This window comes from Rhizobium sp. NLR16a, assembly GCF_017948245.1.
Lineage (GTDB): Bacteria > Pseudomonadota > Alphaproteobacteria > Rhizobiales > Rhizobiaceae > Rhizobium.
Window position 1 is genome coordinate 2819865 of the sequence record NZ_CP072865.1, and the last position, 55871, is coordinate 2875735.

The window sequence follows — 55871 nt, forward strand, 5'->3', positions numbered from 1 at the left end:
TCCTATCGGCTGGCGACGCAGGTAATCCCGACCGTCGCCTTCACCGCCCTGTTCTACGGCATGCTTGCGCCGGCAAGCCTGTTTCACGCTCTGATGTTTATCGCTTTCTGGGCGCTGTCCTTCGCGCTGATCTTCCTGATGTCGGCGCTTTTCGGCCTGATCGCCTTCTGGCTGATGACGAGCTTCTCGCTGGACTGGATCCTCGGCGCCTTGCTGCATCTCTTCTCCGGCCTGCTGGTGCCCTTCTGGTTCTTCCCCGAGCCCTTGGCGACGATCGCCCGCCACTTGCCCTTCGCCTGGGTCGTCTATTATCCCAATGCCGTCTATCTCGGCAGGCTCTCAGTGGCCGACACCTTGCTGCATCTCGGCCTCGGCCTCGGCTGGGCCGGTCTGTTCCTTTTGGGCGTGCTCTGGCTGTGGCGCCTGGCCTCGCGCCGCATCACCGTGCAGGGAGGCTGATCGTGCTCATCCATCACCTGCGCGTCATTCCGCTGCTGGTGCGCATGCATGTGCGCTCCCAAATGGAATATCGCGGCGCCTTCTGGCTCGACCGGCTTGCGCAGATCCTCTCCTATGGCAGCGTCTTCGCCACCATCGGCATCCTGCTGGCCCGCTTCCAGACGCTCGGCGGCTGGACCTGGCCGGAGCTGGCGCTGCTCTTCAGCTTCCAGCTGCTCGCCTACTCTCTCGGTGCGGCAATGAGCTTCGTGCAATTGCGCGACCTCGAGGAGCTGGTGCGGCTCGGCACCTACGACACACTCCTGGTCAAGCCGTTCAGCCCTTGGGCCTATCTCGTCTTCTCCGGCCTCAATGTCGGCTATGCCGGCCACATCATCCTGGCGGTGCCGCTGCTCTGCTGGGCCGTCCTGTCGGTCGACTTCATCTGGACGGCCCCGTCCGTGGCGTTCCTGCTGGTCGCGATCGTCAGCGCGACACTGCTCACCGCTGCGATGATCACCATGATCGGCGCGACGGCGCTGATGTGGGTGCGGTCGAACCACCTGTTCTCGATCTTCTTCGGTTTCTGGGAGCTGACGCGCTACCCGCTCAACATCTTCCCCGGCAGCATCCAGATCATCCTCATCACCGCCGTTCCGCTGGCGCTGACCAGCTCGGTTCCCGTCGGCGCGCTGCTCGGCAAACCAATCCCGATCCTCGGCGACTGGGCCGGGCCGGTGGCGCTCGCCGCCGGCCCCATCTGGGTGCTGCTCGCCATCGCCCACTGGCGCTACGCCACCCGCAGATACCAAGGGGCTGGCGGGTAATCGGGCTGGAGATGGCGCCCCGACCGACGTAGCATGAATACTCGCACAACTGGGGGGGCGGATGATGGAATGGCGATTGCCGGACGCGAGAAACCGACTATCGGAAGTGGTGCGCAAGGCGCGACGACGGGCCGCAATTCGTCACACTGGGCGGCGAACGCGTGGCCGTCGTGCTGTCGGCCCACGATTACGACACCCTGCGCGCCGGCTCACCCGACACTCATCGACGATCTGCTCGGCGGCCCCGTCTGGGACAACAACCTTACCGATGCGGCCGAAGCGAGGGCCAAGAATCCAAGCCGACGCCGATCTCCTGATGTCTTTGGCCGACCGGGACGGCAAGGACCGAACCTGCGCAACTGGACGAGCTCTATATGCCGGCCCCTCAGCCCCGGTCGAAGGCTAGCGCCCGCTGGACGGCGGGGCGCTGCAGCATGCGAGCGTGATGGTCGCTTGCCTTTGCAAAGCGGGCGGGATCGACGCCGTCGGCCGGCAGCCAATCGGTCATGACGAAGAGGTAGGGATCGGCCAGCGAATAGGTCTCGCCCATCACCCACGGGCCTTTGAACATCGTCTCTTCGATCAGCCCGAAACAATCGGCCATATTCTGCGGCACCTTGGCCTTCATCGCCTCGAGTGCCGCCGGATCGTCGGCCCAGCGCGAGCCGCGCGGGCGATGGGCGTGGTTCACATGCACGGTCGAGCAGAGATAGTTGTTGAAGGATTGCAGCCGCGCCATTTCGAAGACATCGCCGAGCGGCGCGAGTTTGGCGGCCGGGGCGCTTTCCGCGATGAAGCCGAGGATCGCCGGCGTTTCCGTCAGCACGCCGCGATCGGTGACGAGCGCCGGCACCCGTCCCTTCGGATTGATCTTCAGATAGTCCGGCGAACGCTGCTCGCCATCGCGGAAACTGAGCTTCTTAGTCTCGAAGGCAAGGTCGGATTCTTCCAGGGCAATAAGGCTTGCGAGCGCGCAGGTTCCGGACGCGTAATATAATGTCAGCATGGTTGTCCACTCCCTTTCGGCACGTCTTATAGCGCGGGGATTGGTGCGCCGGAACCGGGGAGATCGATGGTTTGCGGGCGATTGCCGGCGTGCCTTGCTGCCGCCCCTCATCCGGCTGCCGCCACCCCTTCTCCCCGTTCTGACGGGGAGAAGGGGTGTGGGGCACCCGCTTCCTCTATCTCGAGGTTGCGTTTGGCACGTCCCTTCTCCCCGTCAAAACGGGGAGAAGGTCAGGGTGAGAGGCAACACCCCCGCTCTCACCCGCAGCCCGGTACATCCTCCAGCCGGTGCCAGACCGGGATGCCGCGTTCCCTGGCGATGCGCACGTCGTTGTCGGCGCCTTTGGAATCGCCCGGCAGGCGCAGCACGCCCTCGCAGAGCTGCAGCAACCGGCCGGCGACCGGATGGAAGATTTCCTCGTAGAGGGCGTCGCCGACCGATCTGCCGCCGGCGGCGTGCCAGATCGGCAGCGCCACCCATTCGCCGATCATCGGCACATGGCCGGCCTTGAACAAGGCATAAGATGGTTCCTCAAGCCGCTTGAGGTTGGCGGCCATCTTCTCCGGGTCGTCGCCCGTTCCGGACCGATAAGGCCCCGCAATCAAAATCAACATGATCAACTCCATCGCTCCGCTTCTGCGCGAGCACTCCCGGCCTCATGCACGGGATTTCCTGAAAATGCACGATATTTCTTGAATGTCGAGTCATTTCATGCAATATCATGCCATCTCGTGAATTTTCGTGCGGAGAGACAATGCTGACGACGCAGCGCAAGACCCTGATCCTCGACATCTTGCGCCGCGACGGCCAGGTGATCGCCAAGCGTGTCGCCGAGGATTTTTCGCTTTCAGAAGACACGATCCGGCGTGACCTGCGGGAAATGGCGGCGGAGGGGCTCTTGAAACGCGTGCATGGCGGCGCGATGCCGCTTGCGCCCGATCTGCCCGATTTTACCGCGCGGGCCAGCGTCTCGTCCGAGAACAAGGCGCGGCTCGGGGCTAAGGCGGCTGCGATGGTCAAGCCGGGGCAGATGGTCTTCCTCGACGGCGGCACGACGACCGCCGAGATTGCCCGGCATTTGCCGCGCGATATGGCGCTGACAGTTGCCACTCACAGTCCGACGATCGCCGCCGAGCTGGAGCACCATCCGACGGCGGAGGTGATCCTGGCCGGCGGGCGGCTCTACAAACATTCGATGGTGGCAACGGGCGCTGCGGCGATGGCGGCGATTTCGCAGCTTCGCCCCGATCTGTTCTTCCTCGGCGTCACCGCCGCCCACCCCGTGCACGGGCTTTCCACCGGCGATTTCGAGGAAGCGGCGATCAAGCGGCACATCGCTCGCTGCTCGGCCGAAACGCATGTGCTGCTGACGGAGGAGAAGTTCGACCTCGTCTCGCCCTGCCCAGTGCTCGGCATTGCCGAGGTGGCAGGACTGATCGTACCGACGGAGATGACGGCCGAGCGGCTGAAGCCTTATCGCGATCTCAACGGTACAATCACTGCAGCCTAATCATTCGCTAAAAAGTCAGGGCAGGATGTCGTGCGAAATCCGCGAACCGATTTCGGCATCATGCCGAGAAGACGGAGGTCGCTCTGATATCCCCGACATGGATGCCGTTCCAGTTGCGCATCGCGGCTGCGGCAAAGGCCATCAGAGCGGCATGCACCGTCTCTTCCGTCTCGAAGAAGCGGGCGAGCGCGGCCGCCACCATGGCTTCGGCGGCGCGGGTGGCGCCATCCTCACATTTCAGCGCCATGGCGATGCCCTTTTCCGGGATCGCAGCGCAGAAGACACCCTCGGCGCCTGTCTTGACGAAGATGCGTCCGGGGGCGATCTGCATCAGTTTCGTGCAGGCGCGGCCGGAGCCGGCGACATAGAAGGGCTCGGCCATGCAAGCCTCGATCAGGCGGCGGGATGCTTTGGCGCGCACCGGCTCCAGCCCGGTGCCGGTCGCCATCCTGGCAAAGCCTTGCGCCAGGCTGCGCAAAGGCACGGCATAGGTCGGAATGGAGCAGCCGTCGGTGCCGCAGCTCTCGGCGCCGAGCACGGCGCCGGTCAGGCTTGCCATCGCGGCCCGGATCTCGACCTGCAGCGGGTGCTCGTAGCCGACATAACCCTTCGGGTCGATATCCCGGTGGCAGCAGGCGCAGATGAAGCCGGCATGTTTTCCGGAACAATTGTTGTGCAGCGCCGTCGGTGCGTCGAGCGTGCGGGCCTGATGGATCAGGACTTTCTGGTTCATCGACCAGTGGGCGCCGCATTCCAGCGCTTCGACATTCCGGCCGGCACGCGACAGCATCGAGGCGGCAAGCGCCACATGTTCGTCCTCGCCATTATGGGAGGCGCAGGCGAGCGCCAGCTCCTTGTCGCCGAAGCCATAGGCATCGGCCGCACCGCTCTCCACCAGCGGCAGCGCCTGCATCGCCTTGCAGGCCGAGCGCGGGAAAACCGCGGCGTCGATGTCGCCCAGCGAAAAGACAAGCCTGCCGTCGCCATCGACGACCGCCACCGCGCCGCGATGACGACTTTCCACGAGCAGGCCACGGGTGACTTCAATGGTGACAGGATTGGTCATGGGCTCTCATCCGGATGCTGGCGGGATGGGCAGGCATAACGCGTCAGGGCGCGAAAGCCAACGGGGTTTGGGTGGCCTGTTTCGCGCGGCAAGTACGTGACGTACGGCGGAGTAGCAAGTGGCTGCGCCAATTCTCCGTCGGGACAGTCGCGCCTTCTGCCGGTCGAGCCCCTACCCTCCGTCATTCCAGGCCTTGAGCCTGGAATCCAGCCCCGGGGCTCGACCAAGCAACTCCGTCGGACGGCGATCGCCTCATCGCAATACTCATCACAGAAACTGACGCATGCGATCGAAAACTATCGTTTTCCTGATGTGTGGGATGCAGCTAAGAGTGGTGCGTCAGGAACCGCCCCCATGTCATCCAGTTTCTCCCTCATCCTGCGCGACAACAGGATCCGCATTCCCGCGGTGACGCTCGTCGCGCTTGCCTTTACCTATGCTTCGACCGCGCCTTACCAGTCGATCATCGGGATCAACGAACTCGGCTTGAGCAACGGCGCCTATTCGGCGCTGGTGTTCTTTTCGGCGATCGTCAACGTGGCGACGAGTCTGACGCTCGGCATCTGGTCGGACAGGCTGAAGGAACGCCGGCCGCTGGTGCTCTCGCTTTCGGTGGCCGGCATGCTCGGCTTCGGATCGATCGCGATCATCCACAGCCCGGCAATCTTCATCTTTTCGACGCTGCTGCTGGTGCCGATGAGCGGCTCCACCTATTCATTGCTCTTCGCCAGCCTGCGCGCCAGGACCAACCAGATGGAGCGTGGCGAGGGCGCTGCGGTGACGGCAACGGTGCGGGCGCTGTTTTCCGGCTCCTGGGCGCTGGCGCCGGGGCTGATCGGCCTTTATCTCGTCAACTCGCCATCGATGACGCCGGCCTATGGCATCGCGGCGCTCGCCAGCTGCACCTGCTTCTGCCTGTATTTCTTCTTCGCCCCCGGCAACGGCAGCGCCGGCCCTCCCCCGGATCCGGTCGGTTTCCTCGCTTCGCTGAAGCGAATCTTCATGCCCAACGTGCTGATCCGCGTCTTCATCATGGCGCTGCTGTTCGCGCTGCAGCGGCTGAACGGCATGCTTCTGCCGCTGATCATCACCCGTGCGGCGGGCGGAAACGTCGCCGACGTCGGTTTCATCGCCGGGCTGACGGCGCTTCTCGAAATGCCGTTCATGATGATGTGGGGCATGACGCAGCGGCGCTTCCGCACCGCGCATGTGCTCGCCCTCGGCGCGCTGATCTATTGCGCGTATCTGCTGCTGCTCGGATTTGCTTCCGCACCATGGCACATCTATGCGCTGCTGCTCGTCAACGCCTGCGGCGCGGCGGCAATCCTCAGCGTGCCGATCACCTATCTGCAGGACCTGATCGCCGACCGGCCGGGGCTCGGAACCTCGCTGCTCTCGCTCAACACCTTCATCGGCACCGGCATCGCCGCCGGGCTCTTCGCCTTCGGAACATCGCTCACCGATTATTCCGGCACCGCCTTCGTCGGCGCCGGCGCGGGTCTGGCGGCGATTGGGGCGTTGCTCCATCTGGAAAGCAGCAGGCGGCAGGCGCGGCAGCCGGCCTGATTGCAGGCGGCGCAGGGCACACGACCGGTTCAATCGCCGCGCCTCAATCTAACGCGCCATGATGCGGTGGGCGCAGCGGCGGGCGCCGGCAAGGCTATCTTCGCCGCGCTCGACGTCGGTGCCGAGGGCGGCGCGGAGGGTTTCGAGTTCGGAGCGGCAGAAGCCCGCGCAGGCGGTGACCGCCGCGCAGATCGGACAGTGATTTTCAACCAGCATGAAGGAGCCGTCCGCCTCCCGCCAACTGTCGGCCATGTAACCCTCACGGGTGCGGATCGCAGCCAGGCCCTCGGCACGAGCGGCAAGCTCGCCGGCGTTCGAGCTCGTGGCGATAGCGCTGCAGCGTCTCGGTTTCGCGGGCGGAGATGACGGCGTCGAGCGCTCCCGCCCCAAGCTGGTCGACGAGGGTGCCGAGGAGAACGGCCCTCGGCAGCTCGTTCAGCGGCCGACAAGCCTATCTGGCGATCGTCGCCGGCGCGCTGATCGAGACGGCGGCGACCGGTTCGCTGGCCCTGTTTCTCGCCAAGGACAATCCGCAGGGGGATTTGCCGCTCATCATGCCGGCGGCGGCCGCCATGTTCATGATGGGCTTCGGCCTCGGTCTCGGCTGGGCGCATCTCGTCGCCGTGGTGCTGAAGCTCGTCGCCAGCAACGAACAGGACAAGGCCTCGGCGGCAATCCCGACGATGAGCTCGCTCGGCGGGGCATTCGGTGCCGCCTTTGCCGGGCTCATCGCCAATGGCGCCGGCCTCGTCGAACCGGGCGGTGTGCCAGGAGCACTGTTGGCGGCGCATTGGCTTTATCTGCTGATGGCGCTGCCGGGCATCATCGCGATTGCGACGGCGATAACCCTGAGAGACAGGTGAATTGAAAAGGCGCCTCGGTTTCGGGGCGCCTTTTCACGACTGAATGATTTCCGTGCTCTCAGGCGACGTTGCGCTCCGGTTCCGGCTCCTGCTGGACAACCTCCTGCTTCACGCCGAGATAGAGGACGGAGCCGCGGCCGATGCCATAGGTATCGCAAACGTCGGGCGTCAGGAAATCGGTGACCGGAATCTGCTGGACCGCCAAACCGGCGCGCCGGATCACGTCGATGAAGCCGGACCTCGAGAAGATGCGCACATGGTCATCCTGGCCGAAATGCGCCCAGCGGCCTTCCGGCGTCGTCACCTCGGGATTTTCATAGGTGTCTTCGATCGACAGGCAGATGGGCGCCATCAGGATGGCGACGCTGTCCTGCTTGAGAACACGCCGGATTTCCGCGGTGGCACGCACCGGATCGTCGACATGTTCGAGCACATGAGAGCAAAGCACGAAGTCGAAGCTCTCATCGGCATAGGGCAGGTTATGGATATCAGCCTTGTCGTCTGCCTCCGGCATATGCATGTCGCAGCTGCGGTAGAAGACGTGCGGGTGGCTTTTGAGCCAGAAGCTCAAGGCCCGGCCCGGCGCAATGTCCAGGAAGCGCACGGCCTTTGCCTGGTCGAGCCGCTGGAACACCGGCGTCAGGAACAGCGCGTAAAGCCTGTCGCGATCGGTCGAATGACAATTGGGGCAGCTATAGGCCTGATGGTTGATCGTCTCGAATTCATCGATGCGATAGGGAAAGCCATGTTCGACCGCCTTGTCGATGTAGTAGCGCGGAAGCGGTACGAAATGCGGAATTCTGCTGCGGCAGATGGGGCAGGCGTGGAATAGAGCCATTGTATTCCTCGTAGGGACCTTACAACGCGCAAGCAACGCCACATCGGGATGCGCAGTTTCGGGGCCAAGTTTCGATCAGACGACTGTTCAACGACCCCGGAGACTCACAGACAGCCAGGATCAACTTCACCTTGCGCACGAATGCTGGTCCGAAGCTGACCTCAAACGGTGAGCATGACCTTGCCGACATGGCTGCCGCCCTCCAGCAGCCGGTGCGCCTCGACGACGTCCTCAAAGGCGAAGACCTTGTGGATGACCGGGGCGACCGTGCCGGCCTCAAGCAGCGGCCAGACCTCGGAGAGTAGATCATCGCGGATGGCACGTTTCTCCTCGGCCGTGCGCGGGCGCATGGTGGAGCCGGTGACCGTCAGGCGCTTGACCATGATCGGAGAGAGATTGACCTTTTCGGCGACGGCCCCGCCGAGGAAGGCGATGATCGACAGGCAGCCGTCCTTAGCAAGCGAGGCGATGTTGCGATCGAAATAGGCGGCACCGATCATATCGAGGATGATATCGACGCCCTCGCCGGTTTCGGCCTTGATCACCGCGGCGAAATCCTCGCTCCTATAATTGATCCCTCGTTTGGCGCCGAGCTTTTCGCAGGCCTCGCATTTTTCCATCGAGCCGGCCGTGGCATAGACCTCGGCGCCGAAGGCGCGGGCGAGCTGGATCGCGGTTGTGCCGATACCGCTCGTGCCGCCATGGATCAGCACGCTCTCGCCTTCCGTCAGTCCGGCCATCTGGAAGAGATTGGCCCAGACGGTGAAGAAGGTTTCGGGAAGCGCCGCGGCTTTCACAGCGTCGTATCCCTTGGGAAAAGGCAGGATCTGGCCTGATGGCAGCAGGCAATATTCGGCATAGGCGCCGCCATTGGCGAGGCCGCAGACCTTGTCGCCGACGGCATAGCCGCTGACGCCAGGCCCGACCTCGACGATTTCACCGGAGAGTTCCAGCCCGAGAATCGGGCTCGCATCCTTGGGCGGGGGATAGCTGCCCTGACGCTGGGCAATATCGGGACGGTTGACGCCGATCGCCTCTGCGCGCACGAGGACCTCGCCTTCACCGGCGACCGGCAGCGGACGCTTGCCGATCACCATCACATCCGGTCCGCCGAAGGACTTGAGATCAACGAAACGCATTTCCTGAGGCAATGACATGGCGCTACCCTCCTGATCCCGAAGGTTCGGAATAGATCAGCCCGGCCGGCTTGGGAAGGCTGCAAGCGGCAAGGGCGTCAATTCGCCTCGCCCAGGAAATGGAAGGCAAGGCCCTCATCGCTCTCCTTGGCGGCCGACTTGATGACGGCGATCTCGGCGCTGACGCGGTTGATATCGTCGATGACGAGGCCTTCCGGCAGTTCGAGAACGCCGATCGAGCAGCGCATCAGCGGGAACAGGGCCTCGGTGCCGGTGCGGTCGTGGCCGAGGATGCGGCCGGCGGCGCGGTGCTCGCCGGAATAAAGATCGAGCACGTCGTCGTGGAAATCGCTGATCAGCCGGTCGAGGATCTCGGTCAGCTCCTCCTTCGTCCAGCCGACGACGCCGATGAAAAAATCATCGCCGCCGACATGGCCGAGGAAATGGCGCTCGGCGAAGAAATAGCGGCGCATTAGCGCGGCAAAGAGCGAGATCGCATGATCGCCGAGATGGAAGCCGTAGGCATCGTTGAACGGCTTGAAGTTGTCGAAGTCGCAATAGCAGAAGTGGCGGACCTCATCGCCGTCGCGGCCGGACTGGCGCATGAAGTCGCGGATGGCGCGATTGCCCGGGAGGCCGGTCAGAGGGTTCTGGTCCTGGGCGGTCTTCAGCTGTTTCTCGTTGATGACCTTGATCAGTGAAGCGGCGGAAACAACGCCGGCATAACGCATATTGTCGGTCAGGATCAGGCAGTTGCTGCCCTCCATATTGGCGAAGATCGCCATCAGCTGCTCGGCATCGCTGTCGAGGCCAACGATCGGCGCCATCTCGACGAAATGCGAGATGCTGCGCTCATACATCTTGTTCTTCAGGAGGTCACGGCCAAAGGGCTGATAAATATACTCTTTGAGGTGCTGCTCGTGGATGATGCCGCGCGGTTCGCTATTGGCGTTGAGGACGGGAAAAAAGGCCTGGCGCGGATTGCGGCGGAAGAGCTCGAAGACGCTGTCGATGCTGTCGTTTTCGTAGACCGTCGGCAAGAGCTCGATCTGCTTGCGGATGAGGATTTCGTCGAGCGACTGGCTCGCCCGCTTGCTCTTACCGAGTTCCTGCAGATGCGGGAAGGACGGCGCCAGCTCCGACATGTGCGTGGTCGGCCGGGAAATGAACCATCCTTGGACGAGATCGACGCCATATTCGCGGCAGGCGATGAATTCGGCCTCGGTCTCGATGCCTTCGGCCACGACGCGCGTGCCAAGCACATGGGCGATGTTGACGATGCTCTTCAGCAGATGACGCTTGCGGGCGCTGCGGTCGATCTCGGCGACGAAATGGCGGTCGATCTTCAGATAGTCGACGGCATAATCGCAAAGCAGTTTCATCTCGCCGTGACCGACGCCGAAATCGTCGATCGCCAGCTTGAAGCCGGCCCGCCGCAACTTTGAAACCAGGGCGGCGAATTCCGGCACGCTGGTATTGTCGAAGCGCTCGGAGAATTCGAAACAGATGGAGGACGGCGGAATATTCGCCGTTCGCAAATGTTGCAGCAGGCTCTCCACCAGGCGCTCGCCATCGTGGATCAGCCGGACGTCAAGATTGAGGAACAGCGTCGAGGTGGAGAAATTCGACAGCGTCGCGAACTTGGCGAGCGCGCGGCTGGCGACCATCTGTTCGAGCTGCAGCAGCTGACAGGTCCGATGCGCCTCGTCGAGAATATCGGCCGGCGTGTCGTAGCCGATGCGTTCCTGGCCGCGCATGAGGGACTCGTAACCGAATACCGTACCGGTGCCGGCTTCGACGATCGGCTGGAAGGCGTTTTCGACCACGAGCTTGGCAAGGGTTACAATCTGATCGCTCGCATAACGACGCAGCACGCCAGGCTCGACGGCGCCAGCCAAAGATATTGCAGTGTTCACTGTGGGCCGATCTCCACTGCGACTTGTTCTTCTTGGTCAGGAACCTGCCGCAGAAGGATCAACGAACCCTTTCGCCAATATGAAAGTTTTGTGAAAGACGCGGCTCGCCGGCACGCGTTGCGCGTGAATTCGAATTCCCCATTACAAGCATTGGCTTATTCAGGCGGAGCGACTGCGCTGCGCCTCATGATCGGCAAACATGTCGGCGACGCATCTGCCGCCGGAGGCGACGCTCTCGTCGTCGAGGAGATCTGCCTTGATTTCGCCGAGCTTGCGGGCGGTATCCCAGAGGCGCAGCGCCTCGCGGACGACCTCACTGCTCGAGGCGTAACCACCCGTGTCGACGGCGGCACGGATGCCCGCTGCCTGTTGCGGAGAGATGGAAACGGTGACCATCGGCATGGACTTCCTCCCTTTTTTCTTCAGGCAGTACCCTGCCTTTGGGGGACGCATGACCATTTTCGGCATTCCAGGCGCTTGCGCCGGTGCCATTGGTGCATTCGCACCGGAAGCATCCGGAGATGCCGGACGGCTCTAATCCCTAAAGTCTAATCCCCCGCCATTCCCTTGTCAAAAAAGAAAAGGCCCATCGCCGTTCAACTGCGCAGGCCAAGGCCGAAGGCGATCATCGTCCATCCCTGGACGATCAGGTCGACGGCCAGGAAGAGGCCAAGGACCCAGAGGCTGTTCACCGGCCAGCCCAGCGCGATGACAAACCCGGCAAGCGCCGTTATGACACCGCTGATAGCGATCCAGCGCCAACCCTTGAGCGGTCGCATGCGCATCCCGACCCAGAGACGGAATAGGCCGGCCACGAGCAGCGCAATGGAAAGAAACAGGGTCAAGGCCGCCGAGGTGAAAATGGGATTGACGAAGGCGCAGATGCCGGCAAGCACGTAAAGCACGCCGCTCAAAGCCCAGAAGAGCACCTGATCCCAGCGGCGCAGCTGAAAAGCGTGGACGAGATAGATGACGCCGCCGGCCAGCATGAGCATGCCGACGTAAAAGACCGAAGCAACGGTCGCCATCAACAGATTGCTGAGAGCGATGAGGCCGCAGATAAGAAGCAGGACCCCGAGGCCGAGGAACCATGCCCATTTCGATCGCAGCGAGGATTCGGGCATATCATTGAAGACGCTGGTCATAGCACACCTCCTGATCATTTGAATATGTTGCCCCAGTTCTTCCGGAAAAGATGTGAGCCAAATCAATTCGCTTAAGATTTTTGTTGATTGATCAGTCAATCAAAAATAAGATGGGCCTCGTTTTCAGGAGGTAGCGGGCGTGCCCAAGGTCGGGATGGAGCCGGTGCGCCGCAAGGCGCTTGTCGATGCGGCGCTGCGGGTGATCGGCGATCACGGCTCGCTCGCCGTGACCATGTCCGATATCGCCCGCCAGGCCGGCGTCTCGCCGGCGCTTGCCCATCATTATTTCGGCAGCAAGGAGCAATTGCTGATCGAGACGATCCGCTCGCTGCTCCGGCAGCTGCGCCGCGATACGGTGGCGGCGCTGAAGGAGGCGCGCACGCCGCGTGAGCGGCTTTCGGCCGTCATCCGCGTCAGCTTCCATGCCGACCAGTTCGCGCCCGATACAATTGCCGCCTGGCTTGCCTTTTACGCCGAAGCGCAGCGTTCGGAGGAGACGCGCCGCTTCCTGGTGATCTATGCCCGCAGGCTGCGCTCCAACCTGCTCGCCGATCTCAAGGCGCTGCTGCCAGCCGACGCCGCAGAACGCATCGCCGAGGGCGCTGCGGCGATGATCGACGGGCTCTATATCAGGCAAAGTCTGAAATCGGCGCCGATCGGCATCGAAGCCTCGATCGCGCTGACGGAGGATTATGTAAACGCCCTTCTGGCCAGCGCCTCCCCTTTTAACGGGGGAAGGAAAAACTACCTCGCACCATCCAAGGACAAATGACATGAAAGCCCAGCCAAAAGCCTCGCACTTCATCGATGGCGAATATGTCGAGGATAGCGATGGCACTGTCATCGAGAGCCTTTATCCTGCCACCGGCGAGGTGATCGCCCGGCTGCATGCGGCAACGCCTGCGATCGTCGAACAGGCTATCGCGGCGGCCAAACGCGCCCAGCCGGAATGGGCGGCAATGAGCCCGATGGCGCGTGGCCGCATCTTGAAGCGCGCCGCCGAGATCATGCGCGAGCGCAACCGCGAGCTTTCCGAACTGGAAACGCTCGATACCGGCAAGCCGATCCAGGAGACGATCGTCGCCGACCCGACGTCGGGCGCAGACGCCTTCGAATTCTTCGGCGGCGTCGCGCCGGCCGGGCTCAACGGCTCTCATATCCCGCTCGGCCAGGATTTTGCCTATACCAAGCGTGTCCCCCTCGGCGTCTGCGTCGGCATCGGCGCCTGGAACTATCCGCAGCAGATCGCCTGCTGGAAAGCGGCCCCGGCGCTGATCTCAGGCAATGCCATGGTATTCAAGCCGTCGGAAAACACGCCGCTCGGCGCCCTGAAGATCGCCGAGATCCTGCACGAGGCGGGGCTGCCGAAGGGGCTCTTCAACGTCATCCAAGGCGACCGCGAGACCGGGCCGCTGCTCGTCAACCATACCGACGTCGCCAAGGTGTCGCTGACCGGATCGGTGCCAACAGGGCGCCGGGTGGCAGCGGCTGCGGCCGGCAGCCTCAAGCATGTGACCATGGAACTCGGCGGCAAGTCGCCGCTCATCGTTTTCGACGACGCCGATCTCGACTCGGCGGTCGGCGGCGCCATGCTCGGCAATTTCTATTCGACCGGCCAGGTCTGCTCGAACGGCACCCGCGTCTTCGTGCAGAAGGGGATCAAGACGGAGTTCCTGAAGCGGCTGAAGGCGCGCACCGAGGCGATGATGATCGGCGACCCGATGGATGAGGCGACGCAGATCGGCCCGATGGTTTCCTGGGCGCAGCGCGAGAAAGTGATCGCCTATATCGAAAAGGGCAAGGCCGAAGGCGCAAGCCTGATTGCCGGCGGCGGCATTCCGAACAATGTCTCGGGCGAAGGTTATTACGTGCAGCCGACGGTCTTTGCCGATGTCACCGACGACATGACGATCGCCCGCGAGGAGATCTTCGGGCCTGTCATGTCGGTGCTCGATTTCGACGATGAGGACGAGGTGATCGGCCGCGCCAATGCCAGCGAATTCGGCCTCTCCGGCGGCGTCTTCACCGCCGACCTCACCCGCGCCCACCGCGTCGTCGACCGGCTGGAGGCCGGCACGCTGTGGATCAACACCTATAATCTCTGCCCGGTCGAGATCCCCTTCGGCGGCTCGAAACAATCGGGCTTCGGCCGCGAGAATTCGCTGGCGGCGCTGGAGCATTATTCCGAGCTGAAGACGGTTTACGTCGGCATGGGGCCGGTGGCGGCGCCTTATTGAAGACATCTGTCCACGCCCTTGCCCCTCACCTAACCCTCTCCCCGCACGCGGGGAGAGGCGACGTGCCCAAAGCAACGTCGAAGATAGGGGAAGCCAGTGCGGCATATCCCCTTCGCCCCGTTTACGGGGAGAAGGTGCCGGCAGGCGGATGAGGGGCCGGCTCTGAGAAAACAAGAAGCAGCCAGATCACGGCAGCTCAAGGAAAACAAGAAGATGCAACAAGCAGATTTCGTCATCATCGGCTCCGGCTCGGCCGGCTCGGCGCTGGCCTATCGCCTCTCCGAAGACGGCAAGAACAGCGTCCTCGTCATCGAGGCGGGCGGCAGCGATTTCGGGCCGTTCATTCAGATGCCGGCAGCGCTTGCCTGGCCGATGAGCATGAAGCGCTATAATTGGGGCTATCTCTCCGAGCCGGAGCCGAACCTCAACAACCGCCGCATCACGGCGCCGCGCGGCAAGGTGATCGGCGGCTCGTCATCGATCAACGGCATGGTCTATGTGCGCGGCCATGCCGAGGACTTCAACCGCTGGGAAGAGCTCGGTGCTAGCGGCTGGGCCTATGCCGACGTTCTCCCCTATTTCAAGCGGATGGAACATTCGCATGGCGGCGAAGAGGGCTGGCGCGGCACCAACGGGCCGCTGCATGTGCAGCGCGGCGGCTTCACCAATCCGCTGTTCCGGGCCTTCGTCGAGGCCGGCAAGCAGGCGGGCTTCGAGACGACCGAGGATTACAACGGCAGCAAGCAGGAAGGCTTCGGACTGATGGAGCAGACCATCTTTGCCGGGCGCCGCTGGTCTGCCGCCAATGCCTATCTGAAACCGGCGCTGAAGCGCGACAATGTCGGGATCGTCTACGGTATGGCGCGCCGGATCGTCATCGAGAACGGGCGCGCGACCGGCGTCGAAATCGAACGCGGCGGCAGGACAGAGGTGGTGAAGGCGAACCGCGAGGTGATCGTCTCGGCCTCCTCTTTCAATTCGCCGAAGCTCCTGATGCTGTCCGGCATCGGCCCGGGCGAGCATCTGAAGGAAATGGGCATCGAGGTGAAGGCCGACCGCCCTGGTGTCGGCGCCAACCTGCAGGACCATATGGAATTCTATTTCCAGCAGGTCAGCACCAAGCCGGTGTCGCTCTATTCCTGGCTGCCCTGGTTCTGGCAGGGGGTGGCGGGCGCGCAATGGCTCTTGTCGAAGGGCGGGCTCGGCGCTTCCAACCAGTTCGAAGCCTGCGCCTTCCTGCGCTCGGCACCCGGGCTGAAGCAGCCGGACATTCAATATCATTTCCTGCCGGTGGCGATCAGCTATGACGGCAAGGCGGCGGCGAAAAGCCACGGTTTCCAGGTGCATGTCGGCTACAACCTGTCGAAATCGCGCGGCAACGTGACGCTGCGCTCGCCCGACCCCAAGGCCGAGCCGGTGCTGCGCTTCAACTATATGAGCCATCCCGAGGATTGGGAGAAATTCCGCCACTGCGTGCGACTGACCCGCGAGATCTTCGGGCAGGCGGCCTTCGACGCCTATCGCGGCCCGGAGATCCAGCCGGGTGAAGGCGTACAAAGCGACGAAGAGATCGACGCCTTCCTGCGCGAACATCTGGAAAGCGCCTATCACCCCTGCGGCACCTGCAAGATGGGCGCCAAGGACGATCCGATGGCGGTGGTCGATCCGCAGACGCGGGTGATCGGCGTCGATGGACTGCGCGTCGCCGACAGCTCGATCTTCCCGCACGTCACCTACGGCAACCTGAACGGCCCCTCGATCATGACCGGCGAGAAGGCCGCCGACCACATCCTCGGCAAGCAGCCGCTGGCGCGCTCGAACCAGGAGCCCTGGGTCAACCCGCGGGCGGCGGTCAGCGATCGGTGATGAGTGGCGAAAGCTGTCAGGCCGCAATCACAGTAGCAATTTTCGGAAGAAAGAGGTGGCCCCTTCCCTGCAAACCGGTTTAGGAAGAGCTCATCTCCAATGTTCCTCGGCTGCCCGTGTTCCATCGCAAGTCCAGACTTCTTCGCAGATCGCGTGTCCTGTGGGGCTCCTTCTCCCTCTGGCGTCCGCGGCTGATCTTCTGGTTCGGCGCCTTTGCGATCGGCATCATCAGCGTCGGCTTCGCCAGGCTGGCCGATCTGGCGCAGCGCGGCTTTGCAGGCGTGATCGCCTCGGGGCAATGGAGCTTTCTGCTGCCGCTTCTCATCACCCCGCTCGGCTTCATGCTGTCGGCCTATCTCGCCGCTACATTCTTCCCGAACGCGCAGGGCAGCGGCATTCCGCAGGCGATTGCCGCGCGGCATTTGCGTGATCCGGAGGACCGCGCGCGGCTGCTGTCGCTGCGGCTCGTCTTCGGCAAGATCCTGCTGACCGTGCTGGGGCTCGCGAGCGGCGCGTCGATCGGCCGCGAGGGACCGACCGTGCAGGTTGGCGCATCGATCATGCTGGCCGTCGCCCGCTTCGGCGGCATGGCGCAGGCGCGCGGCCTGATCCTCGCCGGCTCTGCGGCCGGCATCGCCGCGGCCTTCAACACACCGCTCGCCGGCATCGTCTTCGCCATCGAGGAAATGAGCCGGACCTATGAGTCCCGTGCGAACGGCCTGGTGCTGACGGCCGTCATCCTTTCGGGCCTTGCAGCGCTCGGACTTGCCGGCAGCTACAATTATTTCGGCTCCACCGCGGTCGCGCCCGCCTCGGTGCGCGACTGGGAACTGGTGCTGGTCTGCGGCATCGGCGGCGGCGCACTGGGTGCGGCTTTCAGCGGGCTTGCGCTCCATCTCGGTCAGCACGTTCGCAGGTGGGCGCATCCGCAGCCGCTGCGGCGGATGGTAACGCTGGCAGCAGCCTGCGGCCTTGCCGTCGCGGCGATCGGCATCCTCTCGGGCGGCATGACCTTCGGAACGGGCTACGACCAGGCGAAAGGCGCCGTCGAGGGCAATCCCCTGCCCCTGCTGTTCTTCCTGGAAAAACTTCTTGCCGGCTTTCTGTCGATGATGTCGGGCATTCCGGGCGGCATCTTCGCGCCGTCGCTCTCCGTCGGCGCCGGCTTCGGCAGCACCATCGGCCAGATTATGGGCAGCAGCATCGCGCTTGCGGCCATTCTCGGGATGGCGGGATATTTCTCCGGCGTGGTGCAGGCGCCGATGACCGCCTTTGTCATCATCCTCGAAATGACCGGCGACCATCAGGCCATCATTCCGATTATGGCGGTATCGATGATCGGCTACATCACCTCGCGGATCCTGTCGCGCGAGCCGCTCTATCACGGCCTGTCGCGCGTCTTCATCGCTGCGGCGATCCGGGCCCGGCGCGCCAGGGAAACGGCTGAGAGCTGATCAGGCGAGCAGGCGGGTGACTTCGGCGCCATGCCCCGGGCCGACGGCATCGGCGATGGTCGTCGAGAACAGCACCTTGCGGGTGGCGTCGGCGACCTTGGCGAAGACATGGCGGATTTCGCACGTCTGTTCGCCGTCGCAATCGTCACATTTGCGGTAGGCGGTGATCGACAGGCACGGCAAGGGTGCGATCGGGCCATCGATGATGCGCAGGATTTCGCCGAAGGTGATGGTGTGGGCGGGCTTGAGCAGGAGATAACCGCCCTGCTTGCCGCGGCGGCTGACGACGATGCCGTGATGTTTGAGATCGAGCAGGATCTGTTCGAGGAATTTCTTCGGGATCTTCTGCTGCGCCGCGATGTCGGAAATCATCACCGGTTCGTCGGCATCGGCATCCGCCAGAACCGTCAGCGCCCGCAGCGCATATTTCGCCTTTTGCGTAATCATCTCAGACCGTCGACACACAGGCGGCGCGCATTTTCGCGCCGCTTCACACGTATATTCGCCTCTATGGCACAACCAGCATGAACGGAATTTGAACGCGCCGGCTGAAAGCCTTGAGGGACAAGTATTTTTGGCCTTGTTCTTCACGCTGGCCAAGCCCTTGCAAACTACGCCAAATCAGCGCCTTCCGCACCATTTTCAGCATCACTTCAGATTTCCGATTGACAGGCTGCGTGTAAGCCTACTAATTTTATAGACATTGAGGCTGTCGGCGCGGGTTTTTCCCCGCGGGCGGCTGCTTTTCTGCATTGCGGCAGCTTCGGAGAGATATTTGCTCCTGTGGCCGCAGCTTTCGAAATCCCTTTTTCTGTCCGATCCAGGCTTGAACTGCGATACTCCGGTCAACTAAGGACAGGATTCTCATGACTGTTATCAATCCGAATGCAGAAGCCGAGGCGCTGAACGACAAGCTGGCAGGCCTCGACCTCGCCGGACGTCTGTCGCTGGTGGCAGGCCTTGGCGGCCGCGTGGTGTTCACCACCTCGCTCGGCATCGAAGACCAGGTGATCACCGCCGAAATCGGCACGCACCGCCTGCCGATCGACATCGCGACGCTGGAAACCGGCCGCCTGTTTGCCGAGACGCTGGCGCTGATCGACGAAACGGAGGCCCAGTACGACATCCATATCCAGCGCTTTTCGCCCGAGAAGGCCGATATCGACGCCTATGCCGCGCAATACGGCCTCAATGGTTTCTACGAGAGCGTCGAAGCCAGGCATGCCTGTTGCGGCGTGCGCAAGCTGAAGCCGCTTGCGCGTGCGCTCGAAGGGGCGACGATCTGGATCACCGGCCTGCGGCGCGGCCAGTCGGCCAACCGCGCCGAAACGCCCTTTGCCGAATATGACGCCGAACGGCACCTGCTGAAGGTCAATCCGCTCGCCGACTGGGACATCGAGGCGATCAAGGCCTTCGTTTCCGAAAACGGCGTGCCGGTCAATCCGCTGCATGCCCGCGGCTACCCCTCGATCGGCTGCGAGCCCTGCACAAGGGCGATCAAGCCCGGCGAGCCGGAACGCGCCGGCCGCTGGTGGTGGGAGCAGGACGAGACACGCGAATGCGGCCTGCATGTCGCCGAAGAGGCCTCAGCGATCGTCGCACAATAATCACCTTCCCAGCTTACCGGATCAGGGCGCGGCGGTCGCCGCAGCCTTGGGGGAAGCGAGCTTCCCCGGGGAGAGCCACAATCGACAAAAGCTTGCGGGCAGCCGCAAGGACCGACAGTCTGGAGTAAGACATGCCCGATAGCCGTCCGGATACGGAACTCAGCAATCCGCAGAGCGCCAAGGCGCCGCTCGACCCGCATCTGAAGGCGCTGGAAAACGAATCCATCCACATCTTTCGTGAGGTCGCGGCCGAATTCGAGCGTCCCGTGATGCTCTATTCGATCGGCAAGGATTCCTCGGTGCTGCTGCACCTGGCGCGCAAGGCCTTCTATCCCGGCCGCGTGCCCTTCCCGCTCCTGCATGTGAACACCGGCTGGAAGTTCCGCGAGATGATCGCCTTCCGAGACGAGACGGCGAAGAAGTACGATCTCGATCTCATCGAGCACATCAACCCACGCGGCGCGGCCGAAAACATCACGCCCTTCACCCATGGCTCGGCGGCCTTCACCGACATCATGAAGACCGAAAGCCTGCGCCAGGCGCTCGATGCCGGCCAGTTCGACGCCGCTTTCGGCGGCGCCCGGCGCGACGAGGAGGCAAGCCGCGCCAAGGAACGCATCTATTCCTTCCGCACGCCGGATCACCGCTGGGATCCGCGCAACCAGCGGCCGGAGCTCTGGAACATCTATAACGGCATGATCCGCAAGGGCGAGAGCGTGCGCGCCTTCCCGCTGTCGAACTGGACCGAGGTCGATATCTGGCGCTACATCCAGGCCGAGGACATTCCGCTCGTGCCGCTCTACTACGCCCGCAAACGCAAGTTCGTGGAGCGCGACGGCATGATGATCCTGGCCGAGGATCCGCGCCTGGAACTGCTGCCCGGCGAAGTGCGCCAGGAGGGCATGATCCGCTTCCGCACGCTCGGCGACTTCCCGCTGACCGGCGCCATCCGCTCTGAGGCGACCACGCTGGAAGAGGTGATTGCCGAACTCGAAATCGCAACGGTGTCCGAACGCCAGGGCCGCGCCATCGACCGCGACCAGTCCGGCTCCATGGAAAAGAAGAAGCGTGAAGGATATTTCTGAGATGACCGCAGTCCAAACCGCCGTCTCGGCCGCAACCGTCGCCAGCCTGCCCGCCGCCGAGCCGCAGAAGGCTCAACGCGACTCGCGCCCGCTGCGCCTGATTACCTGCGGCAGTGTCGATGACGGCAAGTCGACCCTGATCGGCCGCCTGCTGTGGGACACCAAGGCCGTCAAGGAAGACCAGGCCGCCACGCTGCAGCGCGATTCCACCGGCAAGCAGAACGACCTCGGCCTGCCCGACTTCGCGCTCTTGCTCGACGGCCTGCAGGCCGAACGCGAGCAGGGCATCACCATCGATGTCGCCTATCGCTATTTCTCGACCGACAAGCGCTCCTTCATCGTCGCTGACACGCCCGGTCACGAGCAATATACCCGCAACATGGCGACCGGCGCCTCGACCGCCGATCTCGCCATCCTGCTCGTCGACGCCCGTCTCGGCATCCTCGAACAGACGCGCCGCCATGCGACGATCGCCTCGCTGCTCGGCATCAGGCAGTTCGTGCTTGCCGTCAACAAGATCGACCTGACGGGCTATGACCGCGCCGGCTTCGAGAAGATCAGCCACGAATTCCGCGAATTCGCCCTGTCGCTCGGCGTCAAGCAGATCACCGCCATTCCGATGTCGGCGCTGAAGGGCGAAAATGTCGTCTATTCCGGCCAGGGCGCCATGCCCTGGTACACTGGCCCGACGCTGGTGGAGACGCTGGAGCTTGCCACCGTGCGCTCGTCGCAGACCGTCGGCTTCCGCCTGTCGGTGCAGCGTGTGTCGCGTCCGGGCGAAAGCTTCCGCGGCTATCAGGGCACGGTTGGCGGCGGCTCGGTCAAACCGGGCGACAGCGTCATGATCCTGCCGTCGGGCATGGTCGCCAACGTCTCCAAGATCGTCACCTTCGATCTCGTGCGCAACGCCGCCGTTGCCGGCGACGCGATCACGCTGGTGCTTGACCGCCAGGTCGACGTCGCGCGCGGCGACATGATCGTCTCGATCGACGCCCAGCCGCAGGTCGGCCTTGCCTTCGATGCGCAGATCGTCGCCCTGCAGCCCGAGGGCATCGAGCCCGGCAAGCGCTACTGGCTGAAGAGCGGTTCGCGCCGCCAGCGCGTCCAGGTGCAGCCCTTGAGCCAGCTCGAACTGAAGACCGGCACCTGGAACCCCGCCCAGCGGCTCTACATGAACGCGATCGGCAAGGTGCGCCTCGCCTTCGACGAGGCGGCGATCTTCGACCCTTACGAACAGAACCGGCAGTCCGGCTCCTTCATCCTGATCGATCCGGAGACCAACAACACGGTCGCCGGCGGCATGGTGACGGGCAAGCGCACCGAACTCGGCGGCCTGCACAATGGCGATGCCCGCGTCATCCTCTCGCTGCCGGCCGATCTTGCCGAGCAGATCATGGCCAGCGAACTCTTCGCCAGCCGCAGCCACGAGGCAGAGGTGCGCCGGATGACGGCGGCCGAGGCGGCCGAGCTGTGGTCGAGCGCCGCCAGCGATATCTGATCGGGATCAAGGGGCCGACCAGACCGGCCTCTTATCCAAGCCCGGATCCGTCCATTGCGGGGTGGCGGATTCCCGACGCAGACGACGCCGAGAGCGGGCGGTCCTGTGAACCGTCACTTGACCACCCTGCGGACGGTTTCGATGAGAAGACCGAAATCAGTTGGCTTTTCCAGGATGACCGCGTCCGCGAGGACCGGATCGGATGCAAGTTCATGGGCAGGACTTGCTATCGCGAGGACGAACGGAATATTCAACTGCCGTAGCTTCGCGGCTACCGGGGTCGCTCTTGCCCCGCCGAGATGAACGTCAAGCACGGCGACGTCCGGTCGCTCCTGCTCCAAAAGATCGAGAGCGTGCTCGTTCGATGATACCGGGCCAAGCACCCGCAGCCCGGCAGCGGTCAGTTTGCGTCGGAGTTCATCGGCGATGAAGAACTCGTCCTCGACGACGAGGACCTTGGTCGCGCCTGCCCTCGTGTCGACAATTTCGCTCACATGACCTCACATCGGGATTTTGATTGTCGCAGTAAAACCACTGGGAGGATAGTTGAGTTCCACGCTTCCACCCATATGGGCGGCGAGGCCTTCGATCAGTTCGGTCCCATAGCCCTTGCGTACAGGCTCATGAATAGGCGGCCCGGCTTCCTCGCGCCACCGGCATACGAGCAGCGTCCGATCCCGCGGCCCGACTTCCAATTCCCACGTCACCCGTATCTTTCCGCCGGGCACCGAGACAGCTCCGTGTTTCAACGCGTTGGTGCCGAGTTCGTGCAAGATCATGCTGACCGCAAGAATATTTGAACCTCGAATTTCCACGGAAGGTCCAGAGCATTCGAGCCGTTCCGAGACCATCGTGCCGACCGCGCCTCTCAACAATGCTTCGAAATCTACCGCCCCGCCAGCGGCAATTTCCTGAGCTTGAAAGGTGGTATTCAGCCTCCCAAGCAGCGCTTCCTTGAAGCTTGCCACAGCCGGATCTTCGGTCCTGGTGTTGTTCACGATCGACTGAACGATGGCCGAGAGGTTCTTCAGCCGGTGCCGCATCTCGGCGACGATGAAGTCCATCTCGGCATCGTGGCGCTGGCGCTCCGTCACGTCATCGAAGATCACCAGAATGTTGGGACTGTTATCATCGGGGTGAACGAGGCGACGGGCGTCGACAAGAAAGGTACGTTGGCCGATTGTCGGGAAATCATGCTTCACTTCATAGCCGATGACGGCGGCCGCCCGTGGGATGACCGAGGATATGAGCCGCCGAAGTTCCGGAATATCCCACTGCCCGTTGCCAAGCCCGAAGAAGTTCTGGGAGAGGATGTCGTCCCGCGCGACTTCGAAAGCCTTGATGAACGCATTGTTTGCGGTCGTCACACAGAAATTCTGATCCAGCACGACAACGGGTTGGGTCATCGTGTCGACAATGCCCTGGGCCTGAACATGCCCGGTCTTCATCAGGCGATACAAATCTTCCAGCAACATAGGTGCCGGCCCCTCCTTGCAGCACGCTAACGATTCGACACTATGGAAGCCCCACAGCCGGGATCTTCCGGTCAACAGGTAAAGCCCCTGCATCTAAAGTAATCTTTTCTGCATGGCTGGCAATGTCCGACAGGCGGCGGCTCGGTCAAGCCCGGCGACAGCGTCATGATCCGGCGGTCGGGCATGGTCGCCAACGTCTCCAAGATCGTCACCTTCGATCTGGTGCGCAACGCCGCGGTTGCCAGCGACGCGATCACACTGGTGCTCGACAGCCAGGTCGACATGGGCGCGCGGCGACATGATCGTCTCGATCGACGGCTGAAGAGCGGTTCGCACCGCGCGTTCAGCTGCATCCGTTGAGCCAGCTCGAACCGAAGACCGGCACCTGGAACCCCGCCCGGCGGCTCTGCATGAATGCGATCGGCAAGGTGCGCCTTGCCTTCTGCGAAGCGGCGATCTTCGATCCTTACGAGCAGAAAACACGGTCGCCGGCGGCATGGTGACGGGTGCCCTTGGAAGCGATGTGATTGCTCTTCAGGCGGTGGCTCACGAGGATGTGATGAAAAATCCGCGAATATCGGCGGTGGCCAGGGTGTTGTCGTCCAGGGCAGAAAACGAAGGAGTTCTTGCGATGAATATCCATCCCTTGATTACCGCGGCGTTCTTGCTGATTTCCACCTGCGGCGTTGCCCAGGCGGACGACCACCTTTTCCAGGCGGAACAGCATGGATTGAAGTCCGGCAGCACGGCAGCTTCCACGACGCACGCATTTACGACCAACAGAGCCAGTCACAGTGGTACATTGGCGCCCGGCCAGGGAAGTCCGTTCACCGGACACGACACCCAGACGCCGGCCACTGACACGGAGGCCGCCAACGAGCACGCCAACGTGAAGCCCCGCTGAGGAGACAAACGGTCACTCAGCGCGAATTGCGATTGGACTCAGTCCGTTCGGTAGATCGATTTTGAAGGCGCAGCGACTGTCCTGCGCCCTCATTGTGCATGACGGTCCGCTCCCACTCCCACCGAGACCAGGTTTGCCATCGGCTTCGTTTTATGGCAGCTTTCTCCCAGTCGGATTCTGGCCGCGTGCTTGGGAACCAATGACAGGCGAGACTGTTTCAGCTGTGACTTTGGCATGACGCTGACACGCCCTCCTGGCTGGGTAAGCCTCGATTTTGAGGAGACTTGCATCATGAAGTTTTCATCCAGAATTCGTTCAGTCGCGGTTGCGGTTATCGCTGCAGCAGGAATCATCTTTGCCGGCTCCGCGCATGCCGACAGCGGTACGATCAGTTTCTCAGTCTACAAGGCTGCCTTCTTTGTGGGTGGTTCCGGAGGCGAAGGCACACTGACCTTCCATGGTCGCCGCTATCCCATCTCTGTCGGCGGCATCTCGGGCGGCCTCGCCTTCGGGGCTTCTAAGACCAATTTTCATGGTACCGTTCGCCATATCCGCCGCGCTCAAGATGTGACGGGGGTCTACGGTGCGGCGGGTGGCGGCGGCGCGGTCGGCAAAGGGGCCCAGGTGATCGTCATGACCAATGACAAGGGCGCCCAACTCGAACTCTCGGGCAAGCAGGTTGGCCTGCAAGTCAACGCCGATCTCAGCGGTATCGCCATCACGGTAAAGTAAGGGCCACCGCTCCGTTCGTCTTCGCTGGAAGCGGCCTTCCATTGTCGGCCAGGCACAAGACTGCGTCGGCCTGACGCGGCCAGAACAATTCCAGGCAAAGCGAGAAGCGCTTTTGCCGGAAATTGCGTGAATCCATAAGGTTAGAGCGGTTCTGCGCTCCCGTGAAAAGCTGAACCGCTCCAGAGAAGCACCTGCTCCACGGAATCGACGCCCACCGCCCGGGTGGCGCTCAGCGGGGTCTGGAAGTGTTGGCCCTTTTGCGGTGGAACACGCACCATCACCCCGCTATAAAGAACATGCTGCATTAGCCTTCTAGCGGTAACCGATGCCCAATTCTCCCGATTCCTCAGGTGAAAGCGTTAGCAGCACGAGCTCGGGTCGCAATCAGACAGCAGATCCGGCGGCGCAAGCGGCTGCCTCGGATTCACCGGTGAGCACTGAAGTCGACGCTCAGCAACCGCCCCGTGGATCCTTCGGCCAAACCAGACGGGCCGCGAGCAATCTATTCCGTGCGCTGCGTCACGATTTGCAGGCAAGTTCTGCGTTGGCGAAGAGCAGGACGGCCGCTTCGGTTTTGAGGCGGAAGCTGAGGAGGTCGATGGGCCTGGTAGCCGCATCAGCGCCAATCATGTGGATGACCGCTGCTCTAGCCAAAGCCCGGCGCCGAATTCGCAATCGACGTGCCAATCCGGTTGAAAACAGCCATCGCCGGCCGCTTCTGGCGGGCTGGTGGAAATTCGCTATGGGGTCGGCGTTGCTTGTCTGCCTCCTCGTAACCAGTGTGCTGGTGTGGGCACTGAAAGACGTGCCCTGGAGCGAAATCCGGGATGGAACCTTGAAGCCGGTCGTGGTGCTGGAAACCGCCGACGGCGCGCCATTGGTGAGACAGGGGCCTTATCAAGGACCATATGCCCGATACGACCAGTTTCCACCCCGTCTGATCGATGCCGTCCTGTCGATCGAGGACCGCCGGTTCATGGATCATTTCGGCGTCGATCCCAGGGGCATCGGCAGGGCGTTTCTGCGCAACCTGGAGGCTGGCTCGGTGGTGGAGGGTGGCAGCACGATCACCCAGCAACTCATCAAGCTCCAATATCTCGACAGCGATCGAACGATAAAACGAAAGATACAGGAAGTCGTCATCGCATTCTGGCTGGAGTGGAAGCTCGGCAAGCGGGAAATCCTGACGCGCTATCTCAACAGCGTCTATCTTGGCGCCGGCGCCACCGGCATGCCAGCCGCCGCGCGGATCTATTTCAACAAGGATATCAGCGACCTTGACCTGCCGGAGTCGGCGATGCTGGCGGGGTTGCTGCGGGCGCCCAGCCAATGGAACCCGATCGACAATTTCGAAGGCGCCCGGCAGCGCACCATGGTCGTTCTCGACGCGATGACGGCCAATGGCAAGATCACCGCGCAGGAGGCGGCGGAGGCCAAGGGGAGCTTTGCCAGGCTGCACCCAACGACGCCGACGCCGCGCTCGGGAAGCTGGTTTGCCGACTGGATTTCGCCGCAGGCGAGCGAAATCGCCGGCTCCTCGCCAGGGTCGACGACAGTGCGCACCACGCTGGTGCCGCAGTTGCAACAGATCGCCGAAAGGATCGTGAAGAGGTCCTTGGACGGCGAAGGAAAAACCGTGGGAGCATCGCAGGCCGCGTTGGTTGCGATGACGCCGGACGGCGCGGTCGTCGCCATGGTTGGCGGGCGTGACTACAAGGCGAGCCAGTTCAATCGCGCCGTCACTGCGATGCGCCAGCCGGGCTCCACCTTCAAGCTATTCGTCTACTACGCAGCATTGAAGGCTGGGCTCACCTTGTCTGACCAGATTCTGGACGCGCCAATCGAAATCGACGGCTGGTCGCCGGAAAATTCCGGCGGCAATTATAGTGGGTGGGTGACGCTCGCCGAGGCGTTCGCGCGATCGCTCAATGCCGCGTCGGTGGCGCTTGCCCAAGAGGTCGGTCTGGACAATGTGATTGCCGCGGCGCGCGAACTCGGCATTGATGCGCCACTGGCCGACACGCCGTCCTTGGCGCTCGGTACCTCCGAAGTCAATCTGCTCAATCTCACCAGCGCCTATGCGTCCGTCCAACTCGGCAAGGCCCCCGTCAAGCCCTGGGGTATCACCGACTTCCAAGCCGCAGGGCAGCCCAAGGCCTTTCGCGTTGGCGCACAATCCAAGCCGGGCGTCGATCTTTCGCCTTACCAGTCCGATCTCCTCGGACTGCTGCAGTTGGTGGTCGAGCGCGGCACCGGACGTGGAGCAGACCCCGGCACGTTTGCGGCCGGCAAGACCGGCACCAGCCAGAACAATCGTGATGCCTGGTTCGTCGGCTTCACGGACGCCCTCGTCGTCGGCGTCTGGGTTGGCAATGATGATGATGCGCCGATGAAGGGGGTGACGGGCGGCGCCCTGCCGGCCCATATCTGGCGGGACTTCATCCGCGAGGCGACGACCGAACCGAGCCTGAACGGCGTGCGATCGACCGAAGCAGTCGTCGATGGTCAGGGCGCACCGCAGTCTTGTAACATCACGGCCTGCTCGCGCAGCTACCGCTCCTTTCGCCCGTCCGATTGTACCTATCAGCCCTATTCCGGCGGCCGACGGCTCTGCGAAAAGTGATGTGTTTCGGCAGAGATTCAACCGCGGGGACTACCTGCCCAGAGCGTTTTTCAGCGCATCGACGACGACGCGGACGGAGGGAACGTCCTTGATATCAGCATGGACCACCAGCCAGACCTCTCTCGTCAACGGCCGTTCGGTCACGATGCGCTGAAGACCGCTCGACTCCGCGACGGCGAAATCGGGGAGCATGACGACACCTGCACCAAGGCTTGCAGCTGCGGCCTGAAACTCCAGAACGGACGACCTCACAGCGATCGGCCGGCCGGCGGCCAGTTCGAGCAGCCGCAACTGCTGCGGTGAGGCATTCATGGTTTCGTCGTAACCGATGAAAGTCCAGTCCGACGGTGGAACCGTTTCGAGATAGGCCTTCGATGCGTAGAGATGGAAGCTCGTCTCGCCGAGCTTGGCGATCGCGTAATCTCCGTCCTCCGGACGGGACATTCGCACGGCGACATCCGCCTCCCGCCGGTTGAGCGAGGCGAGCCGCTTTTCTCCGACGAGCGTGATCTCAACGCCGGGATGGTCTCGCCTGACGGCTGCGATCGGTTTTGCAAGCCGCATGCTTGAGAGCGCTGGAGGTGCGCTGATCCTGACATGGCCGCGCAATTCCGTGGCGCTGCTGCGACCAAGCTGCTCGATGGCCGCTGTCTGGACGGCGACGAGAGCCGCGTGCCTGGCGACCTGCTCTCCGTCCGAAGTCAGGATGATGCGGCGTCCGCGGCGGTCCACGAGTTTGCGTGCGAGACTGGCTTCAAGCGACGAAACGCGCCGACTGATAGTGGCATGTTCGACGCCGAGTTGTCTTGCGGCGCCAAGCAAGGTCCCCGACTGCGCGAGCGCCAGGAAATGCCGAAGGTCATCCCAATCGAGTTTTGTGAAATCTCTCCCAATCATTGTGCAGCAATAGGGAATTTTCACCCATTTCGCCATCGCTTAATTTGTCCGAAACAAGGAGAGCACGAGCGATGACTGACCAGATCATTTGGCTGAACACCCCCGGTGAGATCACCCAGTTCCATGTCGAGCAGCACCAGTGTGACGGTCCCGGCGATGGCGAGATCAGAATCCGTCATGAGGCGATCGGAACAAACTTTCTCGACATTTATCACCGGAAAGGCATCTATCCGCTGCCGTCCTACCCCGCGGTGATCGGCGCCGAAGCGGCTGGAATCGTCGAGACCGTCGGTCCGGGCGTCTCAATGTTCGAGAGAGGTGATCGCGTCGCCTATGCCGGGCCTCCGGTCGGCGCCTATCGTTCCGCGCGCAACATTGCCGCTGAAAGGGCGATCAAGCTGCCGAATACCGTTTCGACAAAAACGGCGGCGAGTTCGCTCCTCAAAGGCATGACCGCCTACATGTTGTTGCAGAAGATCTATAATGTGCGTGCCGGAAACCACGTTCTGATCCATGCGGCCGCGGGCGGGCTCGGCAGCATCCTCGTTCGCTGGGCCAAATCGCTCGAAGCCACCGTGATCGGCACGGTCGGCTCCTCCGAAAAAGCAGCCCTCGCCGTATCCTGTGGAGCCGATCATCTGATCGTCGGACGCGGCGCCGATATCGTCGCTGAAGTGAAGCGGCTGACGAACGGGCTCGGCGTCGACGTCGCCTATGACGGGATCGGCGGCGAGACGCTTCTCAAGAGCATACGTTCCGTCCGCCCATTCGGCATGGCTGTCACCATCGGTCAGGCCGCCGGCGCCATTCCACCGGTGCCTGTCGAGGAACTTCGCCCGGGCAAGGCCCTCTGCCATCCGAGCATCATGGCCTGGTGCGCTGACGTCGGACAGTATCGCGAGGCTGCTCTGGCTGCCATCGGGGCGATGGAAACAGGCATCATTTCGCAGATCGGTGCCGAATACCGTTTGGCCGACGTTGCGACGGCGCACGAAGAGATGGAATCCGGGCGCGCGGCGGGCAGTATCCTGCTGATCCCTTGATTCATTCGGGAAAGAACGCCGGCATGCGCCCGCGATCTATCCGAAAAATGGCATTATCTTATTCATTCCGCCCGTCTACAGCGACAAAACATGCTTCGGTAGAGTGCCGCCATCGAGGTGGGCAATCGGCAACGGGGCACGCGCCCCCCTGCCTCGCAAAGACGCCGGCCTGTCCGGCCGCGTCGAGTGACGGGAAAGGATGAAGACATGTCTACAGACAACAAGCCACTGATCGCAGTCACGGGTGCAACGAGCAAACAGGGACGCAGCGTCGTTGCCACGCTTCTTGAAAGCCGACGTTTCCGTGTCCGTGCGCTCACCCGAAGAAAGGATTCGCCCGAAGCCTTGCGTCTTGAGAAACTCGGCGCTGAAATCGCCGCCGTGCCCCTCGAACTCGGTCTTCAGAAGGAGTTCGTCGCGGCATTCAGGGGCGCGGATGGGGCGTTTCTGATGACGCCGCCGATCGCCCCGCCGGAGACGACCGAAGCTCCCCTCGGCCGGCAACTGGCGGATGCGGCCGTGGAGGCCGGCGTCGGGCACATTGTTTTCAGCACGCTGGAGAATGTCGACAAGATCACCGGTGGAACGAAATATGCGCCGCATTTTACCGACAAGGCGCGCGTTGCAGATTACATACGCGGCCTGCCGATCTCTCATTCCTTCGTCATGCTGGCATTCTTCTACACAAACCTCATCGAGTATTATGCGCCGCGCATGGAAGGCGACACCCTGCTCTTGCCGATTTATCTTCCGGAAGATTTCAGCGCGCCCTTCGTCGATCCGCTGACGGCGACCGGGCCCGTTGTCCTCGAGATCTTCTCGCACCCCGAGCGCTACAACGGCAAAACGCTGCCGATCGTCGGCGATGTCATCTCCCCGCGGGAGATGGTCGAAACCTTCCAGCGCGTCACCGGCCTCAAGGCCGAGTATCGAGATGCTTTCACCAGGGATGGCCTGCTCCGCTATTTTCCGGAACTCGCCGCCAACGAATTTCTCGTTCGAGAGATTCTCGGGATGGTCGAATATGCGGTCGAATATGGCTATTTCGGCAAGGAACACGATCTCGAATGGAGCCGCCGGCTCAATCCCGAGACGCTCAACTGGGAGCAGTTTCTGCGCAAGACGGGATGGCGCGGCGACAAGCGGTCTTTCGGAGGTTGAAGCCTGTTTCGCAAAAGCGGGGCGGCGGTTCCGTGGCAACGGCATGTTTGAAGCAAAGACTTACGACGGCCGGATTCCCGGCAGCTTGGCAATCTCCGCGGCAAGAAAGTCGACGAGGAGCCGAACGCGGGCAATGGCTGCACGCTCCGGAACAATCAGCAAGCTCACCGGAACCGGCAAAGGCCTGTAGTCTCCAAGCACCACCTCGAGCCGGCCGTCGTCCAGAAGATCTTGAATCAGCCAGAGATGTGTCGGACCGATGCCGCGTCCGGCAGCAAGAGCCTCGCGCGCCGCAAGCCCATGATCGACACGCAACCGACCGCCGACCGGGATGATCAGGCTGGCGCCATCGGGAGAGGAAAGAAGGAGTTGATTGCTGCCTGCCACGTTCGACATCACGATGGTTTCGTAGCGTGACAGATCGGCCGGGCGCTCCGGCCGTCCCCGGGCGGACAAATAGGCCGGAGCGCCGACCAGCAGCCGCTGGCTCTCCCCGACCGCATGGAGTTTCATTGAGCTGTCGGCGAGAGGTCCAAGGCGAAGCGCCACGTCAACGCCTTCACGAACCAGGTCGATGCGCTCGTCCGTCAAGTTGAGGTCGATGCGGATGTCCGGATGCCTGTCCTGGAAATCGAAGATCATTCGCGTGACATGCATCACACCGAGCGCTGCCGTACAGGAAAGCCGAACAGCGCCCGCCGGAGCCTGACGGGCATCTCTGGCTTCCTCGGCAGCCTGTTCGACCAGGCGCAAGATCTGCAGGCAGTTGGTATAATAGCGACTGCCCTCCTCCGTCAGGGTGACGCGACGGGTGGTGCGGCTGAGAAGCGGCACGCCGACAGCCTCCTCGAGTTCATTGAGGTGCCGCGTCACGGTGGATTGGCCGACGCCGAGCTCCCTTGCGACCATTGACAGGTTACCGCGCTCGGCGACCCGAACAAAGGTGCGCATCCTGTCGAAGGACAATTCCGTCTTATCCATTTTTCAGCACAGTGATCGCCATCCGCTCCATATACGGAATAATCCTTGCTGTGCCCAGGCATCAAGGTCCAACTCCACTTCCATTATGGCGGCACGTGCCAGATTATCGCGTCGAACCGCGCGGCACGATCGAAAAGCCGCAATTGACCCTGTCTTCGTCGGGCGGCTCGTCGTGGATGACGCGCAGCAGCATGTCGGCGACGCGGTTGCCGATGTCGTAGCGCGGGATATGCACCGTCGTCAGCGACGGCTCGATGAAGGGCGAAAATTCCAGATCGTTGAAGCCGCAGATGCCGACATCCTCCGGCACGCGGATGCCGCGCGCCTTGCATTCGATCAGCACGCCGAAGGCCAGTTCGTCGCTCTGGGCAAAGGCGGCATCGACATCGGGCGCGCGCTCGAGCAGGCGGGAAAACAGCTCTCTGCCAAGGCCGATGCGGCTCGGCGCATCCCCGCCGATGATGAGATCGTCGTCGAACCGGCCGGCTTCCCGCATCACCGCCTCATAACCCTCGATGCGCCGGCGCGAGCGGACATCGGCGCCGCGGCCGATGAAGGCGATCCGACTATAGCCCCTCGACAGCAGAAAGCGGGTGGGCTCGGCGCCGGCCGCATGGTGATCAAGGCCGACGACCAGCCTTTGCGGCTCCTGGCTGAGATCGGTGATATGGGCGATGGGACAGGCGGCGCTCGCCATCAGCGGCAGAAGATCGCGATAGGATTCGGCGCCGGCGATGATGACGCCGGCCGGCTTCTGCGTCAGGATGGATTTCAGCAGCCCGGCTTCGCCCTCGCCATGGTGCAGCGTGCTGGAATATTGCACGGTGAACTCCGTGCCGCGGAAGCGATCCTCGATACCGATCATCAGGCCGGCGAAACCGTACTGATGCAGGGCGGGCGTGATGACGCCGATGGTGCCGTTGTGGCGGCCGGCCAGCGCCCGGGCGGCAAGATTGGGAATATAGCCCATCTCCTCGACCGTGCGCAGAATCTCCTCGCGCAGATCCTCCGAGACGATTTCCGGATTGCGCAAGGCGCGCGAAATGGTGATCGGGCTGACGCCCACCTTCTTCGCCACATCGCTCAGCTTCACCTGCATCCCGCGCTCGGCTTTCCGTCTCCGCTCAACCGAATTCTTCATCGCCCCTCAGATGCCGCCGACGAGACTCGCCCGCGGCCGATTCCCCGGTCATTACTTCCTGACCAAGAAATAATTTAGAGTCTACTAACTTTTATGTTTACAGCCGGTTCCTGAGATACGATTTCGATGGAAAGCGCGAGATGGCTTGCTTTGCGATGGGCGTTGAAGCGACGCTCGGATCACTGCACCGCCCTGAAATAGCTCATTAATCCTTGCGGCGGAGGCGGCCTTTGCCTGGCCAAATGCCCAGGCGATGCAGGTCAGAAACCCTTGTGATCCGGGCGGGAGCAGCGATTGACGCCAAGCCTCGGCAGCGAAGATTAAACGCATGTAATTTCTAACAAATCGGCAACATAAACATGATCAATATTTAATTTGTAAAGCCATCTGCCGCGCTCATATTTATGCCGAGCGCGAATTCTTCTTCCCCTCCCCGATCGTCGCCTCCCCGGCGATCGGCGCCGGCGAACGGAGGAATTGGCGCGACCTCACCCGACGCCAGGTCCAAGACACGGAACCACGACGCCATCGCAATCCAACGCTCTCGCAAGGGACCCTCCCCATGTCAGGCATCCACCGCAAACATTACGCCGCAGCGCTTGTCGGGGCCGCCGTCATCGCCGGCGCCGCCAGCCTCCCCTTCACCGTCAATTCGTCCAACGCCTTTGCCGCGCCTTCCGATACCGGCGGCGTTCTCGCCGCGAGCGGCTCCTTCGCCTCCGTCGTCGACGCCGACAAGCCTGCCGTCGTCACCATCACCACGACGATGAAGACGACGGATGTCAGCGCCGATCAGCAATCGCCGATGGACGAGCAGTTCCGCCAGTTCTTCGAGGATCAGGGCATTCCGCTGCCTCGCCCGGCGCCGCAGCATCGAGGTTCGGAACATGCGATGGCGCTCGGCTCCGGCTTCATCATCAGCGCCGACGGCGTGATCGTCACCAACAACCATGTCATCGACAATGCGCTCGACATCAAGGTGACGCTCGACGACGGCACGGAACTTCCGGCCAAGCTGATCGGCACCGATCCGAAATCCGATGTGGCCGTGTTGAAGGTCGAGGCGGGCAAGCCGCTGCAGACCGTCGCCTGGGGTGATTCCGACAGGCTGAAGCTCGGCGACCAGATCCTGGCGATCGGCAACCCCTTCGGCATCGGCACCACGGTGACGGCGGGCATCGTCTCGGCCCGCGGCCGCGACCTGCATAGCGGGCCCTATGACGATTTCATCCAGATCGATGCGCCGATCAACCACGGCAATTCGGGCGGTCCGCTCGTCGATCGTGAGGGCAAGGTCGTCGGCATCAACACCGCCATCTATTCGCCGAACGGCGGCAGCGTCGGCGTCGGCTTCGCCATTCCCTCGGACGAGGCCAAGGAGATCGTCGCCAAGCTCGAGAAGGACGGTTCGATCAATCACGGCTATCTCGGCGTGCAGATCCAGCCGGTGACGAAAGACGTTGCCGATGCCGTCGGCCTCGACAAGACCGGCGGCGCGCTGGTGGCCGCCGTCTCCGCCGATACGCCGGCCGCCCATGCCGGCCTGAAGCCCGGCGACATCGTCACCTCGGTCGGCGGCGAGACCGTCAAGACGCCGAAGGACCTGTCGCGCCTCGTCGCCGATCTTTCGCCGGGCACGCGGAAATCGCTCGGCGTCTGGCGCGACGGCAAGACCATCGATCTCAACGTCACCGTCGGCGCCAATGCCGACGGCCAGAAGCAGGCCTCGGCGGCAAGCCCGGAAGCGCAGGGCCAGGCCTCCGGCCAGCCGAGCCTCGGCATCGGCCTTGCCGAGCTGACGCCCGATGTGCGCCAGCAGCTCAACCTGCCGCGCTCGGCCAGCGGCGCGCTGGTCGCCAGCGTCAATCCGGACAAATCGGCCGCTGCCGCCGGCATTCAGTCGGGCGATGTCATCGTCGCGGTCAACGACCGGCCGGTGCACAATGCCCGCGACGTCAAGGCCGCTATCGCCGAAGCCGGCAAGGCCGGCCGCAAATCCGTGCTGCTGCTCGTCGAACGCGACGGCAGTAAGACCTTCATTGCTGTGCCACTTGCCGCCTGAGGACAGCCGTGGCACAAGGCCTGCAATGACGTCGCGATTTGCGGCTGCCGGCTGCGGCACAGAGCTGCGGCCGCCGGCCCTCGCAGCATTTGGTAAATGGCGGCATTTCCCCTCGAAAAAGCAACAGACCACCGGTTTTTCGTTCCGAAAAGCGACACGGAACCAAGGTGTTGCGCCATTACCTGACAGGTCCGCCGACGGCCAGTCAACTGCCGCTTTACCAATTAACCCTACTGGCTTACCTTAATATCAGCATCGACTTGAATACATCCCGCCCTGTGACATCGTATTTTCATGATCGCTAATTTGTTCCGGCACGGCGCACCGGAATGGTGACCCGCTTTTCCCGAAAGGGACCGGCTTCATGCATCAAGCAGCGCGCAACATCAAACGGAGGGGTATGCCATGAATAACATCTTGGAATTTCGTGCCAAATGCCCGGACGACAAAAGCCTGGCCGACTGTCGGGAAGCGCTTGAACCGCAGGTGATGAAGATTGTCGCCGAGGCTGTCGGCAGGGGCTATCGGCCGGCCGAAGCGGCCATGGTGGTCGCCGATATCGCCGACGACTATATCCTGATGCTATCGCGCGAGCTGCGACATTGACGGCTCGGCGTGCGCGGACAGATCCGCACACCGACACGCCGGGAACAAGGGAATCAGTGGACCGCGCGGCGCCTGCCGGGGTAGCAGGGGTACAGGAGACGAGACCAGCCGCGCGGCCCGGCGATCCAAACGCCGGATAGTTGCCGGAAGTTCCGGCTCCGGCGCTATCGCCATTTCGGCTGGGGCGGCGGCGCATTGGCCCGGATCTCATGCAGCGGCGCGTGAGACCCGAGCAGCTTTTTCAGCTTCTTCTCCTCCGCCGGGCCAATCCCAAACTTGCGGCAATGCTCGGCAACGTCATGCTCCCGGGGCCCGGGAACGCGAACTTGGCGGTTGCTCATGCTCTTCATGTCCGTTTCCTCCTTGAAGAGGATAACAAACAAAAGGCATTTTGGTTCGTTAGCAAAGTCTAATTTTAGCAAGGGGAGAAATACGGCACTATATCAGCCGAGCTGACGCCGTTTTGCTGCGTTTGACTTGCCGGCATTCGCCGTCAGTCGCCAGGCGCCAACAGCGCAAAGTTGGCGCCCGCTCAACTGATCTTCAGCCAATGCCTGAGTGCCGCCACCGCGCCATCGCTGGCATAGGCGATGACCCCGCCCGTCGTCAGCCCGGCGAAGGCGATCAGCCCTGAGATGCCATAGCCGATCGATTTCATCCGTTTCCACTCGTCGAGCGCCGGGCCGACCATCTCCTGGTTCTTCTCGACGGTTTCCTTGAGCGCCCTGATCTCGGCGCGGATCTGCGCGTTGGCTCCGCCTGTCATCGCCACCCTGGTATCGAGATGGGCGATCTGCCTTGCCTGTTCGTCGAGCCGCTTGTGGATCACGGCGCGGCCCTCATGGGCATTGGCCTTTTCGTCGCTCATCTCCTGGCGGAGCAGCGCGACGTTTTCCTCGATGCCGGTCAGCCTGCCCTCGACGCGCCCCAGAGCGCGCAGGATATCGTCATTGGATGTCATGGCGAGGCCACCTCAGAAATTGAATTTCAGCTTTTCGGACTGTGCAATGCCGCTCGAAATCCGGTCGATCATGATCGGCTGCGGGTGGATGAAGGATATCGGCGAAAGCTCCCCGACAGACGGCGCCGGACGCACCACCGACCCTACAGGCATGACCACCGCGCTCACGCCTTGATAGGTGATGACGTTGCCGGCGATGCTGGCGACGACCTGCGTGCTCAGGCGAGCCAGGCCGTCCGGACCGGAATAGATGTGCATCGTCTGCTCGGGCCTGAAGATGCTCGCATCCGCGACGACGATCTGGTTATAGGTGGTAACGCCGTCAGTTCCGGCCTGGGTGGTCAATGTCGTGCTCGCAAGCTCGAGCATGCCGGGCCAGACACCGCCTCTGGAGGGGGAGACCCAGGCTGCGTAGGTATCGATTGCCGCGTCGCAGCAAGCCGATGTCTGCGCAAGGATATCATCGCGAAGCCGCCATTTGCCCGAAGCGTCCGTTCCGTCCGACGGCCAGCTGTTGTTGGTTCCATAGACCTGATACTCGGCCCTGAGACCGAGATCGTTGCAGGTGATGGTCCCGGTCGCCGGCGAGGTGCCGCCGGCGAAATTGTAGGTGAAGGTGTTGGCGTCGAGGACCGATATCACATAGCTGCCGTTATAGGCCGTGGGCGTGGCGCCCGAAATACTGACGGTCTGGCCTGTCGCAAGTCCGTTGAGGCCGCTTGCGATGGTCGCCGTGGCAACCGTGCCGACCGAGGTCAGCGTGACGGTGCGTGTGATCGTCGTCCGCCCGAGCGGCGGGAAGGCGACGATTCTGACGCCGGCATATTCGCCGCGCAGGCGGGTGACCAGCGAGCGGTAGTTGGTCGTGAAGAACTGCGTATAGGTCGAGGCCGTGTCGTTCTGCCCCATCTGGTTTGCTATGACCGTGAACGGCCATTTATTGCCGTTGAAGGCGATGATTTCGCGAATGATGTCTCGGCGCCTGGTGGCGATCGAGGAGCCGCTGCCGGTATATTCGCGGACGGAGCCGGCGCCCGGCATGCCGATCAGGCAATGGGGAATGCGGCCCGGGCCGCCGTCCCTGTCGAGCCACCGGCGCAACCAGCCGAGATTGCCGCGCGCATCGGCTGCGGACGAATATTCCTGGCGCGCCTCGCCGATGCTGTCGACGAAAGCCAGCGCGACGGGCCTACCATCCCAATCGCCCTTGGCGACCATGAAATCGGCTCCCCAATATTGCGGCTGCGCTTGGGTGCCGTAGCCGATATCGAGCGCGGCGGTGCTGTCGGCGAGCGGGCTGTCCTTGAAGGCAAGAAGGGTGGCGAGATCGCCGGCGCCCCAGACGCGTTCGCCGCGATGCTTCTGGATGCGATAGACCGGCCAGATCTTCTCGCCGACGGCGGTGTGATAAAACAGCCAGATTTCGATTTCGCTTTCCGGCGCGACGTCGGGAATGGTGAGCTCGTCCGTCCAGGCGCCGTTCGTCTGGTCGGCAACGGTCACCGTGTTCGCCCCGGCAAAGGTGCACGGGTAGAAGACGCCGGCGACGCGGACGAACATGGCGTCGGCGACCACGGAATTGCCCGGCGTGCCGATCGTGCCGGTGACGACGGTTTCCTGCGGCGAATTTCCGCCTTCCGTCGAGGCGAAGCCGGAGAGATGAAAGCGGAAGGTCCGCGTCTTATATTGCGGCGTGTTGACGACGATCTTGGTGCAGACATAGTTCGTGCCGGAGGCGGCGGTGACGATCGCGCCCGACGGCATGCGGTTGCGGGTGGCGAAGAACATGTAGCGGTCGGGGTCTCCGGCGCTCCCGCCCGCGCCGTTCAGCATCGGATTGGCAAGGGCGAGCGAAATGGCATTCATCATCGGCGTGTTCCGTATCGGCTGGTGAGGTCATCATAGAATTTGACGCTGCGCTCCTGGCGGGCGTTCGCGCGGTCGAGCGCCTGGCGCTCGCGGGCGAGGATCGCAATCAGCGGCTCGCCTTCACGCACGGGCGCATGCGCTTCCTGCTTTCTGAGATCGTCTGGCAGCGGCGGCAGCACGATGCCGGCCGCGGCCTGCCCGCTCGCGACCGCCGCCTTGTTCAGGCGCTCAGTGGCGGAGCAGCCAGTCACGATCAGCAGCAGTGACAGCGCAAGCACGGTTCTTTTGCGAAAGCTGACGTTCATAGGATTGGATCTCGGTTTCGAGTGTGTCACTGGCGGCCTGCTCGGCGGCCTCCGCGGCCATAAGGCGCTTGCGGTGCTCTTCGCTGGCGAGCGACGCGGCGTTGCGCTGGCGTTCCATCTCGGCCGCCCGTGCATCTGCCGCGGTCTTTTCGGACATGAGGACGTAACCGGCGCGCGCCTGGCGCGCCGCAGAGGGGTAGCCGATCGAGACCGCATAGAGGTGATAGATGGCAAGGCCGGCGGCGATGCCGGCGCCCATCTTCAGCGCGTCGAGAAGGCCGAACATCAGATGCCCTCCAGGCAGAAGGCGCGCTCCTTCTGCCGGCGGCGCGTCAGGCCGGGAAAGGTGATACCGGCGGCGCGGTTCCATTTGAGGAGCGCCTCGCAGCCCTCGGCCGGCCTGCCCTGGTTGATGAGCTTGACTGCGCTCGAGCCGCAGGCCGCCCTGATGCCGACATTGTAGGCGAACGAGGTCAGCGCCACGAAGCGGGCATCCGGAAGCGGGACGGTGACGCACTGCTCTATGCCATTGGCGTACCGCTGCAGCTCGAGCGAAAGCAGCGCCCTGCACTCTCCCACCGTCTTATGGTCGCCCGGCTTCACGCCATTGGTGCTGCCGTAGCAGATCGTCCACGGCTGGCCCTGGGTGGCAGGGTCCGGATAGGCATGCTGCCGGAGCCCTTCGAAGCTTCCGACCAAAGCAACGGCCATCGCGGCCGCGGCGCTACCTTTCTGCAGGCGGTTTGCCATTCAGTTCTCCTGAAATTTTCTGCTGGAAGACGATGCGGGCGACGATCGCCGCCGCGGTGAAAAGACCCGACGTGGCCGATATGGCGAGCTCGATGTGGAGGTTGCGCAACACCCAGGTTGCGGCGACGAGGTGTAGTGTGGCCTGAAGACGATGCAGAGCGGCAGCGAAAGGGCCATCAGCCGCACCAACCAGGCGTGTTTCAGCACCTCGCGCCACCGATGTTCATGAAATCGCCTCGTTAAGGTGGATAAGTTTTGTGGAAGGTTGCAAATCGCCGCAGCCGGAGTCATTCATGCCGCGCCGATCGAGCGATAAGCCTTGCTCAAGCATTTGCGAATATTCTGCCTGGAACCAGAGCTTGCCGAAGGAGGAAAGCGAATGCGAATCTTGGTTTTGACTTTTGTTCGTCTCGGACCTGCTTTGGTCTATGCCATCGGTGCGGTATTTGCCGCCAGCATGCTACTGCTGGCCATGTATCCATCACGCCCGTTTGCTTGGGAGCTTTACCTGACGCTGCTGCCGGTGCTGCGCCTGCCTCTCATGTTACTCAGCGCGGCAGGGATGGGACCGTGGGAACTTCTCGCTGCGTTTGCATCGATGACGATTTTCGGCATCTATCTTGCTTTTCATCCGAAACGGTTTCTTAGGGCGCGCTTCGTTCATGCGCATGTTGCGCTGCTCGGGCTGGTGCTTGCCAATGCCGCCGCAAGCACAGCCGAAGCAGGTCGCAGTGGGGCGTCACTCCCCGATGGCTATATCGACTGGTCACTGCCGTTGCCGACAGCGCTGATCGGAACCGCGTTGATCGTCGTGGCCGCGCTCGCCTGCGTTTTCACGCACGTCGAGATCATCCGCCGCATTCGCATCCGGGCCGGCATCGACCGGCTGCTGGCGCATCGCGTGTCATTGCATTGACGGACACCGCCGGCGGCGCGTCCGTGTAAGTCATATCCCCAATAGTTTGGTATTCACCAATTTAAACGGTTGCGATTGCCATTTTCCGCAACCGTGCGAAGATGCGTCCAAACAACGCGGGGGCACCAATGAACAATCGACACTTGATTATTGCAGATGTCATCGGCAGGATTGGCATCTGCTCCTATTCAATACTTGTTGTGTGGACCAAGATCGCTCGGACGATGACGACCGGCGACTATCCGTCCCAAGGCGTCGTATTCCTGATAGCTGAGATCGCTGCGATCTTATTTATCGGCATGATGTGTGTCGTGACCCTGACGAGAATGCCCCAGGTGCGGTCTGCGCGCGGCGTTGAACCATACCTGACGGCGATGGGAGGCACCTTCCTCTTCCTGCTGATCGCCTTCCTGCCTCCGCCAATGGCGTTGCCAGATGCTGTGCGCCTTGCCGCAATGGTTCTGATGATCGTCGGCTTCCTTTCATCGGCATATATGCTTGCGATCCTCGGCCGCAGTTTCAGCATAGCACCTGGCGCAAGAGCTCTGGTCACAACGGGGCCATATTCCATCGTCCGGCACCCGCTCTATCTGACCGAGGAGATATTCATTATCGGAATGATCCTGTTCAGCTTTTCTCCGTGGACGGTATTTCTCGGAATCGTGCATTGGTGTCTGCAACTTCGCCGAATGAGCAACGAAGAGACGGTGCTCCGGGCGGCATTCCCAGACTACCGGTCGTATGCCTCGCGCGTGCCCAGGGTGATTCCGTTTTTGCCCATGCGCGGCAAACGCGCCACGACCATTGGATAACGGGAACCGCGCCGCCGCGTCGGACCCTCAGTCCTCGGTGACGGTCGACGCGGTCGCGGCGTTACCTTTCCGTAGACTGTTTGTCATTCAGTTCTCCGGAGATTTTCTGCTGGACGAAAATGCGGGCGACGATCGCCGCCGCAGCGAAGAGCCCCGATGCCGTGGAAAGGGCGATCTGGATGTAGAGGTTGCGCGACACCCAGGTTGCGGCGACGAAATTGATGACGGGCTCAAGGACGATGAAGAGCAGCGCCAGCGCCATCAGACGGACGGACCAGGCGTGCTTGATCACCGCGCGCCAGTTATGGACGAGCATGGTGGGCTCCGGTTTTTTGGCTTTAGAGTTTCAGTGCAACCTCAAGCCGGCAACTGCCAAAACGGCTGGGTTCTCGCGTCAGTTCACCTCTTATCGAAAACACGTCTTAGCACTTGCGGGCGGCCGCGCACCTAATGCGTAGATTTTCGCCTCGCGATAGAGGTTATTCAGATACCAGATCGGGAATTCATCTTTTGAAACAGAAAGCCTCATGTGCTTCTACCGCAAGGGAAATGAAACCCATCAGTCCACATCCAGATGGTGCCGGTCGCACCAGCTACTTGCCGAATCTGCTTGCTGGTGTTCGTCCAGATATCCGCCGAACCTATTGCGTAATTGCTTGCCACTTGAATGGCACCGACGTTGCCGCCATCATTCAAGATGCCCGCGCCAAGTACTCCTTGCGCTGGATCCGAAAGCAGTGCCGAATTGGTGCCAGAAGAAGAGGTGAATTGGAACCGCAGCTTCGCTTTGACTTTCACGCCATTGGGGACGGTCAAGGTCAACAGGGCAGATGCCGTTGAGACAGCTAAGCTGATCGCATCTTTGACCGGCGCCACGAAGGTATACTCGTCACGTGGATACAGAACAAACGGCCGAATGTTCGAACTTCCATCCGTCAGCACCACGCCGATGCATCTCACGATGGTATAGCCCGTCAGTAGTGTCGTGGTGATGCCCGCGATGGTTGGCGAGGTCGAGAAAACCACGTCGAAAGACGGGTCGGCGTCCTTGCGCAAGGCATAGGCGAAGTATGTCGTATTTGCTGCAACGGCGCCGGCGTCAAGGCCGCCCGCGCCCGTTCCGGCCGCAAACGCTCCCGTCACCCTTTTGGTGAATGACGCTGCGCTGGACACGAAATTTGACCCCGACCTGGCCGAGCCGGAGGTAAAATCGATATGGGTGTTCGGGCTGGCGCCGTTGTTGGAAAGGATGAGGCCGACTACGAAATCGCCTACGGCCGAACCGTCGGCTTTGCTCTCGATCCTGGCGGAAAGCTTATTGGTGAAGAAGGCGCCACCCGAACATGTGATGTTGACGCTATAGCCTTTCTTGAGGACAAGGGTGGCCGCGCCGTCGATCGTCTCGGAGCCGGCGGGATCAATCGTCACGTCGCCACCATCGGCAATGACGCAATAGTGCCAGTTTGCGCCGAGCGTTGCCGCTGCGCTGAGGGTGAGCGTCGCTGCCGCGGTGAAGCGATGGACCGCGTTGTCATCGGAGGCAAGCGCCGTGTAATCGCCTGATTTCGCCGCATAGAGCGATGCCTTGTCGAACCCGACGTCGGCGCCGTTCTGCGTGAACCCCAAGAGCCCACCGCCCTTCAGATAAAAGCCTGTCTGAGGATTGGTGGCGAAGCCGAGGCCGGGCGCCGAAACCGTGCCGCCTGCCGCTTTGAGTGGCGCAGTCATCGGTGCCGACCCGTCGCGCGGCAGCGAGTTGGTGATTTCATTGCCGAGATCGGTGGTCAGCGCATTCCAAGGCGCCGGGTCAATGACCTGACCGACCGACGGCGTCGTGCCGGCGGGTTTCGAATAGACGCCGGTTGATGGGTTTCTGGGCATTCATCGTCTCCAAAGAAAAAGGCCCCGCGGATTGCGAGGCCGTTGCTGGGTGTGTAGCGACAGCGGGTGCACGAGCGACCGCATTTTACGGGTTGATCAACCAGCGATCGACAGCCTCGATCTGCCACCTCAAGAGCGCGGATATGGCAACGCAGCGGATTGCCCTAAGGCAGCACTTGAATTTGTCCGTTAGTGAGATCAGTCAACGGGGAAAAAAGGGGCTCGAAAGAGACGCCCCGACAGCGCTCGATTTAGCCAGTGGACTGCTGCCTTTAGATCCAGGGCCAATTGGGCCAGCCACGGTTTTAGTTATGTAATAATCCTCAAAGCGCCCGCACCGTTACATTTACCAGTTCAGCCAGATAATTTTTCAAGCCACGAGGCTCGATGAAGCGGTAATAGAGGTATCCAAATGCGACGGAAGCATCGTTCCATGAGCTTTGCGTGGTTCTGATTTCCAGTTCCGCTTGCGGGCCTGTCAGATCGATATCCCTCGCACTGGCCCAGGCATTGCAGAAAAATGCGATGCGATGAGGAAGGTTGGAGTGAACGGGTCTCACACCAGGCTTTGTATCGACCCCGAAGAACGAGATGTGGGCGGGCGTAAATGCCATCCTGGTTTGCCCGCCCCAAAGCATGCGGAATTTAGAGGTATAGTCTGCAAACCCATACTCCGAGACTTCGCTAGACAGCGGAAGCTTATCGACTATCCAATAAACCGAAAATGCAGACCATTCAGGATGATCAGCGAAATATTGAGAGACAGCCAGATCCTTCGCTGCCCGTGCTTGCCACGCCGCGTAACTCTCCCACCACCGGCCGGTGAACACGGTGAGAAGTGATGCAAACAACACAATTGCAACGCGGTGGCTTTGAAGGCTCGTCGATCTGAATTTAATCACGCGCCACGTCCCGATGCCCACCACGCTCATCGGCAACGGCATAAGCATCGCGTTTCTCATCAACACGCCGGGTGCGGGGCTCTTACCGACGAGTATATAAGGGACCGTTCCACATAGCAGTAAAAACACTCCAAAGCCGATAATCTTGAAACCGTCGTTACCGCGTTCATTTAGTTGTGCGTTTCGAGCATTTCCGCTGTTCAGGAACACAAAGCACGCGACAATAAGGATCGAACAGACCGCGGCGCCAAGGTAGAGATATGCATTCCAATCATCAAGACTTCTCGCCAGCGGAAAGATTATTCCATTCACTATAAATCGGTAGGAATTCCCCGCGAGGCTTTCGAAGCCCAGGGTAAAGCTATTGTAGTTACTGTATAATCCGGATCTCTGGTAGAAAATTACCTTATAAACCCAGTACATGACGGGCAGAATGGTGAAGTCCGTTCGGGCAAGGCAGAATGACCAAAATGTCGAGACCAATTCCCGCGCATTCCGAACTCGGCGCCCTGTCCTTCTCAGCCACACCGCATAAACAAGCACGAAACCAGCCGCATAAAGCACCAGCAACGAGTTAAGCGTGAATGCCATGAGATAAATGCAAATTGCCAGTCCGCGGAGGAGATAGTGGCTCCTCCCATGCATCCATTCGATTGACAGAAATAAATATGTCGCCAATAGAAAAAGCGCATAGGCATTAAAGTATATCGAATATGTAAAAATAACCGTGACTGTAGGCAGTGGCAGTAACTGCGTAAATATTGCGAGCACCAAAGACTCTCGCTCCGAAAGAAATCCGGACTTTGAAGCTAGGAGGTAGGAGAAGATCGCAATAATGTAGACACCGATTATGACAAAAGACTTTAAAAGAAGAACATTCCCGGCCAAGGCCATCGGCCAGACATAATAGGTGAAGACCGGCACCCCTGCTGAAGAAAACATCTCCGCAATGGCGATCCAATCATTGTAGATCAACGTTGTAAATAAACCGGCGTCCTCGGCGAAGATTCCTTCATTGACGAAGGCCATCCAATGGGTGAAGAGAACAGCAACCGTCAGCAGAAGCAGGCTACTCAGTTTCGGCTTGGCTTGAAGCTGTTCACGCATCGCATTTCCCGCTCTAGAATTTCCGATATCGAGCCTTTGCGGAGCGCTTTTCTAAATCAACCATTGTTGTAAGCAAGAGCAAAATCCCGCTCATCCCACCCCGTGTGCGCCCGGAAATAGGAGACTTGTGGGTACTATAACTTGAGGTGGCGCCGGAGCAAAACTATGGGTAGCGGGCCGCCCGTTAGTGCTGTAGACGGTCGGCTTCGACTCGTACTTACGATCAACTCAAACGCGGGCCCTTTATGCTCAAACGTCCAGTCAAAAACGCTCTACCCAGTTCGGCTATTGCAGCCGTAAGTCACTGGCGGATGCGTGAGAGGCTGTATAAATCGTGGAGCAAAGCAGCGGCGGCGGCTCCCGCACATCAACGCCTGCGGATGATAATAGCCTCGGCAATAAGCATTTTCTCCCTGATGTTCCTGCTAAAGGCGGTGGATTGGGAGGAAGCCGTCCGCATTTTTCGCAGCGGAATATCCGTCGCATCGCTCCTGTGGTTTATGCTTGTCACCTTCGGTATTGCTGTGGGTTATGCGGTGCGGTGGCGCCTGTTGCTGGATGGCAAGATCGGTTACGGAACATCCCTCATGGCCTCCCTGCTCGGCCTGGGCGCCAACATGTTCCTTCCTGCGAGAGGTGGAGACCTCTTGCGTGTACATTACAGCCGAGTTGTCGCGACTGTCCCCTACGTAGACGCTCTTGGTAGGCTTCTGATCGAAAAGATGGTCGACTTGGTGACGATCATTTCCGTCGGCATATTGTCTTTGGTTTTACTGAACCATAGCCTGAATTCCGAATACCGAAATCTGCTCCTGGCCATCATGTCTGGTGCAATAGTTGGGATATTTCTATCGGCAGTCCTGGTAAGGAATTTCGGCGATCGGGTTGTCCCGATATTGCGGCCCGTCTTCGGTCTCCTGCGACTGCAAGATTTCTTTGACCGTCACGTTATTCATTTTATCCGAAATTCAGCGCGAAGCTTATCTCTGTCCGTGACCATCGTTCCGGCCGTTCTCACGCTGGTTTTGTGGCTTTCGGCATATGCCCTTGCGTATATCTTCGTCGCCCGATTTGTCGGCGTCGCGCTGAGTTATCAAGAATCGCTGTTCGTGTTGTTTGCCGGCGGGTTGGGCCTGATGATCCCAGCTGCGCCATCCGGCGTCGGCACCTTCCATGCGTCCGTCGTTTCGGCATTCGTGCTGCTTGGGCGGTCGCCATCGGAGGGGTTGCTCCTGGCAACAGCCGTTCATTGTCTCTTTTTTGTGGTGTACGTCGTGCCTGCAGCCCTCATCCTGGGACATTGGCGCTTGAACCGCTTGGCGCCGAGATAACTCTATGAAAAATTATTTCTATTCTCTCGTGAGAAAGTACATTGGGCTGTTTGTCTTAGGCCAGAATTCTGTGGTCGAGATCGATCCGACGACGCCGCTTCTGGTCGGCAAATTTCCTCAGGGCAAGGTGGCGTTTCGTTCAGGAACGCAACCGACCGAATCCGTGAATGAATTTGATCAGCATAAGGTCGTCAAGGTCGAAGAGGTCGCTGACAACAAACCTGATTACCTGATCATCAGCGGCCTCATTCACTACGAACGAGACATACAGAGCATGTTCGCTCAGGCACGTGCGTTGTGCTCGCAAGAGACACGGCTTGTCCTTACCTATTACAGCAGTATGTGGCGGCCGCTTGCAACGCTCGCGTCCAGGCTCGGTCTGCGCCGGCGGGTTCCTGAATCGAATTGGCTTGCCCATGAAGACGTCCAGAATCTTCTGACGCTCGAAGACTTCGAATTGATACGACTGGACCAGAAGGTCCTAATCCCGGTTTACATCCCACTGATCAGTGGCTTTGTTAACCGTTGCCTTGCTCCTCTTCCGCTTCTTCGAACTCTCTGCCTTCTCAACATCGCGATTGCGAGGCCGATCGGCGATGCCGCGTCGAAGACCAAGCCATCGGTGTCAATCGTCGTTCCAGCGAGAAACGAGGCTGGAAATATCGAGGATATTGTCAAACGGTTGCCGGTTATGGGGCCGGACGACGAACTCATTTTTGTCGAAGGCAATTCAACCGACGCGACGTGGGAGGCGATCCAGGAAGCGCAACAGCGTTATGGCGGCGAACGCACTATCCTGAGTGCCCAGCAGGATGGCAAGGGTAAAGGCGATGCCGTCAGGAAGGGTTTTTCGCTAGCCACCAAGGAAATCTTGATGATTCTCGACGCGGACATGACCGTTCCGCCCGAGGATTTGCCGAAATTCTACAATGCCATCAAGGACGGGAAAGGCGAGTTCATCAACGGCACTCGCTTGGTCTATCCGATGGAAAAGGAGGCGATGCGCTTCTTCAATCTCCTGGGCAACAAGTTCTTCGCATTGGCTTTCTCCTTCGTTCTTGGCCAGAGATACAAAGACACCCTGTGCGGAACCAAGGTGATCAGCCGCTCCAATTATCTCAAGCTTCAGGCAAACAGATCCTACTTCGGTGATTTCGACCCCTTTGGTGATTTCGACCTGATCTTCGGCGCGGCGCGGATGGGCCTCAAGATCGTCGAGGTTCCGATCGGCTATCGCGAAAGACTCTATGGTGAAACGAACATCTCGCGTTGGCGCCACGGTGCCATTCTGTTGGCCATGCTGATTTTTGCGGCAAGACGAATAAAGTTTCTCTGACGATGGAAACCGAAAACGCTCTCTATGAGGCGGATCTTGCTCAGACGCTGGCAAATCGCGAGCGGCTAAGCGCAAATCCGAACCTGATGCACTGGTATGGTGAGCTCTACAAGGAGATGTTTCGACAGGAACCGGATATTGCCGTGAATACCGTTCTGGAAATCGGGAGCGGAACGTCACCTCTCAAGCGCTTCCTACCGAATGTCATCACCTCCGATGTGCTGAAATTAGACTATCTGGACTTTGTCTTCGATTGCCATGAGATCGCGGGGTTGCCTGACGTTGCGGATCACAGCGTCGACGTGATTACGATGACGAATGTCCTGCATCACCTGAAGGATCCCCTTGTGTTCCTCCGCGGGGCGACGCGCAAGCTCAAAAAGGGCGGCAGGGTGTATGTGACGGAACCTTATTTGTCTTGGTTCTCCTACCCGATGTATAAACTTCTCCATCACGAGCCGGTGGATTTCAGTATCCGCCGCCCGGTTCTGGATACCGTTCAGGGCCCTCTTTCGACCTCAAACCAGGCGATGCCGCATATGATCTTCTTTCAGCGGCCGGACTGGCTCGCTGAGCTTGCAGATTGCTATAGCCTTGAGAAGACAAGGATCAGCTATTTCACCTCGCTCTCCTATATGGTGACAGGCGGGATATCGAGGACGTTTCCTGTGCCGAGTTGGGCCTATAAGCCTTACTTCAAGCTCGACAAAGCAATAGGCACCGCGCTGCCCAAGGTGTTCGCCTCGTTCTTCACGGCCCGCCTCACGTCAAGAGAAGAGGTGTAGGGATGGTTTTGCTGCGTCTCGCCGATTGGCTCTATCGATATTGTTATCCCCTTTATTACCCTCTCTATTCCGTATGGAAGGCAGTTTCAGAACGACGTGAGCGCGCCCTGATGCGGGCGATGATTTCACCGGGCATGATCGTCGCCGATATCGGCGCAAATATCGGAATATATACCCGCCTGTTCTCCGATCTGACGGGAACGGCCGGCCATGTGCATGCCTTCGAGCCCGCACCGGCGAACTTCGAAAAGCTCGAAGCGACGGTAACCGGCTTGTCGAATGTATCGCTGCGGCACGCCGCGGTAGGAGCGGCCAGCGGCACCACAAGGCTATATGTCTCGGCCGAGCTGAACGTCGATCACCGAACCTTTGACAGTGGCGACGGGCGAGCGAGCATCGACGTCCCGATGGTGAAGCTCGACGATTATTTTTCGCCAGGGCAGCGGGTCGATTTTATCAAAATCGATGTTCAGGGATACGAGCTGAGCGTTCTGCAGGGTGCCGAGCGGGTCCTGCGGGAGAATCGCGACATCAGGGTATTCATGGAATTCTGGCCTTACGGCTTGTCGAAAGCATCGGTGAAGCCGTCTGAGCTCACCAGATTCCTGGAGATGCTGAATTTTGAGTTCCACAACATAGCGGATCCATCTGGCGCTGCTTTCAATTCCGAGAGCCTCGATCCGACAAACGCGAGCCAATATTGCAATCTGATCGTTGCAAGAAGAGCGCCCGCCAATCACAACATCCGTTAAAGGCGGCGTGCGGACGATGTTATCCACCAGCAAAAAAATCCTGATCGCTCGTTATCTATCTAAAGCGGTCTTGTTCGTCCGAGGTTGCGTTGGCTTACCCGCGACCGTCATTGCGAAGCGCCGCGGAATAAGTTGGTCGCTAGACCTGAGGGACGGTGTTGATTTTGCGATCTACCTATTAGGTGGGTTCGAGGTCAGAACGCTCGATCGATATAGAGAGCTGATAGCAGAGGGAGACGTCGTCCTCGATATCGGCGCCAATGTGGGTTCTCATACACTGCCCCTGGCGCAATTGGTGGGCGGAACCGGCAGGGTAATCTCCTTCGAGCCGACGGCTCATGCATTCGCGAAACAGAAAGCCAATATTTCGCTCAACCCGACGCTCGCCAAGCGAATCGACGCTCACCAGATGATGCTTATGGCAAGTGCGTCCGAAGCGATGCCCGAAGCGGTCTATTCAAGCTGGCCGCTAGAAGTTGCCGAAGATTTGCACAGCGAACACCACGGTCGTCTGATGTCGACACAGGGCGCGCGGCTCGGCACCCTGGACGAAACACTGCGGGATCTTGGGCTCGTCAAGGTTGATTTCATAAAGCTTGACGTTGACGGAAATGAGCTTGCGGTTCTACTGGGGGCGGCAGCGACGCTTAACGAGTACCAGCCGCGTATAATGCTTGAACTGGCCCCCTATGTTTATGCTGATAATCCCGGAGACTTCGATCGATTGTTGAAGCTTCTATGGAAGGCCGGCTATGAAATTGGCGAAATGGCATCTGGCAGGAAGCTGCCTGAAGACGCCGACAAAGTACGCGCGATGATAGCGGAAGGTGGCGGTATGAATGTGCTGGTCAGAAGCAAGAACCCCAAGGGAAGGTAGATAATTTACTTCGAAGGTTATCGGATGGATAGGAAAGCAATCCTGCTTCCTTTTCTCGTTAGGAACGCGGCGATGGATGCGCAATTCAATGAATGCATGAAGGTAGCGAGAAGGCTTGTCGACCCGAGCTTCCTCGAATCGTTGAAACAGCCTCAACCGCGCGCAATTATCGTGGCGACCACAATGATCTGGTTTCAGATCATTGTCTCTTGGGCGATCGCGCTCCTCGGCCCTTGGTGGCTCCTATGGCTGCCATTCCTGATTAACTCCGCGACAACGCAAGGCATGTTGCTTTGGGTACACGAGGCGTCGCATTACCATCTCTTCTCCAGCCGCCGTAAGAACGATATCTGGTGCGATGTGTTCTTTGCTGCGCCTGTCGGGATGTCAGTCGGCGCGTATCGACTGCGCCACATGAGCCACCATGCACATCTTGGTACAGAGAAGGATGAGGATGGTTATCCCTATCGCGAGCCGATCAAGGGCTTCCGGGCGCTCGCGTGGGTCATGATAAAGGCGCTGAGCGGTGGCATGGGAGTGTGGCTGGCGGCTGACAAATATGGTGGTTTGGCTCGAAAGAAAGCATCGGGGAACTCGCTGTCGCCTTCCTGGTCGGCGCCGATGGTGACGATTATCTTCAACAGCTTGCTGCTTGCGCTCTGCATTGCCACAGGCCGATGGTATCTTTACATTCTGTTATGGGGCTATCCGATCGCTGCCGTAGCAATCGCCCTGAATATCGTGCGCACCATTGCGGAGCATCAGCCCGAGGACTATCCACTTTACGAGGATGGACGGGAGCGGGCCATGATGCCGCTGGCCCGGACGACAGCGCCTAATTGGTTTGAGAAGTGGCTTATGTACCAGGCGAATTTCAACTACCACATCGAGCACCATCTTTTCCCGGCCATTCCGCAGCACAATCTCGCAAAACTTCATAGGCACCTCCTCGAAGGAGGATTCTACGAGCATTTTCCGGGGTGCCTGCAGCGCAGCGGTTTTGCAAAATTCATCCGCCTCTCGAGAAATCGCAGGAACGACGATTTCTCAGATTCGGTTCAAGATGCGTTGGCTCTCTGAAATCTAAGGTATTGAACGCGACAGTATGAACTCTCAGGTGACAACTCATATAAGATCGACCCTTACAACATGCTGCTGCTGCGGCGGTAAGAGCTCCACCGTTGTCGCCACCGGCCGCGATTATATATATCACGGCAGCGAAGACTCCTTCACATACGTCCGCTGCGATGGATGCGGTCATTTCTATCTCAATCCTAGACCCGACATCAGTGAGCTGTCGCTGATGTATCCGGCCAACTATGGCACCTTCTCGAACAGATTTCAGGGCCGGGCAAACCTTCTTGGTAGAATAAAGACAATCGTCAATCGAAAGCGCCTGAAGAGCGTTGTCGCGCATCTGCCTTTGCGGGCAAGGGTGCTCGATGTGGGATGCGGCAACGGCGAACTTTTGATTGCACTTCGCCAAGCACGTCCGGATCTTGAACTTTTCGGCCTGGATTGGCATTTCCCGGTTGAAACGCGTGCCGCTCTGGAAAGACATGAAATAGGTGTCATCGAGGCGCCGCTTGAAGCGGCGGAATTGCCGGCACAGCCCTTTGATCTCATCATCATGCTCCAACTCATAGAGCACCTTTGGGAACCGGAAGAGAGCTTGCGGCGTCTCGTCCGCGCGTTGGCGAAAGATGGCCGGTTATTGATCGAAACTCCCAATACCGACGGCTGGGATAGGTGGCTGTTTGCGGGCTGCGCGTGGGGCGGATACTATTTCCCGCGGCATTTGAACCTCTATAATTTTGAGCGTTTGGCTGAACTCCTGCACAGAGTGGGATTGACGGTTGAATCCCAACGCAGTCTTCCAGCGCCTTTGATCTGGATTTACTCCCTTCAAGGGGCTGTGCAGGCGCGCTTCGGCTGGAAAAGCTCCTTAACAAGGCTTTTCGCTGTCAAAAACATCCCACTGATTGCGGCTTTTGCTTTTCTTGATACCGCCGCGATCGCCATGAGATTGTCGACGTCAAACCAACAGGCAGTTTCAAGGAAGGTTTAGTCGCGATATCTCGCCTCGTTTGCGAGGAGGCAAATCCGGCTCAGCATCCGCCCAGTTCTTCAAATCGTGCTTGTGGAATAGCGGGATGGGCTTTGTGTGTAGAAGATCGGATTACCCAACAGGGAAAAGACGGCCCGAAAGAGACGCCCTGTTTTCTGCTTTGTTTTGTGGACTACGTCGGCCTATCGTCTCTTGAACAAGAGGTCGGCTCCATAGACATCCGCGCGGGTACCGATCACGCCACTGTTGCGGCCTTCAAAGCGAGCAGCGAGATCAAAGCCCATTTCGTCGGCTATTCCCCTTAATGATGCTTCTGAAACGGTCTGGTGGGGATAACGTATCTCCACGTTGTCAAATCCTTCCGGAACCGGGCCAGCGCCATTATCGAAAAGCCGGGACGACTGAACGGTGAAAAGTTTCCTGTTCGAGAAGGCATTCCGTGCCAAATAAGCGTAACGAGTTGTCCTGCTCAGAGCCTCGCGCCACAATTTTTCCGGATCCGCAAGGTATTGAAGCGTCCCGCTGCTGTAGAATACGTCAAACTCGGCCGGCAACTGGTCGGAGTACGATATCCCCGGCCTCAGGTCCTTCGCGGCCTCCGCCATGGATTTTGTCTCCACGATTGTGAATGACCAGGCTGGGAACTGCTTGCGCAAAACGGCGCAGAACTCCCCAGCGGATCCGCCGAAATCGACGAACCGGCCGGACGGAACATCCATAGCCGGCAGGAGATCCGCAGGAAGCTGGACATAGGACTCTTCCTGACCAACTAACTGGCGTGAGCGTTTTATCCGAAAGGCTGTGAGATGCTTGTCCCCATACGCGGGAGCCGCCGCCGCCGCTTCGCTCCATGATTTGTACAACCTCTCGCGCATCCGCCAGTGATTTACGGCTGCAACTGCGGAACCAGGTAGAACCGATTTGACGAGACGTTTGAGCATAAAGACCTGCTTTTCCTAATGACAGTCGAGGATGAACTGACCGTCTACAGCACAAACAGGTGGTACGCTACCCACAGTTTCACCGCAGCACGATCTCAATTTATCGCACCGACAAGTCTCCTATTTCCTGAGTCTTATACAGACCTGTTTATTCCGGCGCGGCCATCGGTGCGGAGCCGTGGTAGGGCGTAGGTGAATTCATTGCCGAGGTCCGTGCTTAGCGCGTTCCATAACGGGCCGATGACCTGGCCGACAGACAGTGTTGTGTTATCCTGCCCTCTGCCGGCGCCGTGGTTCTGCACCGGCCACCGAGCGGGCTTAAACGTACCGCTGCGCGGGGAGGCCTGAATCGCGCCTGTCACCGGCCATTTTACAGCCGCGCCAGGAGCGCATTCACGAGCGCGGCCCCTGCCCCTTCGCGGCCTCTGTTCATCGTCTCCCGCGGATTGCCGGAAGCCGGCCGGGGCGTCGGAATGGGCGGGGTGTCGGGCAGAGCGAAGGGATCGGCGGCGCCTTGCGTCTGAAACTGCGGCATGAAGCTCCGGGCTCTGGTGAGCCGGTTGGCGACCTCCTCGTTCCCCGGCTCATCGTAGCCTTTAAAAGCCCAGGCTCTGTTCATCAGGCGTTGCGCTTCCTCGAGCGATTTGGCGGCGTTCAGTCTGGCGATCAGACGAGGATCCTCCTGCAGGAAGAATTCGGCCTGCGTCTGCGGGCTGATCTCACCTGGCTTTTCGCCCTTCTGGGCGGCAAAGTCATAGAGCGCTTGCAGGCGGGTGTTTCGCCACGACATGATGCCGCCTGATGTGCCCTGTTTTCCGCTCTGGCTCGGGTCGGACCAGGAGCCGTTGGCTCTCTCGGTCGAGAAGCTGCTTTCGGACTGGCCGGTCGAGGCAACCGCCGCCAGACCATAAGGGTTGGTCACCTTGATGATCGATCCATCCCGCTGCTTATAACCGTTCTTCACAGTGTCCATGAAGCCGTTGAAGACATCGGCGTCGGCGGCTTGCTGGCGATGATTGCCCATTGCAGCGCGCCGGTCGCGGTGGCCGGGTCTTGACGTGGGAACGGGCACCTTGCCGGGCGGAGCGAAGGGATCGCCGACAGCTTGGGTCGGCGCCGCTGCCGGCTGCTGGCGGCGCTCGTCCGTCGTCAGCTGCGAATCGAGATAATCCGGCCTCGGCGTGGGAACAGGCCCGTTGGCCGGTACGGTAGCGAAGGCGGCGGCCTCCTTGGGCTGTGCCGCGATTGCCGCTTCAATCATGCTGTCGGGATAAAGATCGCCCGATGGTCCCTGCTCCTGATTGATCAGGGCACGCATAAACTTCTTTGCCATTACCGGGTCGGTCAGGCGCAAATCGTCGTCAGGGCCGATGCCCATGGATCGCGCGATGTTGGCCGCCGCCGTAAAGTAGTTAGGCGTCCAACCGGCGTTTCCAGCGATGATCTGATTTGGCGTCAGCATGCCTTTTCGATACTTCCTCATGACCTGCCAGAAATTGTGCTCCATGCCTGCTTCCGGCGTGGCATAGACGACCTGCGGATCGCCCTGGTCAGTGTTCTCGGAAGGGCCGATGATACCTGGCCTGTGCTGGCCGACGTATTTGAGATTGGCGGGATTATTGTTGCGCATGCCGGCTGGCAGCTCGGTGCGACGAACGGGATCGGTTAGAATGGTTTGAAGCTCTGCCCGGTCATTTGCGGATCCGGCACCGCCACCGCCAGCAGACGGCGCCGCGGGCTGTTGGCGGCGCTCGTCGGTTGTCATCTCTGGGTCGCGATAGCCGGGTTTCGGCGAAGGAATGGGTTCACGCGGCAGAGCGATGGCATCGTCGCCGGGCTGATCGGCCGCCATCTGCGGCGCCGGGCGATAGTCGGTCGTGACCATTGGGTCGCGATAGGGTCTCGGCGTCGGAATGGGTCCGTTGTCGGGCAGCGGCGCGAAGAGACCGGCATCGGGCCGAGCAGGCGCCGCCGCGGGCTGCTGACGGCCATTGCTCGCCGCCGGAAGCGGGGCATAGAGGGGTCTATCACCGGGAACAGGCGGGTTGCCGGGCAGCGGTGCGAAATTGTCGTTGCCGGGTTCATCAGCCCCCATCTCCTGCTCTTGCCGGCGCATCGCCAGCCCTCCCATTAGGGCCTGGACAAGGCGCGCCGCGCCCTGCCACGGAGATTGCACCGGGCTCGCATCCATGCCCTGCTGCAGCATGGCATGGGCCAGCCGCTTGCGCTCGTCGCTGATCTCATTTTGCTTCTTGCTGGTATCGCCACCAAAGAGGAAACCCCTCATGCCACTGCCCTTTCGTAGTTGACACGGTCGAAGCCGTCTGCATGTTCGAAAACTGCGTCGGGGTGAATCTCGCGCACATCGTCTGACATCAGGCCGATCTGCATCGGACCGCCCTCTTTGTAGCGGAAGGCGTAGACCGGCAGGCCGTTGTCCAGCGTGCCGACGCGGCGGATGTCTTCCTTTAGCCGCCGGTCGGATTTCGCCCAGCCGCCGAGCAGCGAGCCGCCGAGGCCGAAGAGGCCGCCCATGGCGGCGTTCGATTGGGCGAGCTGCTGGTTGTAGAGGCCCATCTTCTGATTGAAGTTTTC

At 60.9% G+C, this 55871-nt stretch carries 54 protein-coding genes and 5 pseudogenes (2 of these 59 cut by a window edge); 30 read left to right on the forward strand and 29 right to left on the reverse strand.

Annotated features, from left to right (window positions below; all coding sequences use genetic code 11):
• The 3 genes and pseudogenes from J7U39_RS13810 to J7U39_RS31795 all read left to right on the forward strand — a co-directional run.
• Positions 1-459, forward strand: the 3' portion of a protein-coding gene (locus J7U39_RS13810; RefSeq protein WP_210628696.1) for an ABC-2 family transporter protein. Its footprint begins 342 nt before the window's first position; only the last 459 of its 801 coding nucleotides appear in the window; the start codon falls outside the window, past its left edge; its stop codon occupies positions 457-459.
• Between the two features lie 2 nt (positions 460-461).
• Complete coding sequence (locus J7U39_RS13815; protein ID WP_210628697.1) at positions 462-1265, forward strand: ABC-2 family transporter protein; 804 nt, start codon at positions 462-464, stop codon at positions 1263-1265.
• A 64-nt stretch (positions 1266-1329) separates the two neighbouring features.
• A pseudogene (locus J7U39_RS31795) lies at positions 1330-1568 on the forward strand (type II toxin-antitoxin system Phd/YefM family antitoxin); the annotation flags it as partial.
• 82 nt (positions 1569-1650) lie between these two features.
• On the opposite strand, the gene J7U39_RS13820 reads toward J7U39_RS31795, so the two are convergent.
• Positions 1651-2271, reverse strand: a complete 621-nt coding sequence (locus J7U39_RS13820; RefSeq protein WP_210628698.1) for a glutathione S-transferase — start codon at positions 2269-2271, stop codon at positions 1651-1653.
• 257 nt (positions 2272-2528) lie between these two features.
• The gene (locus tag J7U39_RS13825) at positions 2529-2885 is read right to left on the reverse strand and encodes a hypothetical protein (RefSeq protein WP_064692660.1); all 357 of its coding nucleotides are present in this window, start codon (positions 2883-2885) and stop codon (positions 2529-2531) included.
• Positions 2886-3025: 140 nt separating this feature from the next.
• On the opposite strand from J7U39_RS13825, the gene J7U39_RS13830 reads away from it, so the two are divergent.
• A complete protein-coding gene (locus tag J7U39_RS13830) occupies positions 3026-3781 on the forward strand; it encodes a DeoR/GlpR family DNA-binding transcription regulator (RefSeq protein ID WP_210628699.1) in 756 nt (251 codons plus the stop codon).
• A 58-nt stretch (positions 3782-3839) separates the two neighbouring features.
• On the opposite strand, the gene J7U39_RS13835 is transcribed toward J7U39_RS13830, so the two are convergent.
• Positions 3840-4847: an asparaginase gene (locus tag J7U39_RS13835; RefSeq protein ID WP_210628700.1), complete on the reverse strand. Its 1008-nt coding sequence runs from the start codon at positions 4845-4847 to the stop codon at positions 3840-3842.
• A 354-nt stretch (positions 4848-5201) separates the two neighbouring features.
• Here J7U39_RS13835 and J7U39_RS13840 point away from each other — a divergent pair, with 354 nt between their 5' ends.
• Entirely contained in the window at positions 5202-6413 is a 1212-nt protein-coding gene (locus tag J7U39_RS13840; protein ID WP_210628701.1) for an MFS transporter, read from the forward strand.
• Between the two features lie 48 nt (positions 6414-6461).
• Here J7U39_RS13840 and J7U39_RS13845 read toward each other — a convergent pair.
• Positions 6462-6834, reverse strand: a pseudogene (locus J7U39_RS13845) (MarR family transcriptional regulator); the annotation flags it as partial.
• A 10-nt stretch (positions 6835-6844) separates the two neighbouring features.
• On the opposite strand from J7U39_RS13845, the pseudogene J7U39_RS13850 reads away from it, so the two are divergent.
• Positions 6845-7276, forward strand: a pseudogene (locus J7U39_RS13850) (MFS transporter); the annotation flags it as partial.
• Between the two features lie 58 nt (positions 7277-7334).
• On the opposite strand, the gene J7U39_RS13855 reads toward J7U39_RS13850, so the two are convergent.
• From J7U39_RS13855 to J7U39_RS13875, 5 genes are all read right to left on the reverse strand, one after another.
• Complete coding sequence (locus J7U39_RS13855) at positions 7335-8114, reverse strand: class I SAM-dependent methyltransferase (protein ID WP_210628702.1); 780 nt, start codon at positions 8112-8114, stop codon at positions 7335-7337.
• A 161-nt stretch (positions 8115-8275) separates the two neighbouring features.
• The gene (locus tag J7U39_RS13860; RefSeq protein WP_210628703.1) at positions 8276-9271 is read right to left on the reverse strand and encodes an NAD(P)H-quinone oxidoreductase; all 996 of its coding nucleotides are present in this window, start codon (positions 9269-9271) and stop codon (positions 8276-8278) included.
• 77 nt (positions 9272-9348) lie between these two features.
• The gene (locus J7U39_RS13865) at positions 9349-11166 is read right to left on the reverse strand and encodes an EAL domain-containing protein (protein WP_210628704.1); all 1818 of its coding nucleotides are present in this window, start codon (positions 11164-11166) and stop codon (positions 9349-9351) included.
• Between the two features lie 159 nt (positions 11167-11325).
• Positions 11326-11568 (reverse strand): type II toxin-antitoxin system ParD family antitoxin, encoded by a 243-nt coding sequence (locus J7U39_RS13870; RefSeq protein WP_210628705.1) that lies wholly within the window; start codon positions 11566-11568, stop codon positions 11326-11328.
• A 194-nt stretch (positions 11569-11762) separates the two neighbouring features.
• Complete coding sequence (locus J7U39_RS13875; RefSeq protein WP_210628706.1) at positions 11763-12311, reverse strand: HdeD family acid-resistance protein; 549 nt, start codon at positions 12309-12311, stop codon at positions 11763-11765.
• A gap of 139 nt (positions 12312-12450) precedes the next feature.
• Here J7U39_RS13875 and betI point away from each other — a divergent pair, with 139 nt between their 5' ends.
• The 4 genes from betI to J7U39_RS13895 all read left to right on the forward strand — a co-directional run bounded on the left by betI (position 12451) and on the right by J7U39_RS13895 (position 17868).
• On the forward strand, positions 12451-13083 hold the full coding sequence (betI, locus tag J7U39_RS13880; RefSeq protein ID WP_210628707.1) for a transcriptional regulator BetI: 633 nt from the start codon (positions 12451-12453) through the stop codon (positions 13081-13083).
• 1 nt (position 13084) lies between these two features.
• Positions 13085-14548 carry a betaine-aldehyde dehydrogenase gene (gene betB, locus J7U39_RS13885; RefSeq protein ID WP_210628708.1) on the forward strand — a complete coding sequence of 488 codons (1464 nt, stop codon included), beginning with the start codon at positions 13085-13087 and terminating at the stop codon, positions 14546-14548.
• A 213-nt stretch (positions 14549-14761) separates the two neighbouring features.
• Complete coding sequence (gene betA / locus J7U39_RS13890; RefSeq protein ID WP_210628709.1) at positions 14762-16414, forward strand: choline dehydrogenase; 1653 nt, start codon at positions 14762-14764, stop codon at positions 16412-16414.
• A 110-nt stretch (positions 16415-16524) separates the two neighbouring features.
• Complete coding sequence (locus tag J7U39_RS13895) at positions 16525-17868, forward strand: chloride channel protein (RefSeq protein WP_210631671.1); 1344 nt, start codon at positions 16525-16527, stop codon at positions 17866-17868.
• Here J7U39_RS13895 and J7U39_RS13900 read toward each other — a convergent pair whose 3' ends face one another.
• Together J7U39_RS13900 and J7U39_RS13905 are read right to left on the reverse strand one after the other, a co-directional pair.
• Entirely contained in the window at positions 17869-18315 is a 447-nt protein-coding gene (locus tag J7U39_RS13900; protein ID WP_210628710.1) for an Rrf2 family transcriptional regulator, read from the reverse strand.
• Between the two features lie 61 nt (positions 18316-18376).
• The gene (locus tag J7U39_RS13905; protein WP_210628711.1) at positions 18377-18517 is read right to left on the reverse strand and encodes a hypothetical protein; all 141 of its coding nucleotides are present in this window, start codon (positions 18515-18517) and stop codon (positions 18377-18379) included.
• A gap of 217 nt (positions 18518-18734) precedes the next feature.
• On the opposite strand from J7U39_RS13905, the gene J7U39_RS13910 reads away from it, so the two are divergent.
• The 3 genes from J7U39_RS13910 to cysN all read left to right on the forward strand — a co-directional run bounded on the left by J7U39_RS13910 (position 18735) and on the right by cysN (position 22058).
• Positions 18735-19475, forward strand: a complete 741-nt coding sequence (locus J7U39_RS13910; protein WP_210628712.1) for a phosphoadenylyl-sulfate reductase — start codon at positions 18735-18737, stop codon at positions 19473-19475.
• Positions 19476-19606: 131 nt separating this feature from the next.
• The gene (cysD, locus tag J7U39_RS13915) at positions 19607-20560 is read left to right on the forward strand and encodes a sulfate adenylyltransferase subunit CysD (RefSeq protein ID WP_210628713.1); all 954 of its coding nucleotides are present in this window, start codon (positions 19607-19609) and stop codon (positions 20558-20560) included.
• A 1-nt stretch (position 20561) separates the two neighbouring features.
• Positions 20562-22058 carry a sulfate adenylyltransferase subunit CysN gene (gene cysN, locus J7U39_RS13920; RefSeq protein WP_210628714.1) on the forward strand — a complete coding sequence of 499 codons (1497 nt, stop codon included), beginning with the start codon at positions 20562-20564 and terminating at the stop codon, positions 22056-22058.
• 113 nt (positions 22059-22171) lie between these two features.
• Here the strand turns inward: cysN and J7U39_RS13925 are convergent, their stop codons facing one another.
• Together J7U39_RS13925 and J7U39_RS13930 are read right to left on the reverse strand one after the other, a co-directional pair.
• Positions 22172-22552, reverse strand: coding sequence for a response regulator (locus J7U39_RS13925; RefSeq protein ID WP_210628715.1), 381 nt, complete (start codon positions 22550-22552; stop codon positions 22172-22174).
• A gap of 6 nt (positions 22553-22558) precedes the next feature.
• Entirely contained in the window at positions 22559-23533 is a 975-nt protein-coding gene (locus J7U39_RS13930) for an HWE histidine kinase domain-containing protein (RefSeq protein ID WP_210628716.1), read from the reverse strand.
• 135 nt (positions 23534-23668) lie between these two features.
• Between J7U39_RS13930 and J7U39_RS13935 the strand changes: the two are divergent.
• The 4 genes and pseudogenes from J7U39_RS13935 to J7U39_RS13950 form a co-directional block, all read left to right on the forward strand.
• Positions 23669-24041, forward strand: a pseudogene (locus J7U39_RS13935) (sulfate adenylyltransferase subunit CysN); the annotation flags it as partial.
• A 15-nt stretch (positions 24042-24056) separates the two neighbouring features.
• Positions 24057-24437: a hypothetical protein gene (locus J7U39_RS13940; RefSeq protein WP_247241760.1), complete on the forward strand. Its 381-nt coding sequence runs from the start codon at positions 24057-24059 to the stop codon at positions 24435-24437.
• A gap of 291 nt (positions 24438-24728) precedes the next feature.
• Positions 24729-25169: a hypothetical protein gene (locus J7U39_RS13945; protein WP_210631673.1), complete on the forward strand. Its 441-nt coding sequence runs from the start codon at positions 24729-24731 to the stop codon at positions 25167-25169.
• 325 nt (positions 25170-25494) lie between these two features.
• Positions 25495-27792, forward strand: a complete 2298-nt coding sequence (locus J7U39_RS13950; RefSeq protein WP_210628717.1) for a PBP1A family penicillin-binding protein — start codon at positions 25495-25497, stop codon at positions 27790-27792.
• 30 nt (positions 27793-27822) lie between these two features.
• On the opposite strand, the gene J7U39_RS13955 is transcribed toward J7U39_RS13950, so the two are convergent.
• Positions 27823-28689, reverse strand: coding sequence for a LysR family transcriptional regulator (locus tag J7U39_RS13955; protein WP_210628718.1), 867 nt, complete (start codon positions 28687-28689; stop codon positions 27823-27825).
• A 71-nt stretch (positions 28690-28760) separates the two neighbouring features.
• Between J7U39_RS13955 and J7U39_RS13960 the strand changes: the two genes are divergently transcribed.
• Both J7U39_RS13960 and J7U39_RS13965 read left to right on the forward strand, forming a co-directional pair.
• Entirely contained in the window at positions 28761-29732 is a 972-nt protein-coding gene (locus tag J7U39_RS13960) for a quinone oxidoreductase (RefSeq protein WP_210628719.1), read from the forward strand.
• A 207-nt stretch (positions 29733-29939) separates the two neighbouring features.
• On the forward strand, positions 29940-30893 hold the full coding sequence (locus J7U39_RS13965; RefSeq protein ID WP_210628720.1) for an NmrA/HSCARG family protein: 954 nt from the start codon (positions 29940-29942) through the stop codon (positions 30891-30893).
• Positions 30894-30953: 60 nt separating this feature from the next.
• Here J7U39_RS13965 and J7U39_RS13970 read toward each other — a convergent pair whose 3' ends face one another.
• A complete protein-coding gene (locus J7U39_RS13970) occupies positions 30954-31874 on the reverse strand; it encodes a LysR family transcriptional regulator (RefSeq protein ID WP_210628721.1) in 921 nt (306 codons plus the stop codon).
• A gap of 103 nt (positions 31875-31977) precedes the next feature.
• Positions 31978-33015, reverse strand: coding sequence for a LacI family DNA-binding transcriptional regulator (locus tag J7U39_RS13975; RefSeq protein ID WP_210628722.1), 1038 nt, complete (start codon positions 33013-33015; stop codon positions 31978-31980).
• A gap of 562 nt (positions 33016-33577) precedes the next feature.
• Here J7U39_RS13975 and J7U39_RS13980 point away from each other — a divergent pair.
• On the forward strand, positions 33578-35077 hold the full coding sequence (locus J7U39_RS13980) for a DegQ family serine endoprotease (RefSeq protein ID WP_210628723.1): 1500 nt from the start codon (positions 33578-33580) through the stop codon (positions 35075-35077).
• A gap of 405 nt (positions 35078-35482) precedes the next feature.
• The gene (locus J7U39_RS13985) at positions 35483-35683 is read left to right on the forward strand and encodes a hypothetical protein (RefSeq protein ID WP_210628724.1); all 201 of its coding nucleotides are present in this window, start codon (positions 35483-35485) and stop codon (positions 35681-35683) included.
• Positions 35684-35847: 164 nt separating this feature from the next.
• Here J7U39_RS13985 and J7U39_RS13990 read toward each other — a convergent pair whose 3' ends face one another.
• The 7 genes and pseudogenes from J7U39_RS13990 to J7U39_RS31800 form a co-directional block, all read right to left on the reverse strand.
• Entirely contained in the window at positions 35848-36033 is a 186-nt protein-coding gene (locus J7U39_RS13990) for a hypothetical protein (protein WP_082240273.1), read from the reverse strand.
• A gap of 182 nt (positions 36034-36215) precedes the next feature.
• On the reverse strand, positions 36216-36644 hold the full coding sequence (locus tag J7U39_RS13995) for a DUF1515 domain-containing protein (RefSeq protein WP_210628725.1): 429 nt from the start codon (positions 36642-36644) through the stop codon (positions 36216-36218).
• A 12-nt stretch (positions 36645-36656) separates the two neighbouring features.
• A complete protein-coding gene (locus tag J7U39_RS14000) occupies positions 36657-38513 on the reverse strand; it encodes a hypothetical protein (protein WP_210628726.1) in 1857 nt (618 codons plus the stop codon).
• Positions 38510-38737: a hypothetical protein gene (locus J7U39_RS14005; protein WP_210631674.1), complete on the reverse strand. Its 228-nt coding sequence runs from the start codon at positions 38735-38737 to the stop codon at positions 38510-38512. The genes J7U39_RS14000 and J7U39_RS14005 overlap by 4 nt, the downstream gene beginning before the upstream one ends.
• A gap of 4 nt (positions 38738-38741) precedes the next feature.
• A complete protein-coding gene (locus J7U39_RS14010; protein WP_210628727.1) occupies positions 38742-39104 on the reverse strand; it encodes a hypothetical protein in 363 nt (120 codons plus the stop codon).
• Positions 39104-39568, reverse strand: a complete 465-nt coding sequence (locus J7U39_RS14015) for a lysozyme (protein WP_210628728.1) — start codon at positions 39566-39568, stop codon at positions 39104-39106. The genes J7U39_RS14010 and J7U39_RS14015 overlap by 1 nt, the downstream gene beginning before the upstream one ends.
• Positions 39543-39745, reverse strand: a pseudogene (locus J7U39_RS31800) (hypothetical protein). The gene J7U39_RS14015 and the pseudogene J7U39_RS31800 overlap by 26 nt, the downstream one beginning before the upstream one ends.
• Positions 39746-39947: 202 nt before the next feature.
• On the opposite strand from J7U39_RS31800, the gene J7U39_RS14020 reads away from it, so the two are divergent.
• Complete coding sequence (locus J7U39_RS14020; RefSeq protein ID WP_210628729.1) at positions 39948-40484, forward strand: hypothetical protein; 537 nt, start codon at positions 39948-39950, stop codon at positions 40482-40484.
• Positions 40485-40612: 128 nt separating this feature from the next.
• Positions 40613-41296, forward strand: coding sequence for an isoprenylcysteine carboxylmethyltransferase family protein (locus J7U39_RS14025; RefSeq protein ID WP_210628730.1), 684 nt, complete (start codon positions 40613-40615; stop codon positions 41294-41296).
• A gap of 61 nt (positions 41297-41357) precedes the next feature.
• On the opposite strand, the gene J7U39_RS14030 is transcribed toward J7U39_RS14025, so the two are convergent.
• From J7U39_RS14030 to J7U39_RS14040, 3 genes are all read right to left on the reverse strand, one after another.
• A complete protein-coding gene (locus J7U39_RS14030) occupies positions 41358-41612 on the reverse strand; it encodes a hypothetical protein (protein ID WP_210628731.1) in 255 nt (84 codons plus the stop codon).
• Between the two features lie 209 nt (positions 41613-41821).
• Complete coding sequence (locus J7U39_RS14035; RefSeq protein ID WP_210628732.1) at positions 41822-43177, reverse strand: hypothetical protein; 1356 nt, start codon at positions 43175-43177, stop codon at positions 41822-41824.
• 323 nt (positions 43178-43500) lie between these two features.
• The gene (locus J7U39_RS14040) at positions 43501-45186 is read right to left on the reverse strand and encodes a hypothetical protein (protein ID WP_210628733.1); all 1686 of its coding nucleotides are present in this window, start codon (positions 45184-45186) and stop codon (positions 43501-43503) included.
• A gap of 311 nt (positions 45187-45497) precedes the next feature.
• Between J7U39_RS14040 and J7U39_RS14045 the strand changes: the two genes are divergently transcribed.
• The 7 genes from J7U39_RS14045 (at position 45498) to J7U39_RS14075 (ending at position 52335) form a co-directional block, all read left to right on the forward strand.
• Positions 45498-46517 carry a lysylphosphatidylglycerol synthase transmembrane domain-containing protein gene (locus J7U39_RS14045; protein ID WP_247241669.1) on the forward strand — a complete coding sequence of 340 codons (1020 nt, stop codon included), beginning with the start codon at positions 45498-45500 and terminating at the stop codon, positions 46515-46517.
• A gap of 4 nt (positions 46518-46521) precedes the next feature.
• Entirely contained in the window at positions 46522-47853 is a 1332-nt protein-coding gene (locus J7U39_RS14050) for a glycosyltransferase family 2 protein (protein WP_210628734.1), read from the forward strand.
• A gap of 2 nt (positions 47854-47855) precedes the next feature.
• Positions 47856-48638, forward strand: coding sequence for a class I SAM-dependent methyltransferase (locus J7U39_RS14055; protein WP_210628735.1), 783 nt, complete (start codon positions 47856-47858; stop codon positions 48636-48638).
• Positions 48639-48640: 2 nt separating this feature from the next.
• On the forward strand, positions 48641-49390 hold the full coding sequence (locus tag J7U39_RS14060) for an FkbM family methyltransferase (protein WP_210628736.1): 750 nt from the start codon (positions 48641-48643) through the stop codon (positions 49388-49390).
• A gap of 16 nt (positions 49391-49406) precedes the next feature.
• Positions 49407-50267 carry an FkbM family methyltransferase gene (locus tag J7U39_RS14065; protein ID WP_210628737.1) on the forward strand — a complete coding sequence of 287 codons (861 nt, stop codon included), beginning with the start codon at positions 49407-49409 and terminating at the stop codon, positions 50265-50267.
• Positions 50268-50339: 72 nt separating this feature from the next.
• Positions 50340-51347, forward strand: coding sequence for a fatty acid desaturase family protein (locus tag J7U39_RS14070; RefSeq protein WP_210628738.1), 1008 nt, complete (start codon positions 50340-50342; stop codon positions 51345-51347).
• A gap of 223 nt (positions 51348-51570) precedes the next feature.
• Positions 51571-52335 carry a class I SAM-dependent methyltransferase gene (locus J7U39_RS14075; protein ID WP_247241670.1) on the forward strand — a complete coding sequence of 255 codons (765 nt, stop codon included), beginning with the start codon at positions 51571-51573 and terminating at the stop codon, positions 52333-52335.
• 182 nt (positions 52336-52517) lie between these two features.
• Here J7U39_RS14075 and J7U39_RS14080 read toward each other — a convergent pair whose 3' ends face one another.
• The 3 genes from J7U39_RS14080 to J7U39_RS14090 form a co-directional block, all read right to left on the reverse strand.
• On the reverse strand, positions 52518-53276 hold the full coding sequence (locus tag J7U39_RS14080) for a hypothetical protein (RefSeq protein WP_210628740.1): 759 nt from the start codon (positions 53274-53276) through the stop codon (positions 52518-52520).
• 370 nt (positions 53277-53646) lie between these two features.
• A complete protein-coding gene (locus J7U39_RS14085; RefSeq protein ID WP_210628741.1) occupies positions 53647-55563 on the reverse strand; it encodes a phage tail tip lysozyme in 1917 nt (638 codons plus the stop codon).
• Positions 55560-55871: the end of a tail fiber domain-containing protein gene (locus J7U39_RS14090; RefSeq protein WP_210628742.1), read on the reverse strand. 693 nt of this gene lie beyond the right edge of the window; the window shows 312 of its 1005 coding nt (coding positions 694-1005); the start codon falls outside the window, past its right edge; it ends in the stop codon at positions 55560-55562. Before J7U39_RS14090 ends, J7U39_RS14085 begins: the two co-directional genes overlap by 4 nt.

What these genes read in the sequence shown, in the direction of transcription:
- J7U39_RS13820 (WP_210628698.1), bottom strand. Translation starts at nt 2,271, where the DNA reads ATGCTGACATTATATTACGCGTCCGGAACCTGCGCGCTCGCAAGCCTT.
- J7U39_RS13825 (WP_064692660.1), bottom strand. Translation starts at nt 2,885, where the DNA reads ATGTTGATTTTGATTGCGGGGCCTTATCGGTCCGGAACGGGCGACGAC.
- J7U39_RS13830 (WP_210628699.1), top strand. Translation starts at nt 3,026, where the DNA reads ATGCTGACGACGCAGCGCAAGACCCTGATCCTCGACATCTTGCGCCGC.
- J7U39_RS13835 (WP_210628700.1), bottom strand. Translation starts at nt 4,847, where the DNA reads ATGACCAATCCTGTCACCATTGAAGTCACCCGTGGCCTGCTCGTGGAA.
- J7U39_RS13840 (WP_210628701.1), top strand. Translation starts at nt 5,202, where the DNA reads ATGTCATCCAGTTTCTCCCTCATCCTGCGCGACAACAGGATCCGCATT.
- J7U39_RS13855 (WP_210628702.1), bottom strand. Translation starts at nt 8,114, where the DNA reads ATGGCTCTATTCCACGCCTGCCCCATCTGCCGCAGCAGAATTCCGCAT.
- J7U39_RS13860 (WP_210628703.1), bottom strand. Translation starts at nt 9,271, where the DNA reads ATGTCATTGCCTCAGGAAATGCGTTTCGTTGATCTCAAGTCCTTCGGC.
- J7U39_RS13870 (WP_210628705.1), bottom strand. Translation starts at nt 11,568, where the DNA reads ATGCCGATGGTCACCGTTTCCATCTCTCCGCAACAGGCAGCGGGCATC.
- J7U39_RS13875 (WP_210628706.1), bottom strand. Translation starts at nt 12,311, where the DNA reads ATGACCAGCGTCTTCAATGATATGCCCGAATCCTCGCTGCGATCGAAA.
- betB (WP_210628708.1), top strand. Translation starts at nt 13,085, where the DNA reads ATGAAAGCCCAGCCAAAAGCCTCGCACTTCATCGATGGCGAATATGTC.
- betA (WP_210628709.1), top strand. Translation starts at nt 14,762, where the DNA reads ATGCAACAAGCAGATTTCGTCATCATCGGCTCCGGCTCGGCCGGCTCG.
- J7U39_RS13900 (WP_210628710.1), bottom strand. Translation starts at nt 18,315, where the DNA reads ATGATTACGCAAAAGGCGAAATATGCGCTGCGGGCGCTGACGGTTCTG.
- J7U39_RS13905 (WP_210628711.1), bottom strand. Translation starts at nt 18,517, where the DNA reads ATGCTGAAAATGGTGCGGAAGGCGCTGATTTGGCGTAGTTTGCAAGGG.
- J7U39_RS13910 (WP_210628712.1), top strand. Translation starts at nt 18,735, where the DNA reads ATGACTGTTATCAATCCGAATGCAGAAGCCGAGGCGCTGAACGACAAG.
- cysD (WP_210628713.1), top strand. Translation starts at nt 19,607, where the DNA reads ATGCCCGATAGCCGTCCGGATACGGAACTCAGCAATCCGCAGAGCGCC.
- cysN (WP_210628714.1), top strand. Translation starts at nt 20,562, where the DNA reads ATGACCGCAGTCCAAACCGCCGTCTCGGCCGCAACCGTCGCCAGCCTG.
- J7U39_RS13930 (WP_210628716.1), bottom strand. Translation starts at nt 23,533, where the DNA reads ATGTTGCTGGAAGATTTGTATCGCCTGATGAAGACCGGGCATGTTCAG.
- J7U39_RS13945 (WP_210631673.1), top strand. Translation starts at nt 24,729, where the DNA reads ATGAAGTTTTCATCCAGAATTCGTTCAGTCGCGGTTGCGGTTATCGCT.
- J7U39_RS13950 (WP_210628717.1), top strand. Translation starts at nt 25,495, where the DNA reads ATGCCCAATTCTCCCGATTCCTCAGGTGAAAGCGTTAGCAGCACGAGC.
- J7U39_RS13955 (WP_210628718.1), bottom strand. Translation starts at nt 28,689, where the DNA reads ATGATTGGGAGAGATTTCACAAAACTCGATTGGGATGACCTTCGGCAT.
- J7U39_RS13960 (WP_210628719.1), top strand. Translation starts at nt 28,761, where the DNA reads ATGACTGACCAGATCATTTGGCTGAACACCCCCGGTGAGATCACCCAG.
- J7U39_RS13965 (WP_210628720.1), top strand. Translation starts at nt 29,940, where the DNA reads ATGTCTACAGACAACAAGCCACTGATCGCAGTCACGGGTGCAACGAGC.
- J7U39_RS13970 (WP_210628721.1), bottom strand. Translation starts at nt 31,874, where the DNA reads ATGGATAAGACGGAATTGTCCTTCGACAGGATGCGCACCTTTGTTCGG.
- J7U39_RS13975 (WP_210628722.1), bottom strand. Translation starts at nt 33,015, where the DNA reads ATGAAGAATTCGGTTGAGCGGAGACGGAAAGCCGAGCGCGGGATGCAG.
- J7U39_RS13980 (WP_210628723.1), top strand. Translation starts at nt 33,578, where the DNA reads ATGTCAGGCATCCACCGCAAACATTACGCCGCAGCGCTTGTCGGGGCC.
- J7U39_RS13985 (WP_210628724.1), top strand. Translation starts at nt 35,483, where the DNA reads ATGAATAACATCTTGGAATTTCGTGCCAAATGCCCGGACGACAAAAGC.
- J7U39_RS13990 (WP_082240273.1), bottom strand. Translation starts at nt 36,033, where the DNA reads ATGAAGAGCATGAGCAACCGCCAAGTTCGCGTTCCCGGGCCCCGGGAG.
- J7U39_RS13995 (WP_210628725.1), bottom strand. Translation starts at nt 36,644, where the DNA reads ATGACATCCAATGACGATATCCTGCGCGCTCTGGGGCGCGTCGAGGGC.
- J7U39_RS14000 (WP_210628726.1), bottom strand. Translation starts at nt 38,513, where the DNA reads ATGATGAATGCCATTTCGCTCGCCCTTGCCAATCCGATGCTGAACGGC.
- J7U39_RS14010 (WP_210628727.1), bottom strand. Translation starts at nt 39,104, where the DNA reads ATGTTCGGCCTTCTCGACGCGCTGAAGATGGGCGCCGGCATCGCCGCC.
- J7U39_RS14015 (WP_210628728.1), bottom strand. Translation starts at nt 39,568, where the DNA reads ATGGCAAACCGCCTGCAGAAAGGTAGCGCCGCGGCCGCGATGGCCGTT.
- J7U39_RS14020 (WP_210628729.1), top strand. Translation starts at nt 39,948, where the DNA reads ATGCGAATCTTGGTTTTGACTTTTGTTCGTCTCGGACCTGCTTTGGTC.
- J7U39_RS14025 (WP_210628730.1), top strand. Translation starts at nt 40,613, where the DNA reads ATGAACAATCGACACTTGATTATTGCAGATGTCATCGGCAGGATTGGC.
- J7U39_RS14030 (WP_210628731.1), bottom strand. Translation starts at nt 41,612, where the DNA reads ATGCTCGTCCATAACTGGCGCGCGGTGATCAAGCACGCCTGGTCCGTC.
- J7U39_RS14035 (WP_210628732.1), bottom strand. Translation starts at nt 43,177, where the DNA reads ATGCCCAGAAACCCATCAACCGGCGTCTATTCGAAACCCGCCGGCACG.
- J7U39_RS14040 (WP_210628733.1), bottom strand. Translation starts at nt 45,186, where the DNA reads ATGCGTGAACAGCTTCAAGCCAAGCCGAAACTGAGTAGCCTGCTTCTG.
- J7U39_RS14045 (WP_247241669.1), top strand. Translation starts at nt 45,498, where the DNA reads ATGCGTGAGAGGCTGTATAAATCGTGGAGCAAAGCAGCGGCGGCGGCT.
- J7U39_RS14050 (WP_210628734.1), top strand. Translation starts at nt 46,522, where the DNA reads ATGAAAAATTATTTCTATTCTCTCGTGAGAAAGTACATTGGGCTGTTT.
- J7U39_RS14055 (WP_210628735.1), top strand. Translation starts at nt 47,856, where the DNA reads ATGGAAACCGAAAACGCTCTCTATGAGGCGGATCTTGCTCAGACGCTG.
- J7U39_RS14060 (WP_210628736.1), top strand. Translation starts at nt 48,641, where the DNA reads ATGGTTTTGCTGCGTCTCGCCGATTGGCTCTATCGATATTGTTATCCC.
- J7U39_RS14065 (WP_210628737.1), top strand. Translation starts at nt 49,407, where the DNA reads ATGTTATCCACCAGCAAAAAAATCCTGATCGCTCGTTATCTATCTAAA.
- J7U39_RS14070 (WP_210628738.1), top strand. Translation starts at nt 50,340, where the DNA reads ATGGATGCGCAATTCAATGAATGCATGAAGGTAGCGAGAAGGCTTGTC.
- J7U39_RS14075 (WP_247241670.1), top strand. Translation starts at nt 51,571, where the DNA reads ATGTATCCGGCCAACTATGGCACCTTCTCGAACAGATTTCAGGGCCGG.
- J7U39_RS14080 (WP_210628740.1), bottom strand. Translation starts at nt 53,276, where the DNA reads ATGCTCAAACGTCTCGTCAAATCGGTTCTACCTGGTTCCGCAGTTGCA.
- J7U39_RS14085 (WP_210628741.1), bottom strand. Translation starts at nt 55,563, where the DNA reads ATGAGGGGTTTCCTCTTTGGTGGCGATACCAGCAAGAAGCAAAATGAG.